Source organism: bacterium (genome assembly GCA_019695335.1).
GTDB lineage: Bacteria > CLD3 > CLD3 > SB21 > SB21 > JABWBZ01.
Genome location: JAIBAF010000016.1, coordinates 1 through 55310, shown reverse-complemented (window position 1 = coordinate 55310; position 55310 = coordinate 1). Strand labels below are relative to the sequence as shown.

75 protein-coding genes are annotated in these 55310 nt (G+C 43.4%); 24 read left to right on the top strand and 51 right to left on the bottom strand.

What is annotated here, in order from left to right:
* Window positions 1-135: 135 nt before the first annotated feature.
* From K1X84_06200 to plsY, 4 genes are all read right to left on the bottom strand, one after another.
* A complete protein-coding gene (locus tag K1X84_06200; GenBank protein ID MBX7151214.1) occupies window positions 136-1602 on the bottom strand; it encodes a sigma 54-interacting transcriptional regulator in 1467 nt (488 codons plus the stop codon).
* A gap of 134 nt (window positions 1603-1736) precedes the next feature.
* Window positions 1737-2345, bottom strand: a complete 609-nt coding sequence (locus K1X84_06195) for an OmpH family outer membrane protein (GenBank protein ID MBX7151213.1) — start codon at window positions 2343-2345, stop codon at window positions 1737-1739.
* Between the two features lie 9 nt (window positions 2346-2354).
* Window positions 2355-3179, bottom strand: a complete 825-nt coding sequence (locus tag K1X84_06190) for a hypothetical protein (protein ID MBX7151212.1) — start codon at window positions 3177-3179, stop codon at window positions 2355-2357.
* A gap of 31 nt (window positions 3180-3210) precedes the next feature.
* Complete coding sequence (plsY, locus tag K1X84_06185; protein ID MBX7151211.1) at window positions 3211-3849, bottom strand: glycerol-3-phosphate 1-O-acyltransferase PlsY; 639 nt, start codon at window positions 3847-3849, stop codon at window positions 3211-3213.
* Window positions 3850-4094: 245 nt separating this feature from the next.
* On the opposite strand from plsY, the gene K1X84_06180 reads away from it, so the two are divergent.
* The 7 genes from K1X84_06180 (at window position 4095) to K1X84_06150 (ending at window position 10417) form a co-directional block, all read left to right on the top strand.
* The gene (locus K1X84_06180) at window positions 4095-4640 is read left to right on the top strand and encodes a gamma carbonic anhydrase family protein (protein ID MBX7151210.1); all 546 of its coding nucleotides are present in this window, start codon (window positions 4095-4097) and stop codon (window positions 4638-4640) included.
* A gap of 35 nt (window positions 4641-4675) precedes the next feature.
* Complete coding sequence (locus K1X84_06175; GenBank protein MBX7151209.1) at window positions 4676-6196, top strand: sodium:proton antiporter; 1521 nt, start codon at window positions 4676-4678, stop codon at window positions 6194-6196.
* An 80-nt stretch (window positions 6197-6276) separates the two neighbouring features.
* Window positions 6277-7068: a hypothetical protein gene (locus K1X84_06170; protein MBX7151208.1), complete on the top strand. Its 792-nt coding sequence runs from the start codon at window positions 6277-6279 to the stop codon at window positions 7066-7068.
* 15 nt (window positions 7069-7083) lie between these two features.
* The gene (locus tag K1X84_06165; protein ID MBX7151207.1) at window positions 7084-7857 is read left to right on the top strand and encodes a hypothetical protein; all 774 of its coding nucleotides are present in this window, start codon (window positions 7084-7086) and stop codon (window positions 7855-7857) included.
* Between the two features lie 42 nt (window positions 7858-7899).
* Entirely contained in the window at window positions 7900-8616 is a 717-nt protein-coding gene (gene radC, locus K1X84_06160) for a DNA repair protein RadC (GenBank protein MBX7151206.1), read from the top strand.
* A 12-nt stretch (window positions 8617-8628) separates the two neighbouring features.
* Window positions 8629-9240 (top strand): Holliday junction branch migration protein RuvA, encoded by a 612-nt coding sequence (gene ruvA / locus K1X84_06155; GenBank protein ID MBX7151205.1) that lies wholly within the window; start codon window positions 8629-8631, stop codon window positions 9238-9240.
* A gap of 1 nt (window position 9241) precedes the next feature.
* Window positions 9242-10417 carry a CAP domain-containing protein gene (locus tag K1X84_06150; GenBank protein MBX7151204.1) on the top strand — a complete coding sequence of 392 codons (1176 nt, stop codon included), beginning with the start codon at window positions 9242-9244 and terminating at the stop codon, window positions 10415-10417.
* Here the strand turns inward: K1X84_06150 and K1X84_06145 are convergent.
* A complete protein-coding gene (locus K1X84_06145; GenBank protein ID MBX7151203.1) occupies window positions 10395-11162 on the bottom strand; it encodes a glycosyltransferase in 768 nt (255 codons plus the stop codon). The two genes, K1X84_06150 and K1X84_06145, sit on opposite strands and share 23 nt — an antisense overlap.
* 153 nt (window positions 11163-11315) lie before the next feature.
* Here K1X84_06145 and K1X84_06140 point away from each other — a divergent pair, with 153 nt between their 5' ends.
* From K1X84_06140 to uppP, 9 genes are all read left to right on the top strand, one after another.
* Window positions 11316-11777: a GNAT family N-acetyltransferase gene (locus K1X84_06140; protein MBX7151202.1), complete on the top strand. Its 462-nt coding sequence runs from the start codon at window positions 11316-11318 to the stop codon at window positions 11775-11777.
* A 223-nt stretch (window positions 11778-12000) separates the two neighbouring features.
* Entirely contained in the window at window positions 12001-12375 is a 375-nt protein-coding gene (locus tag K1X84_06135) for a response regulator (GenBank protein MBX7151201.1), read from the top strand.
* A gap of 12 nt (window positions 12376-12387) precedes the next feature.
* Entirely contained in the window at window positions 12388-13041 is a 654-nt protein-coding gene (locus tag K1X84_06130; GenBank protein ID MBX7151200.1) for a DUF4388 domain-containing protein, read from the top strand.
* Window positions 13042-13061: 20 nt separating this feature from the next.
* Window positions 13062-13499 carry a hypothetical protein gene (locus K1X84_06125; protein MBX7151199.1) on the top strand — a complete coding sequence of 146 codons (438 nt, stop codon included), beginning with the start codon at window positions 13062-13064 and terminating at the stop codon, window positions 13497-13499.
* Between the two features lie 26 nt (window positions 13500-13525).
* Window positions 13526-14326: a DUF4388 domain-containing protein gene (locus tag K1X84_06120; protein MBX7151198.1), complete on the top strand. Its 801-nt coding sequence runs from the start codon at window positions 13526-13528 to the stop codon at window positions 14324-14326.
* A 16-nt stretch (window positions 14327-14342) separates the two neighbouring features.
* Window positions 14343-15119: a cell wall metabolism sensor histidine kinase WalK gene (locus K1X84_06115; protein ID MBX7151197.1), complete on the top strand. Its 777-nt coding sequence runs from the start codon at window positions 14343-14345 to the stop codon at window positions 15117-15119.
* A 172-nt stretch (window positions 15120-15291) separates the two neighbouring features.
* Window positions 15292-15807, top strand: coding sequence for a roadblock/LC7 domain-containing protein (locus tag K1X84_06110; protein ID MBX7151196.1), 516 nt, complete (start codon window positions 15292-15294; stop codon window positions 15805-15807).
* A 42-nt stretch (window positions 15808-15849) separates the two neighbouring features.
* Window positions 15850-16437 (top strand): GTPase domain-containing protein, encoded by a 588-nt coding sequence (locus K1X84_06105; protein ID MBX7151195.1) that lies wholly within the window; start codon window positions 15850-15852, stop codon window positions 16435-16437.
* A gap of 71 nt (window positions 16438-16508) precedes the next feature.
* Window positions 16509-17348, top strand: a complete 840-nt coding sequence (uppP, locus tag K1X84_06100; GenBank protein ID MBX7151194.1) for an undecaprenyl-diphosphatase UppP — start codon at window positions 16509-16511, stop codon at window positions 17346-17348.
* A gap of 37 nt (window positions 17349-17385) precedes the next feature.
* Here the strand turns inward: uppP and K1X84_06095 are convergent, their stop codons facing one another.
* From K1X84_06095 to K1X84_06085, 3 genes are read right to left on the bottom strand one after another with little or no spacing between them, the layout of a single operon-like run.
* Window positions 17386-18327 (bottom strand): PorV/PorQ family protein, encoded by a 942-nt coding sequence (locus K1X84_06095; protein MBX7151193.1) that lies wholly within the window; start codon window positions 18325-18327, stop codon window positions 17386-17388.
* A 10-nt stretch (window positions 18328-18337) separates the two neighbouring features.
* The gene (locus K1X84_06090; protein MBX7151192.1) at window positions 18338-19888 is read right to left on the bottom strand and encodes a hypothetical protein; all 1551 of its coding nucleotides are present in this window, start codon (window positions 19886-19888) and stop codon (window positions 18338-18340) included.
* Window positions 19889-19891: 3 nt separating this feature from the next.
* Window positions 19892-20641: a hypothetical protein gene (locus tag K1X84_06085; protein MBX7151191.1), complete on the bottom strand. Its 750-nt coding sequence runs from the start codon at window positions 20639-20641 to the stop codon at window positions 19892-19894.
* Between the two features lie 188 nt (window positions 20642-20829).
* On the opposite strand from K1X84_06085, the gene K1X84_06080 reads away from it, so the two are divergent.
* The 5 genes from K1X84_06080 to K1X84_06060 all read left to right on the top strand — a co-directional run bounded on the left by K1X84_06080 (window position 20830) and on the right by K1X84_06060 (window position 25374).
* Window positions 20830-22569 (top strand): DUF1957 domain-containing protein, encoded by a 1740-nt coding sequence (locus K1X84_06080; protein MBX7151190.1) that lies wholly within the window; start codon window positions 20830-20832, stop codon window positions 22567-22569.
* An 89-nt stretch (window positions 22570-22658) separates the two neighbouring features.
* Window positions 22659-23207: a hypothetical protein gene (locus K1X84_06075; protein MBX7151189.1), complete on the top strand. Its 549-nt coding sequence runs from the start codon at window positions 22659-22661 to the stop codon at window positions 23205-23207.
* Between the two features lie 90 nt (window positions 23208-23297).
* Window positions 23298-24470, top strand: coding sequence for an acyl-CoA dehydrogenase family protein (locus K1X84_06070; GenBank protein MBX7151188.1), 1173 nt, complete (start codon window positions 23298-23300; stop codon window positions 24468-24470).
* Window positions 24471-24506: 36 nt separating this feature from the next.
* Window positions 24507-24914 (top strand): DUF4190 domain-containing protein, encoded by a 408-nt coding sequence (locus K1X84_06065; GenBank protein MBX7151187.1) that lies wholly within the window; start codon window positions 24507-24509, stop codon window positions 24912-24914.
* Window positions 24915-24936: 22 nt separating this feature from the next.
* The gene (locus tag K1X84_06060; GenBank protein MBX7151186.1) at window positions 24937-25374 is read left to right on the top strand and encodes a hypothetical protein; all 438 of its coding nucleotides are present in this window, start codon (window positions 24937-24939) and stop codon (window positions 25372-25374) included.
* Between the two features lie 7 nt (window positions 25375-25381).
* Here K1X84_06060 and panB read toward each other — a convergent pair whose 3' ends face one another.
* From panB to K1X84_06005, 11 genes are all read right to left on the bottom strand, one after another.
* Complete coding sequence (gene panB, locus K1X84_06055; protein MBX7151185.1) at window positions 25382-26197, bottom strand: 3-methyl-2-oxobutanoate hydroxymethyltransferase; 816 nt, start codon at window positions 26195-26197, stop codon at window positions 25382-25384.
* Between the two features lie 47 nt (window positions 26198-26244).
* Window positions 26245-27381, bottom strand: coding sequence for a tRNA 2-thiouridine(34) synthase MnmA (gene mnmA / locus K1X84_06050; GenBank protein ID MBX7151184.1), 1137 nt, complete (start codon window positions 27379-27381; stop codon window positions 26245-26247).
* Window positions 27382-27414: 33 nt separating this feature from the next.
* Window positions 27415-28059, bottom strand: a complete 645-nt coding sequence (locus K1X84_06045; protein ID MBX7151183.1) for an outer membrane beta-barrel protein — start codon at window positions 28057-28059, stop codon at window positions 27415-27417.
* A 10-nt stretch (window positions 28060-28069) separates the two neighbouring features.
* A complete protein-coding gene (locus tag K1X84_06040; protein ID MBX7151182.1) occupies window positions 28070-28531 on the bottom strand; it encodes an ATP-binding protein in 462 nt (153 codons plus the stop codon).
* A 10-nt stretch (window positions 28532-28541) separates the two neighbouring features.
* On the bottom strand, window positions 28542-29171 hold the full coding sequence (gene upp, locus K1X84_06035; GenBank protein ID MBX7151181.1) for a uracil phosphoribosyltransferase: 630 nt from the start codon (window positions 29169-29171) through the stop codon (window positions 28542-28544).
* Between the two features lie 17 nt (window positions 29172-29188).
* Entirely contained in the window at window positions 29189-30166 is a 978-nt protein-coding gene (gene cofG / locus K1X84_06030) for a 7,8-didemethyl-8-hydroxy-5-deazariboflavin synthase subunit CofG (GenBank protein ID MBX7151180.1), read from the bottom strand.
* A 10-nt stretch (window positions 30167-30176) separates the two neighbouring features.
* On the bottom strand, window positions 30177-31403 hold the full coding sequence (locus K1X84_06025) for a hybrid sensor histidine kinase/response regulator (GenBank protein ID MBX7151179.1): 1227 nt from the start codon (window positions 31401-31403) through the stop codon (window positions 30177-30179).
* 30 nt (window positions 31404-31433) lie between these two features.
* Complete coding sequence (locus K1X84_06020; protein MBX7151178.1) at window positions 31434-32093, bottom strand: hypothetical protein; 660 nt, start codon at window positions 32091-32093, stop codon at window positions 31434-31436.
* Entirely contained in the window at window positions 32086-33021 is a 936-nt protein-coding gene (locus K1X84_06015; protein ID MBX7151177.1) for a histone deacetylase, read from the bottom strand. Before K1X84_06015 ends, K1X84_06020 begins: the two co-directional genes overlap by 8 nt.
* Before the next feature lie 2 nt (window positions 33022-33023).
* Window positions 33024-33377 carry an STAS domain-containing protein gene (locus tag K1X84_06010; GenBank protein ID MBX7151176.1) on the bottom strand — a complete coding sequence of 118 codons (354 nt, stop codon included), beginning with the start codon at window positions 33375-33377 and terminating at the stop codon, window positions 33024-33026.
* A 145-nt stretch (window positions 33378-33522) separates the two neighbouring features.
* Complete coding sequence (locus K1X84_06005) at window positions 33523-34197, bottom strand: hypothetical protein (protein ID MBX7151175.1); 675 nt, start codon at window positions 34195-34197, stop codon at window positions 33523-33525.
* Window positions 34198-34368: 171 nt separating this feature from the next.
* On the opposite strand from K1X84_06005, the gene gatC reads away from it, so the two are divergent.
* The 3 genes from gatC (at window position 34369) to nadB (ending at window position 38044) form a co-directional block, all read left to right on the top strand.
* A complete protein-coding gene (gene gatC / locus K1X84_06000) occupies window positions 34369-34656 on the top strand; it encodes an Asp-tRNA(Asn)/Glu-tRNA(Gln) amidotransferase subunit GatC (protein MBX7151174.1) in 288 nt (95 codons plus the stop codon).
* An 88-nt stretch (window positions 34657-34744) separates the two neighbouring features.
* Window positions 34745-36439: a CTP synthase gene (locus tag K1X84_05995; GenBank protein MBX7151173.1), complete on the top strand. Its 1695-nt coding sequence runs from the start codon at window positions 34745-34747 to the stop codon at window positions 36437-36439.
* 12 nt (window positions 36440-36451) lie between these two features.
* Window positions 36452-38044: an L-aspartate oxidase gene (gene nadB, locus K1X84_05990; protein MBX7151172.1), complete on the top strand. Its 1593-nt coding sequence runs from the start codon at window positions 36452-36454 to the stop codon at window positions 38042-38044.
* Here the strand turns inward: nadB and K1X84_05985 are convergent, their stop codons facing one another.
* The 32 genes from K1X84_05985 to K1X84_05830 all read right to left on the bottom strand — a co-directional run.
* Window positions 38045-39154, bottom strand: a complete 1110-nt coding sequence (locus tag K1X84_05985) for a family 10 glycosylhydrolase (GenBank protein MBX7151171.1) — start codon at window positions 39152-39154, stop codon at window positions 38045-38047.
* Window positions 39155-39281: 127 nt separating this feature from the next.
* A complete protein-coding gene (locus K1X84_05980; protein MBX7151170.1) occupies window positions 39282-39659 on the bottom strand; it encodes a hypothetical protein in 378 nt (125 codons plus the stop codon).
* Between the two features lie 28 nt (window positions 39660-39687).
* Complete coding sequence (gene rplQ / locus K1X84_05975; protein MBX7151169.1) at window positions 39688-40251, bottom strand: 50S ribosomal protein L17; 564 nt, start codon at window positions 40249-40251, stop codon at window positions 39688-39690.
* Between the two features lie 30 nt (window positions 40252-40281).
* Complete coding sequence (locus K1X84_05970) at window positions 40282-41274, bottom strand: DNA-directed RNA polymerase subunit alpha (GenBank protein MBX7151168.1); 993 nt, start codon at window positions 41272-41274, stop codon at window positions 40282-40284.
* Window positions 41275-41341: 67 nt separating this feature from the next.
* Window positions 41342-41968 carry a 30S ribosomal protein S4 gene (rpsD, locus tag K1X84_05965; protein MBX7151167.1) on the bottom strand — a complete coding sequence of 209 codons (627 nt, stop codon included), beginning with the start codon at window positions 41966-41968 and terminating at the stop codon, window positions 41342-41344.
* A gap of 24 nt (window positions 41969-41992) precedes the next feature.
* Window positions 41993-42400 (bottom strand): 30S ribosomal protein S11, encoded by a 408-nt coding sequence (gene rpsK / locus K1X84_05960; GenBank protein ID MBX7151166.1) that lies wholly within the window; start codon window positions 42398-42400, stop codon window positions 41993-41995.
* A 31-nt stretch (window positions 42401-42431) separates the two neighbouring features.
* Window positions 42432-42815: a 30S ribosomal protein S13 gene (gene rpsM / locus K1X84_05955; protein ID MBX7151165.1), complete on the bottom strand. Its 384-nt coding sequence runs from the start codon at window positions 42813-42815 to the stop codon at window positions 42432-42434.
* A gap of 33 nt (window positions 42816-42848) precedes the next feature.
* Entirely contained in the window at window positions 42849-42962 is a 114-nt protein-coding gene (gene rpmJ / locus K1X84_05950) for a 50S ribosomal protein L36 (GenBank protein MBX7151164.1), read from the bottom strand.
* Between the two features lie 20 nt (window positions 42963-42982).
* Complete coding sequence (gene infA / locus K1X84_05945; protein ID MBX7151163.1) at window positions 42983-43201, bottom strand: translation initiation factor IF-1; 219 nt, start codon at window positions 43199-43201, stop codon at window positions 42983-42985.
* An 89-nt stretch (window positions 43202-43290) separates the two neighbouring features.
* Complete coding sequence (map, locus tag K1X84_05940; protein ID MBX7151162.1) at window positions 43291-44049, bottom strand: type I methionyl aminopeptidase; 759 nt, start codon at window positions 44047-44049, stop codon at window positions 43291-43293.
* Window positions 44050-44060: 11 nt separating this feature from the next.
* A complete protein-coding gene (gene secY, locus K1X84_05935; protein ID MBX7151161.1) occupies window positions 44061-45392 on the bottom strand; it encodes a preprotein translocase subunit SecY in 1332 nt (443 codons plus the stop codon).
* Between the two features lie 36 nt (window positions 45393-45428).
* Window positions 45429-45914 carry a 50S ribosomal protein L15 gene (rplO, locus tag K1X84_05930; protein MBX7151160.1) on the bottom strand — a complete coding sequence of 162 codons (486 nt, stop codon included), beginning with the start codon at window positions 45912-45914 and terminating at the stop codon, window positions 45429-45431.
* A gap of 21 nt (window positions 45915-45935) precedes the next feature.
* Entirely contained in the window at window positions 45936-46178 is a 243-nt protein-coding gene (gene rpmD / locus K1X84_05925; GenBank protein ID MBX7151159.1) for a 50S ribosomal protein L30, read from the bottom strand.
* 27 nt (window positions 46179-46205) lie between these two features.
* Window positions 46206-46727 (bottom strand): 30S ribosomal protein S5, encoded by a 522-nt coding sequence (gene rpsE, locus K1X84_05920; protein ID MBX7151158.1) that lies wholly within the window; start codon window positions 46725-46727, stop codon window positions 46206-46208.
* Between the two features lie 50 nt (window positions 46728-46777).
* Complete coding sequence (gene rplR / locus K1X84_05915) at window positions 46778-47152, bottom strand: 50S ribosomal protein L18 (protein ID MBX7151157.1); 375 nt, start codon at window positions 47150-47152, stop codon at window positions 46778-46780.
* Window positions 47153-47194: 42 nt separating this feature from the next.
* Window positions 47195-47737 (bottom strand): 50S ribosomal protein L6, encoded by a 543-nt coding sequence (gene rplF, locus K1X84_05910; protein ID MBX7151156.1) that lies wholly within the window; start codon window positions 47735-47737, stop codon window positions 47195-47197.
* 59 nt (window positions 47738-47796) lie between these two features.
* Complete coding sequence (gene rpsH / locus K1X84_05905) at window positions 47797-48189, bottom strand: 30S ribosomal protein S8 (protein ID MBX7151155.1); 393 nt, start codon at window positions 48187-48189, stop codon at window positions 47797-47799.
* A gap of 54 nt (window positions 48190-48243) precedes the next feature.
* Window positions 48244-48429 (bottom strand): type Z 30S ribosomal protein S14, encoded by a 186-nt coding sequence (locus K1X84_05900; protein MBX7151154.1) that lies wholly within the window; start codon window positions 48427-48429, stop codon window positions 48244-48246.
* Between the two features lie 32 nt (window positions 48430-48461).
* Window positions 48462-49106 carry a 50S ribosomal protein L5 gene (gene rplE, locus K1X84_05895; protein ID MBX7151153.1) on the bottom strand — a complete coding sequence of 215 codons (645 nt, stop codon included), beginning with the start codon at window positions 49104-49106 and terminating at the stop codon, window positions 48462-48464.
* Window positions 49107-49148: 42 nt separating this feature from the next.
* On the bottom strand, window positions 49149-49454 hold the full coding sequence (gene rplX / locus K1X84_05890; GenBank protein MBX7151152.1) for a 50S ribosomal protein L24: 306 nt from the start codon (window positions 49452-49454) through the stop codon (window positions 49149-49151).
* Between the two features lie 40 nt (window positions 49455-49494).
* Window positions 49495-49863 carry a 50S ribosomal protein L14 gene (gene rplN / locus K1X84_05885; GenBank protein ID MBX7151151.1) on the bottom strand — a complete coding sequence of 123 codons (369 nt, stop codon included), beginning with the start codon at window positions 49861-49863 and terminating at the stop codon, window positions 49495-49497.
* A 33-nt stretch (window positions 49864-49896) separates the two neighbouring features.
* Complete coding sequence (gene rpsQ, locus K1X84_05880) at window positions 49897-50178, bottom strand: 30S ribosomal protein S17 (protein ID MBX7151150.1); 282 nt, start codon at window positions 50176-50178, stop codon at window positions 49897-49899.
* A 41-nt stretch (window positions 50179-50219) separates the two neighbouring features.
* Complete coding sequence (gene rpmC / locus K1X84_05875) at window positions 50220-50612, bottom strand: 50S ribosomal protein L29 (GenBank protein MBX7151149.1); 393 nt, start codon at window positions 50610-50612, stop codon at window positions 50220-50222.
* A 22-nt stretch (window positions 50613-50634) separates the two neighbouring features.
* The gene (rplP, locus tag K1X84_05870; protein ID MBX7151148.1) at window positions 50635-51054 is read right to left on the bottom strand and encodes a 50S ribosomal protein L16; all 420 of its coding nucleotides are present in this window, start codon (window positions 51052-51054) and stop codon (window positions 50635-50637) included.
* A 43-nt stretch (window positions 51055-51097) separates the two neighbouring features.
* The gene (gene rpsC, locus K1X84_05865) at window positions 51098-51751 is read right to left on the bottom strand and encodes a 30S ribosomal protein S3 (protein MBX7151147.1); all 654 of its coding nucleotides are present in this window, start codon (window positions 51749-51751) and stop codon (window positions 51098-51100) included.
* 42 nt (window positions 51752-51793) lie between these two features.
* On the bottom strand, window positions 51794-52132 hold the full coding sequence (gene rplV / locus K1X84_05860) for a 50S ribosomal protein L22 (GenBank protein MBX7151146.1): 339 nt from the start codon (window positions 52130-52132) through the stop codon (window positions 51794-51796).
* 42 nt (window positions 52133-52174) lie between these two features.
* On the bottom strand, window positions 52175-52483 hold the full coding sequence (rpsS, locus tag K1X84_05855) for a 30S ribosomal protein S19 (GenBank protein MBX7151145.1): 309 nt from the start codon (window positions 52481-52483) through the stop codon (window positions 52175-52177).
* A 27-nt stretch (window positions 52484-52510) separates the two neighbouring features.
* Window positions 52511-53338, bottom strand: coding sequence for a 50S ribosomal protein L2 (gene rplB, locus K1X84_05850; protein MBX7151144.1), 828 nt, complete (start codon window positions 53336-53338; stop codon window positions 52511-52513).
* 51 nt (window positions 53339-53389) lie between these two features.
* Entirely contained in the window at window positions 53390-53722 is a 333-nt protein-coding gene (rplW, locus tag K1X84_05845) for a 50S ribosomal protein L23 (protein MBX7151143.1), read from the bottom strand.
* A gap of 25 nt (window positions 53723-53747) precedes the next feature.
* The gene (gene rplD / locus K1X84_05840) at window positions 53748-54437 is read right to left on the bottom strand and encodes a 50S ribosomal protein L4 (GenBank protein ID MBX7151142.1); all 690 of its coding nucleotides are present in this window, start codon (window positions 54435-54437) and stop codon (window positions 53748-53750) included.
* Window positions 54438-54462: 25 nt separating this feature from the next.
* Window positions 54463-55098: a 50S ribosomal protein L3 gene (gene rplC, locus K1X84_05835; protein MBX7151141.1), complete on the bottom strand. Its 636-nt coding sequence runs from the start codon at window positions 55096-55098 to the stop codon at window positions 54463-54465.
* A 97-nt stretch (window positions 55099-55195) separates the two neighbouring features.
* A partial coding sequence (locus K1X84_05830; protein MBX7151140.1) for an uS10/mL48 family ribosomal protein occupies window positions 55196-55310 on the bottom strand: 115 nt, incomplete at its 5' end.

Sequence of the window (55310 nt, the reverse complement as noted above, 5' to 3'; positions counted from 1 at the left end):
ACCTCCATGTAATTTTGATACAATTAAGGAATGATAGTTCTACGACAGAATAAAGAGTGGAGTTGCTGTAAAATTGTATGAAAACGAAATACGCTTGCTTAGAAATATACACGTGATTTCACGTGATCGTGGACGTTATTCTTCCTTATCCCAATTTATTTTTCCAAGCATACTTCCAACCATGTCTTTGTATGACACGCGTGCATCAAGTTGATCTTTGCTGAGCGACGAATTCTGATGTAAACCTTCCAGCACAAATTCCATCGCCGATGCCAGCGCCGGTTTATCCGTTTCGTCAATTTTCATGTACTTCAAAGCGACTTCTTTTAAGGTCGGCACGCGTGTCAAATGATCAAAATATTCCTGGAAAGGCATGTCATTGGAGACGTCGAGCCGATTTCCGGTAAACCACGCCAGAATTTGCTGATACACGTTCATGTCTTTTTTGGAAAGCGGATCAGGAAAGTAATTTTTAAAAACCGCTTTGACCGCCCGACCAATCAATACGTGAGCCACTTGCGCCACGCCTTGCTGTTCACCTTCGTACACAAGTTCAACTTTCCCCGTGATCGATGGAACGAGATGATACAAGTCGCAAATACGCGGAAATGGATTTTTTTCATTGAGAACGACTGCACGTTTTTCGGCGGCGCTGATAAGATTTTCAAGACAAGAAATCGTCAGCCGCGCACTGACGCCTGATTTTTGATCGATAAATTCGCTTGCACGGGCCTGGAAAGCAATATTTTCGATAATTTCTTTAAAATACGAAGGAACCGGTATCGACGGATTATCACGTTCCTGCCAGGCTTCCTGTTCGGTAATTCTCATTCCATCTTCAATTCGCAAAGGATAATGCGTCAGGATCTGAGAATCGATCCGGTCTTTGAGCGGCGTGATGATGCTGCCGCGATTGGTATAATCTTCAGGATTGGCCGAGAACACAACTAAAATATCGAGAGGAATACGGATATTGAATCCACGAATTTGAAAATCTTTTTCTTCCAGGATATTGAAAAGACTCACTTGAATTCGCGGCTGCAGATCGGGCAATTCGTTGATCGCAAAAATACCGCGATTACTGCGGGGAATGACGCCAAAATGCATGACGCGTTCATCCGCATAATGTAATTTATGCGTTGCCGCTTTGATCGGATCGATGTCACCGATCAGGTCGGCAACGGTCACGTCCGGCGTTGCCAGCTTTTCACCATAACGCTCTTCTCTTGCAAGCCACGCAATCGGCGTCTGATCGCCGTGTTGCTCAACCATGTCTTTGGCAACACGTGAAATCGGATTGAACGGGTGATCATTCAGCGGCGCATCTTTGATGACAGGAATTTCTTCATCGAGCAAATTGATCAGGCTGCGCAAAATACGCGTTTTGGCCTGCCCCCGCAAGCCGAGTAAAATTAAGTCGTGTTTTGAAAGTAATGCATGAATGAGTTCGGGAACAACCGTTGTTTCATAACCGATAATGCCCGGAAAGATATTTTCTTTTTCGCGTAATTTACGAATAAGATTACGCCGGATTTCGTCTTTGACTGACAATGCCTTGTAACCGGACTGTTTGAGTTCCCCGATCGTCGATGGTTTGGCCATGCCATACCTTTCGTAATGAAATTATGAGAATTAAAATGAAGTTGAAAAATGTAACCACTGCATGATCGAATTGCAAATAAAAAACCGTCTCATCGAGTGCGTTATGAGACGGTTTTAAAAATGGGATTTCAGAATTATTTTTTCGTCGAATCTCCGCCCGCAGGATTGAGCGGCACGGGAACGGCCGGAGGTACCCGTGAATTGAGTTCGCTGCTGAGAATTTCGGTTAAATCCTGAGCCGGATCACCGTAAATCACCATGCCTTCCACAGGCGTTCCGAAAATAAGCGTGTACCCGTTGTCTTTGCCGTATTTATTAATGAAATTGCTGATATCCTGAAAAACCGGCTCGAGCAGTTGCGCTTGTTTTTGTGAAACGGCCTGCTGCAGCCCTTGCTGCATTTGTAAAAACTCGCTTTGTTTGGTTTGAAAACGCTCCATCTGCGGAGCCAGCGCTTGCATGGTCAGCACCTGCGATTTCTTTTTCAAATCGGCATCCATACCCTGCAATTCTTTGTAACGTTCTTCCAATTCTTTTTGGACATGCGATGTTTCTTCCTGAAGTTTTTGTTGGATAGCAATCGCCGGTTTATAATTGGCCAACAAAACGTCAGATTTAACATACCCGATTTTGGCGCTGCGCTTTTCCAGCGTATTGACCTGGATTAATAAATACACCGAGGCTGCCAACAGCACGAGCCCGACCGCGCCAAAGATGTAGATAAGTTTTTTGTTGTCTTGCATGAGAGTCTCCTAAGTATGATGAATTGTTTGAAATTCCGATTGCTGATGATGATCGCACAAAACCTGATGTAAATGAATTAATGCATGATATGATTCGACGTCCGAAGGCATACTCTCCAAGACCGCCGATTTGACCGCCGTCAGTGCATTGTGTGCAAAAACGATAAATTTGAAACGAAAATTAACAAACAGGTTGATCAACTGAATATTCATGACATGGCGATCAAACAAAAAATCGTTCTGTTTTTTTTCATAATCCGAAAAAACGATGCCGTGCCCGTAATATGAATATGTTTTGGAATCGAGCACCATTGGCGCATAATGCTCCACGTCCGCCGATTCACGGATTTCATACGTTGGGTTGACGATCGTGCATCGTAGGTTGTGGGCAGCCTCGATCCGGATCACCAGCAGTCCGTGCTCGTCAGTCAATTCCTTCCGGTCAGCCTGTTTACGTCCCAGCTTGATCAGAGACGCGTTGATCGGCGTTACTCCTTCTGAAAAAGACATAATATAACCGTTTTCGACAATTGTGCCATTCGGTGAAGCGTGTTCATTGCGTACGTGACGGATTCGGGCATCACGGGAGATGGCAATGTCTTTAAAAACGTCCAGTAAATCACGGTCATCAAGAATGACGGTCCAGAAATTTTTCAAAAGATAATACGCCAACACTGCGATTGTGGCAAAACAAACGACCAAACCGATGGCGTCTGTTTCACCCATCAAAGCTCTTTGGGCCATTCGGTAAAAAAAATACCCGCCGCCGGACAAACTCGCCAGCGCGAATATCCACCACAGCCATTTTAATTTCCTTGAAAAAACCGTGTTCATGACCCGCCGGTTTATAAAAATACCGCATTCATTATTTCTTCGAACCGAATTTGTTTTCCTCACCTTTCAAAAGCCGCCGGATATTGGCACGATGAGTGAACATAATCAGTACGGCAACAAACAGACTGAACACGAGCAAGTAGGGAGAAACCGGTTCGTGCAGCACCCAGGCTTCTATAAATACGATCACAGGAAAAAAAATCGCACCGATAATCGAACCTAATGATACGTATCGAGTCAACAAAAAAATAATCAAAAAAACGACAAAACACAGTCCGACTTCCGAAGGCGCCACACCCGTCACGGCACCTGCAACCGTCAACACTCCTTTGCCGCCTTTAAAATCGAAAAAAATCGTCCAGATATGTCCGGCAACAGCCGCGATACCTGCCAGAATTCTGACTGCAATCGGATCAATCACCAGCAAATCCGAACTTGGCATCAACCACGTACTGATCACCATCGCGGCACAAAATCCTTTTGCAAAATCGAATACCGCTACAACCGTTCCCCACTTTGCGCCCAGAAACCTGATGGCGTTGGTCATGCCGGCATTACCGCTGCCGTATGTCCGGATATCGACGCCTTTGATCAGGCGGGACAAAATAATGCTCGGTGAAATCGAGCCTAAAAGATAGGACACAACTATCGTCGCCAATAAATGTAACATACTCCGAGTTCTCCTCCGAAACGGCTGTGAGTATACAAAAAGAGTAAGGTAATTTCAACTTTTATCTTGATGTATAATTCAGTCGACAGTTCAATTGAATGATCCGATGTTGCAACTTCTCCTAATTCAATTGACTTTTTGAAAAAATTTTTCCAACTTCACCTCGCGTTTTCATTGATAACCCATCACGTTTTCCCAACCGTTTTTTTAGATGCAATTCAACGGGATCCATTAGCGAGGCTATTGTGGAGTATGTACCCCAATCTTTTCGTTTAAGCAATTGCACGCACCGGCAAATCCAGGATTCGGCGTTTATCGCACGGACTGCGTCTGTAATTGGCAATATTGTCATTGGTACCGATGTCGGCATTTGGTTCGGTGCCGTTTTACGCGGGGATATGGAAACCATCACTATTGGCGACAACAGTAATATTCAAGACAATGCGGTTGTTCATGTCGATTTCGGTTTCCCAACGGTAATCGGCAAAAATGTCTCGGTCGGCCACAGCGCGATCATTCACGGCGCAACCGTCCATGATAATTGTATTATTGGTATGCACGCAACGCTGCTCAATGGCGCTGTGATTGGAGCAAATTGTATCGTCGGCGCGGGAGCCATCGTCATGCAGGATCAGATCATACCTCCCAACTCAGTCGTTATGGGCATTCCGGCAAAAGTCAAAAAAACGTCAGACGAAAAAGTTCTGGAAGCGATACGCCGCAATTGGGAAATTTATGTTGATTTTGCGCGGGAATACCGTTTATCCGAATATCATCAGAACGTCAGATAAAAAAACTATTCTCCATTAATTCAAAGAGGTGTACAATGATTTCACGGTGTAAGACATTGAGCATGGCCGGTATTGTAATATGGTTGCTTTTGGCAAGTATATCCGTCGTATCCGCACAGGAACACGGCAGCGATACGGCCACGGCGAAAACCGAAATGACGGCCAACGTAGCACAGGAAGGTGAAGCACATCACGATCTACCGGCGACGTTTATGGTACTGCCTTTTGTGGTATTATTGATCATGATTGCCACCGGTCCTCTATTTTACAAACATTTTTGGGAACATCACTTCCACCATGTATCCATTGCTCTCGGATTGGTAACGGTTTTGTATTACATTTTTGGATTGCACGATACGCATAGTCTTACACATACATTGTCAGAATACATTTCGTTTATTTCGTTGCTGACAGCATTATTCGTAGCATCCGGAGGCATCCTCATCACCATCGACAAAAAAGCCACCCCGATGCTCAATTCTGTTCTACTTTTTATTGGCACTGTTGTGGCCAACCTCATCGGAACAACCGGTGCATCGATGCTGTTGATTCGTCCTTTTTTACGAATTAATAAAGGCCGAGTGAAAGCTTATCATGTTGTGTTTTTTATTTTTCTTGTCAGCAATGTCGGCGGTGCTCTTACACCTATCGGCGATCCTCCGCTGTTTCTCGGTTTCCTCAAAGGCGTTCCGTTTTTCTGGGTAATCGAACACGTCATTCATATATGGCTGTTCGTAGCTTTATTGATCATTGTCGTATTTTATGTCATCGACAGCCGCAATAAATCGGAAGGTTCATCGACGGAAGTCTACACAGGAAAATTCTCCATCCGCGGAGGAAAGAATTTTCTTTATCTGGCATTGATTATTCTCGCAGTTTTTATGGATCCTAATGTGATTCCGGGATTTCCCGATCTGAATGCATTGTTGCATGTGCCGTTTGGTGTCCGCGAAATAATGATGTTTGCCATAGCGTTTATGGCGTACAAAACGGCTGACCGCGAAGCATTGAAAGGCAATGAATTCAATTTCGCTCCGATCAAAGAAGTTGCGTGGTTGTTTATTGGCATATTCGCCACGATGATTCCGGCTTTACAATTGGTTCAATTTGAAGCCAGCAAACCTGAAGTCGCGAAAGTTCTAACACCAGGCATGTTTTTCTGGTCGACCGGAGCTTTATCATCATTCCTTGACAACGCGCCAACTTATTTGAGTTTCTTGAGCGCAGCCGTGGGAAAATTTGCCATCCCCGGTGGCATGGATGCATTAAAAAACTTCTACGATCTCGAGCATGCAATGGGACATTCCGATATTACCTGGATGTTCGGTTTATTTCACATTACGGCGTTTGAAGAATATCTCCTTGCTATCTCGCTTGGCGCGGTATTTTTCGGTGCAAATACTTATATCGGTAATGGACCCAACTTTATGGTCAAATCGATTGCTGAACAGTCCGGCGTCGAGTGTCCGAGTTTCTTCGGATACATCGTTAAATATTCCGTCCCGGTATTAATTCCGATTTTTGCAATCGTTTGGTTGATGTTCTTCTTTAATTAAATAAGAATCGATTCACTGGCTATGTATCAAAATCATAGCCAGTGAATCATTTATCCATTAAAATTAAGTTTGAAATTGGGATGGCTACCGCAAAAGTTCAACTCGGCGAATGGATTACAGAGGGCTGGAATTTACTAAAAGCACAATGGCAGACATGGACAGCTATGACCATTATCTTTTTCATTCCCGTGGCTGTTGTAATCGGCATAGAACAGGCCATCACCTTCAGAATGCAAAAATCTTTTGGTGCTTCTGCGTCTTTAATCGATTTTATTCGTAGCTTCAGCCAGTCCATGACGTTAAGCATTTTGACATCATTTATTATCGCCATAGTCAATGCGTTATTTCTCGGAGGAATTTACCGTGCGGCGTTCAAGCAAATACGTGGCGAAAGCATCGCCATTTCGGATATTTTCTCCGGAATGGATTTATATGTCAAAGTTGTCGTTGCCGCTTTAGTTATCAATGTCCTTCAGCTTTTAGGAACATTCTTATGTTATTTTCCGGGTCTGATAGCGCAAGGGCTGCTGATGCTCACAATTCCTTTGATCGTTCAAAAAAATATGGAACCTTTGGACGCCATTAAAGAAAGCTTTCATACGACAAAATCCGAGTGGCTGATGTTTACCGTCTTGATCGTAGTCACCAGCTTGCTCGCCGCCGCAGGAGTGATCGTGTGCTTTGTAGGAATATTTTTTACCTATCCGTTGCTATTTCTAATTACGGCTGTGGCGTATCGCGATATATATGAGCCTGAAACGCGGCCGATGTCGCGTGTGGACGAACTCTATTCAAAACATTGCCGTGTATGCCATGCGTCAATCCCGGTTAATGCAGCGTTTTGTGACAAATGCGGAGCAGGACAAGTTTAATTCAATGAGGTGAGTATGCCCAAAGGTGGTATTGTAAAATTCGGCGACTGGATTTCGGAAGGCTGGAATCTTTTTACCAAACAATGGCAGACATGGGGATTGATGGGGTTGATGTTTTTTCTTCCCATCCTATTTTTTATTGCGATCTTTTTTTTCATCGCAATGGCTTCGGAATTTATTGCACGTGGCAATCCTTCGTTTATTTTCGGCATCGTGGCCGGTGTATTGATCGGAAGTTTGCTGCTGCTTTTGGCCATCAGTTATCTCATGGGCGGAATGTACAAAGCTGCGTTCAAACAACTTCGCGGCGAACCCATTGAATTTGCAGATGTATGGTCTGGCGGGGATGTTTTCTGGAAAATGACCGTTGCGAATATCTTGATAGCGTTATTGTCAATCGTCGGAATTCTTTTGTGTTATTTCCCCGTGTTTGTGGTAGCCGGGCTAACGTATCTCACCCATCCAATTATTGTCCGTGAAAATTTGAATCCGGTCGACGCCATCAAAAAAAGTAAAAACCTCGCCAAAGACGATTGGTTAATGTTTACTATATTCGCTTTTGTCGTAAGTTTGCTTGCACAGGTTGGAGCTTATATTTGTTATATAGGAATTATTTTTTCAATTCCACTAACATATACCATCGGCGTTGTCGCTTACCGTGATTGTTTTGAACCAAAACTCAAACCGGCAACTCCCGAAGAAACCGATTCCAAAGCATGTAAAAATTGCGGCAAGTCAATCCCTGTTCATTCCAATTTCTGCGATTTTTGCGGAGCAGGACAAGTATAATTAATTTTTTTGAGATTTTTCTACTCTATCCATAGAATCGTCATGCCTCAGTTTAAAAAAATCGCCGAAGCGGCTACTCACCATACTAAAATTACCGATTGGTCTGTCGATGAACGACCACGGGAAAAACTCGAAAAACATGGCGCGGCAACGCTTAGCGATTCAGAACTGCTTGCCATTCTAATAGGAAGTGGTACGCAAAAAATTACGGCAGTCGATCTTGCTAAGACATTATTGCGGCAATTCAGTACTCTTGCTAATCTCGCCAAATGCAATTACCATGAATTAAGTCAGTTCAAAGGTATCGGCAAAGTGAAGGCCATAAAATTGATAACGTCTTTCGAAATGGCGCGGCGCCTTCAATCTTTTGTTGATGAAAAAAAAATGAAAATTGCATCGCCGGATGATGTTGTGCGGCAATACGGACCTTTGCTGCGCGATTTGAACAAAGAAGTTTTTAAAGTGATTTTGCTCGATGGCGCCAACCAGATTATTCGTGATGTAACTATTTCCGAAGGAACACTGACCGCGAGTTTAGTTCATCCCAGAGAAGTTTTCAAAGCTGCGCTGGACGAACACGCCGCCGCTGTAATTTTGCTGCACAACCATCCAAGCGGTCATACCGACCCGAGCGCCGAGGACATCAGCATCACACGTCAACTTGAGCAAGCCGGAAAAATCATGGGTATCCCGGTTCGCGATCATATTATCATTGCGGGGCGCAGTTTCGCAAGTCTGGCTAAATTAGGATATTTGTAAGAACGGAGATCCATGATCGCTTATTTAAAAGGTATCATCGCTGAAAAAAATCCGACCCGAACTGTATTAGACGTCAATGGCGTCGGGTATGAAGTTTTGATTCCGGTCAGCAGCTATGAAAAGCTCGGTACCATCGGAGAATCGGTACAACTGCTGACGTATCTGCATGTCCGTGAAGACATCATGCAATTATTCGGCTTTTCAACTCCGGATGAGCGTGAAGTTTTTCTTCTGCTCATTTCGGTCTCAGGAATCGGGCCAAAATCAGCCCTCGGAATACTTTCCAGCGTGGCGCTCCCCGACTTCAAGAAAGCTATTGCTCAGGAAGATTATAATCTCTTGACAGCCGTGCCGGGCATTGGGAAAAAAACCGCCCAGCGTTTAGTCGTTGAACTCAAAGAAAAAGTTGCCAAAATCAGTACGTCCGATGAAGGAACTCGTGCGCCGATCGTACGTAGCGCGACCGATACAACCGATGAAGCTATGATGGCCTTGATGTCGTTAGGCTATGCCAAAGCAGTTGCAGAAAAATCCATTACCCGTGCCTTGCGTGAAAATCCTGGAAAAGAATTTTCATTGCAAGAACTTATCAAGGCTGCGTTACGTTTTGCAACAGCAGGTTAGTATGCGCCGGTATAGTGCGATCATCTTTTCGATTTTTCCTTTTTTTCTTTTGACCGCCCAGGAATATTCTTTCACCGAAAACAGTTTCGAAAACATTCCCGGTCGCACAACGGTTGAAGCCAGGATCGCCGAACTTGTTAATGCTCACCGGCAAAAAATCGGCTTGCCGCCGCTTCAATACGATCAACACCTCCAATCCGCCGCCCGTCAACATTCCAATGAAATGTTTGATTTGAATTATTTTGCCCACACTTCACCCACCCTAGGCATTAAAGACCCTCAAGATCGCGTGTATCAAACCGGGCTTACGGATTTTGCCGTCGGCGAAAACGTCGCGGTCAATAGTATCGGCAGCTCAGATGACCAAATCGCCGAACGTTTTATGGAGCAATGGCTCAATAGCCCTGGCCATCGTGCCAATATTGAACGTATCGATTTTACCCACATCGGTGTCGGCGTACTTCTGCACAAAGACAGTTCCGTTACCGATACGGTGATCAACAAACTTCGTACAAAATTCAAAACGTACCACGTTTCGAATTATGCAACGCAGGTGTTCAGTAATCGAAATTTTACTTTTTCTAAACTAAACGTTCAATTGCTGAAGAAAAAATTTCTTACCATCAACACTGTATTTCAATCCGATCGAGGTATGCTTCTGACTATCAACGGTAATTCTCAAACTTTCGATTCGGATAAAGGCCGTGTTACGATAGTTGCTGAATGGCCAGTCGACGGTCCATTGGACATTTCGATTGCATACGCAGAAAATTATCATACCAATGAATACGTGATATTTTTCCAATATAAATTAGCTGACGAAAATCTCCTGGGCTTGCGTAACCGATTAACGGCAACGAAATTTTCGACGCTGCAATGTGACATCAAATTGAAAGAGCAAGAAAAATTTTGGCTGGTGGGGAAAGGCGAAATTGAATTTCCGATTGATAATGCATCCATGATCGTCTATGTTAATGAAACTCAATCGTTTCCCATACCTATACGCCAGGGGGCTTTTGATTTTGCATTTCCATTGCTGACGAATAAAGCTTTTAAAATTGAATGGGCTTATGGATCCGGACAACAAAAAGCGGTTAAGAATCGCTTGTGGATCGATCTGGATGAAATAAAAAACAATGATGAACGCAAGGTTTTCAGGAAGATGTCTCAGAATTAATCGGAACCGATTTACGTACGTCTTTATAGCCACGGGTAAAAGGCCGGTGAAAGAAAATATCCCAGAAAAAATTCATAATGTAACGCATGAGAACGCGGACAAATCCCTCTTCGTAATAACGTCGGGCCGATGTATAGACATAGGCACGGTGAAAAAAACGAACGCGACCTTCGCGGCTCATCCGGCGACCAATTTGCGTGTCCTCGCTCCAGAATTCCAGTCCGGTATCAAATCCCCCTATGCGATCGAGCACAGGTTTTCGCAACGCAAAATTGCCTCCGTAAAAAACGCTGCCTTTGTCTAACAACCGGTTCACGACCAATTGCGTGATCGGAACCAGAAGCCAGTGATAGAGCCAAAGAGTCAACCGGCCGTACCATGTCCAATCGTGATATTTATAAGGGCCGGACATGGCCACTAATTTAGGATCGTCGGTAAATTTTTTTTCGATGTAACGCAACAAATGTTTGGGAATCTTTGTATCGGCATCGATATAAACTAAAACGTCGCCCGATGCATTTGCGTGTCCGCAATGACGAGCCTTGGTGAGGCCTTTCTGTGTTTCGGTCACTACGCTCACGCCCGGGTAAGACGAAGCAATTGCTGCAGTACGATCGGTACTGGCATTATTCACGACCAGAATTTCTAGAAAATTCTCAGGTTTATCGGCTTGCAAAACGGCCTCTAAACACCGTCCAATAATAATTTCTTCGTTGAACGCAGGGATGATAACGCTGATTTTCATGGAATGAATGTATAATGTGAATGTAAAAAACGCAATAGACGAAATATTTTAAGAATTAAAACCGGGTTACGTAATTGTTAACGTTGATAAAATATTTAATTTTATTAGATCATTATTAACACAATGTTATTTTTAAAAAAAAGACGTCCCTATATGAATTCAGTTACTATCAGACAAGCCGAGAATAAAGACATTCCTGCCATCGTACAATTCAACTGTGCGATGGCACGTGAAACCGAAAACAAAGCCTTGGATATCGAACTTGTAAAGCCCGGCGTAACATTTTTAATCGATCATCCTCAATATGGATTTTATTGCATTGCGGAAGTTAATCACCGTGCGGTGGGACAACTTATGATTACCTACGAATGGAGCGATTGGCGCAACGGCATTTTTTGGTGGATTCAAAGTGTGTATGTGGATCCTGATTTCCGCAATGCCGGCATTTTCAAAAAATTATATACTCACATTTCCGAAAAAAGTCGCACTGAAACAAACGTATGCGGTTTGCGGTTGTACGTTGAAACGAAAAATGATCGTGCTTTTCAGATCTATCGTCATCTTGGAATGTCCGAAGCTCATTATAAACTCATGGAAATCGACTACGTACTCTAGTCAAAAACATAGCCTCTCCGATGGTTTTTTTCTTGTAAATCCTTTAAAGTTATTGACAAACTATAAAGATTTGTCTATATTTTTTACGTTTTTAAAAACCCTATCTGAAGTAGGGATTTAACACGATACGCACTCCACTGATTCTCATCTATTTTCGTTACATGGTTACATGCATGATCCGCTATACCGGTTTCCATTGGAACGATAGACACAGAGGCCCTGTATGTCTGGAAAATTAAAACGGATACTTATTGTCGATGACGAGGAAACGCTGACGTTCAGCTTGTATCAGTCTTTCATCATTTCTAAAGAAAATTATGAAGTTGTAACGGCGTCTTCCGGCAATGAAGCGTGGGAAAAATTCACTTCCAATCCTTTTGATATTGTAGTCACTGACATTACGATGCCGGGAATTACCGGAATTGAATTGCTCAAACGAATCAAGCAGGAACATCCGCAAACGCATGTGATAATGATGACGGCTTACGGCTCGGATGAAAAAAAGGAAGAAGCGTTAAACAATGGTGCATACCGTTATATCGAAAAACCGTTTGAAATCAAATTGATGAAAGAAATCATCGCTTCGGCGCTTAACTAAAGTGAACCGCTTATGGCATTAGTAGGTAATTTAAAAGACCTCAAATTGACGAACATCGTACAACTCAACTGTATGGAAAAAAACCAGGCGCTTTTTACAGTTGAACACCAAAAGAAGGTCGGTAAAATTTATTTTGCCGAAGGCAATATCGTACATGCCGAATATGGTGGAAATGAGGGCGATGAAGCGGTTTACAAAATCCTGCAGATCAAAGAAGGTCCTTTCAAAGTTGAAAATAATATACCTCCACCGAAACGTACCATCAACACGCCGTGGAGCAACTTGCTCATGGAAGGACTGCGTCTGATTGATGAAGCCAAAGAGGCTAAAGGCGATGCTTTATCCAAATTCAGCAAAGAATTGAAAAACATTAATGGCGTCAATGGTGTACTCATAGGCAGTCTTTTTGGTGAAATTCTGATGGAGGAAGGTGTGTCTAATGGGAAACGAACTTCGGCAGCCATGGCGTTTGTATTGAGAAAAGTCGAAAAAATCGGACGCGCCTCCAAATCCGGTACGTTTAAAATTGGATTTATTGCCGGCAAAAACGATAAAAAAATTGTTTCCAAATGGAATGAAGACGTGGTCAAATTAATTGTCGACCCTAAAATGTCTTCCGATACCGTCGAACAGGCACTGGAACGCATCAAGCAACAGAACCCTTAAGGTAAGAATGACCGTTTAGCATGAAAGAAAAACTTGAAGAAATAACCGGTGTATCCGGGGTCCGCACAGCGTTCATTTATTTCAATGACGGTGAAGTCGTTTTTAATTCAATCCCCCAGGGATTCGATAAAGAAACGTATGAAGAAATCGCCAAAGATATAGTCCAGATGACGGCCATATTTGACCGATTGGCCACTCCTATTACCGAATACGATTTGAAATTCGACAACGGTCGAGTCATTGCTTACACACAACACAATTATACCTTGATCATTTTATGCGACCCGGGCGTAAGTCTTGCTATGCTGCGTCTGACTGTCAACGTGGCCATTGCAGACATGGAAGCTGACAAAAAATTCCAAAAACGTGTGGGTAAAATCGAAACGACCCGCCGCAGCTTCCTTGTTAGAAGCAATATGGATCCCGAGTCATGGTCATTGGTGGAAACCGTGAGTTAGATTAATCCACTCAAGGGGAAAAACCTATGTCGAGCGTACTAACGGGCAATTTAGCCTATCTCGAAGTCATTAATATTTTGAAACTATTGTCGTCAGGCAATCGGGACGGCAAGTTGATTCTCCAAAAAGAAGATCAGCGCGAAATAGGAGAAATTTATCTCAACAGCGGAAAAATTGTTCATGCTGTATGCGATACGTACCTTGGCGAGCCGGCATTCAACGAATTGATCCTTTGGCGCGCCGGTAAATTTGCTTTCGAACCGGATGCGACGACCAATCAACGAACCATCGACAAAGATACTCAGCAGTTACTTAACGAAGGTGTGCAATTTTATCAGGCATGGGAACGTATTCGTCACACCATTCCGTCATTCACTATCAAATTCAAAAAAACCGGTCAGCCGCCTCCGGCGAACGTCAAACTCAAAGGACGCGACTGGGAAATACTGAATCTTTTTGAAAGCGGTGAAATTTCGGTCAGCGAAGCCTCACAAAAATTAAACATGCGCGAACTGGATGTTGCCGGTACCATCCACACACTGATCGAAGCGGGCGTCGTACAAGCCGGAAGCCTTGCGCAGCCTGTTAAAAAAGAAACCCTCAATGAAAATTTCTTCAAAAACCTCGAAAACGAATTGATCCAGTTAATGGGGCCCGTGGCGTCGATCATTATCGACGACGTTGTCGAGTCTTTCGGTGAGAGCCGGAAAAGCTTTCCAAAGGATAAGGTTGCCGGCCTTGTCGAATCGATCAGTAACGAAATTTACGACCCGGCCAAACAGGTAACTTTTCAGCAATACATGCTGAAACAGATCAAATCGTTATAAATCTCGGAGTGCAATCATGGCGAAAGGCCTCAGTCTCAAATGGAAAGTCCCGATGGTTATCGTGAGCGGTGCTCTTGTCATCGGTGTCGGCATTACTCTTTTGGTGGTCAATCTTGTTTCTGAATCTCTGCAAACCGAACTAACCGAACGCGGTAAAGCTATCGCGACAACTCTTTCCAAACAAGTCGAACGGCCACTGGTCGGGGACGATGAAGTTGATATTCAAAATCTGGTGGATATTTCGTCCAAATTTACAGCCGTGTCGTATGTGTACATTTCCGACAAGGAAAATAAAGTTGCTGCCCAGAAATTTAAAGTCGGTTCGTACAACCAAAGAGAAGTTCTTCAAGAAAATGTCATCCGGGAAAAAACTACGGATTATAAAATCGATTTGACACGGGTGCAAAATCCGAATGAAAAAGGCGAATTAGTCGACATTGAAAACTATGAAATCTCGACACCGATCGGCGAAACCGTGTTGGGTCACGCCCACGTCGGTATGTCTAAAAAATACATGGATGATATCATTCGAAGCACTGCCGTATTAGTCGGCGGCGTTTTGGCTATTGCCGTAGTCTTAGGGATGCTCACGGCTTTGTATTTGTCCAATAAATTGACCAAGCAACTTCTTTATCTTACCGAATCGGCTGATAAAATCAGTATGGGTGATTTGGAAAGTATCGTGCACGTGAAGGCCAAAGACGAAATCGGTGACTTGGCCAACGCGATCGAACGTTTACGTGAGAGTTTAAAAGCTGCGATCGAACGTCTGAAGAAGAAAAAAATCGCCTGAAGCTGACATTTAAAAAAAACATTGACTGTTGATCAAAAATTATATACACTTACGATAATTACAGACCTTATTCAATCCTGTTTTGCATCCAAGTTAAGTGTGGTAAGTTTCGATAAAACAAACGGAAATTTTTATTGTTAATCCTTAAATTTATTTAAAAAGGGTGACCGTTATGTTGCAGACGAAAAAATTAAAAGACGGTAGTAAGCAGATCATTCTTAATGGCAAACAATTTGAGGGCGTTACGAAAGTTTTGTCTGAACTAGCGGCCAAAACCAAAGCGTCCGCAATTCTTTTTGCCGATATGAGCGGCCAGCTTATCAGCCAGCGTGGTAATACGGATAAGATGAATACAACCGTACTTTCGGCTCTCGCAGCCAGCGACTTTGCAGCAACGGCAGAAATGGCTAAATTGGTCGGTGAAGACGCCAAATTCAAACTGCTCTTTCATGAAGGCGAAAAACGAAATGTTTATTTGTCCAATGTCGGCGATAATTTTTTCTTGGTTGTTGTGTTCGATACCAGCGTCACTCTCGGCTTGATCCGTATTTACACGAAAAAAGCTATTCAGAATCTGCTGGATATTTTTGAAGATCAATCGAATCAATCAACGGACAGCGCTAAAGACCTTATCGATTCCGAATTTGGTTCCCTTTTGGGCGATGCGCTGGATGAATCCTTCAAATAATCCTATTCAATTTTTTAAGTAAACTTTAGAAAAGAGAGGCTACTGATGTTTATCAATTGGGCACTGCAAGAGATAAACTTGAAGATTGTATACTACGGTCCGGGTATGAGCGGCAAAACTACTAACCTCGAATATATCCACTCCAAAATGGATCCTTCGCTTGCAGGTGAATTGGTATCGCTGAAAACCAAAGAAGACCGTACGATTTTCTTCGATTTCTTGCAACTGGAAGTAGGTCGCATCAAAGGTAAAAAACCAAAATTTAATCTGTATACCGTTCCCGGCCAGGTGTATTATGCTTCTTCACGTAAAGTGATTCTTAATGGAGTCGATGGCATCGTATTTGTCGCGGATTCACAAAAACACCGTATGGACGGCAACATTGAAACATTGCTCGATCTCGAAAATAATCTTCGTGAAGACGGCCACAGCCTCGACACTTTTCCGTGGGTCATTCAGTACAACAAACGCGATCTTCCGGATATCGAAAGCATCGATAATCTTCAAAAACGTCTTAATTATTTCAACGTCCCTTATTACGAAGCTGTCGGTATCAAAGGCGTCGGTGTTTTTGACACGCTAAAAGCAATCATTAATAAAGTTGTCGCTAACGTTCAGAAACAGCTTTAATTTTTTTATAACTTTTCTTAGTTACACGCCCCATGTTCAATCAATATGGGGCTTTTTTTTTAGGATAAAAATTGGAAATATTTCAGTCTTTTGTTATCGGAATTGTTCAAGGTCTTACTGAATTTTTACCGATAAGCAGTACGGCGCATGTGCGAATTATTCCGGCATTACTGGGGTGGAACGATCCCGGAGCGGCCGTTACAGCTGTGACGCAATTGGGAACTTTGGTTGCAGTACTGATTTATTTCCGCCGTGACATATGGAATCTTACGGTTGCCGGTATTTCATCCGTTATTCAATTCAATCAGCGCAAGCAATGGAATGCCGAACAATCTCATCAAATCAAATTGTTTTGGTTTATCGGGCTGGGAACATTGCCGGTGGGAATTTTCGGAATTTTATTTAAAGACGCTATTGAAAACGATTTTCGCAGTCTGATCATCATCGGCTGGAGTTTGATTATTTTAGCTGTTTTCTTGACTTTAGCTGAATGGTTGGCGCAACATCGCCGTAAACTTGAAGAAATATCATTTACCGATACACAAATTATTGGGCTTGCACAAGCCGTCGCTTTAATACCGGGTTCATCGCGCTCAGGAGTAACGATCACGGCGGGGCTTTTTCTTGGGCTCACCCGTGAAAGCGCCGCACGTTTTTCATTTTTGCTGTCGATTCCTGCCGTATTGGCCAGTGGATTATTTGAATTGCGCGATTTAATGAAATACGGGTTTGAAGGCGCCGGTTTAGCCAATTTGGCCATTGCGACTATTGTAGCAGCTGTTGTAGGATACGCCTCTATTGCATTTCTGATCAAGTGGCTCCAAACCCGCTCGACAATGATTTTCATAATCTATCGAATCCTTTTGGGCGTAATCATACTCTGCCTGACTTACAACGGTATAATTCAATAAACGCTTGCTGGAATTTTATAAACTACGATACGAGGTTTTAGAAAACGTACGATAACGCAAAATCCTGCGTGCCGAATCCCTGTCCGGAACGCGCATCATGAATGAATGCGTAATCAAATCTGAATTGTTGGTCTTTCATTTTGAAGGGAATACTGAGTCCCGTCGTAAAATCCTTCGCGTCCAATCCAATCCGAATTGACACTTTCTCAAGAATGCCGGCTTCTATTCCGAAATGCATTTTTGCAGATTGCTCGGAATTCATTTCATAATCGCTTACCAGCATCATTTCTCTGATTGTGCCCGTCAATGGCAGCCGATAAACAGCGCCGATTTTTGTAATACGGGGTAAATCGTCGGTCGTGGTGCGATCACCATCGCCGTTCGGATCGCGCGTATATTTCAACGATTGCCCGATCTCCTTGACAGCCATACCGAACGTCAATTGATCCGTAGCGCGATACATCGCTCCCAAGTCCACACCAATTGATGAAGCTGAAACGTCATACACTTTGGAGTAGATCAGCTTGGGTGTAATACCGAAAGCGAATTTATTGCCAAAACGAAGCGCAAAACCTAAGAAAGCCGTATACTGAGTATCTTCGATATGTTCACCAAAAGTTTCACCATTACTCAAACGTGTGTCAGAATCTTTAAAACCGCTTTGAAGAACACCAAATGAAAAACCTGCGCTTGGCGGCAAGGGCCTTGAAAAACCGATATATGAAAATGTCCGGTCAAAGCTCATGAGGCTGTATGAAAAACTAACTTCTTTGTTTTTTAAAAAAGCCAAACCTGCCGGATTGTAATAAGCTGCAAAAGCATTGTCAGCAACAGCGACGTACGCGTCTCCCAATCCTTTTGCACGCGGTCCCAAGCCAATTCGCAAAAATGACCCTGCTTGCCCGGCCGAATCAGATGCAAAGGTCGGCCCTGCCAAAAGAAATTGAATGACAAAAAATGTAGTAAATTGCAGTTTCATCAATGTGCTTTTAATCCCTTACCGTTACTTTTCCCCAGAACTTCTTTTTCCCGGCTTCGATGGTATACACATAAGTCCCATTAGCAACCCTTTGTCCTTTGTTATTTAATCCATTCCAGGAAAAAGAATTATTCAAAGGTTCGTTCTTAGCTACTGTAGATACTAAGTCCATAGCAAAATCATAAATTTTGATTGTGACTTTGTCGGATGCATTCAAACCGGTACGATCAAATTCGAATCGAGTAACATTTGGAATAACCGACGGTGAAAAAGGGTTCGGATAAACATAGCTTTTAGGTTCACCATTTTTTCCCGCATCGGCATAAGCGCGTATAAAGCGCCACGTCAGCCCATCATCATCGGAAATCGCCAAACCGTCTTGATTACCAAAATAGAGCACATGATTGATCGTATCAACTCCGACGGTTTGAAATACCGGTGAATAGTTCCGGTCACCGGTATTTTTATCGATCAGCGTTATAAATTTATCCCAAGTCAATCCCAAGTCGCGCGAGCGGTACATACCATCGTCTGTTGCAGCAAAAACTGTTTTTCCATTAAAGGCGATATTGTTAACAAACGGACCTTTCAAGACGACGCGCCAAGTTTTGCCGCTGTCAGCCGTGACGGAAAGACCCGACGACTCAGCTTGATCAACTGCTCGATTCGTTGCAGCCCAAATATTTCGAAAAGTGGTGCTGTTTTCTTCATAAATCTGTTCGGCTAGCGCGACTACAAAATTTCCTGAAATTTCGCTGTTTTGTGCTGTAAATTTCTTCCAACTCAAACCGCCGTCAGTTGAATAGTTAATTCCACCGGCTGTTCCGGCCCAGATTCCGTCCGTAGCTGCCAAAACCGAGAACGCCGTATGATTATAAATTTGTTGGCCGTTCGAATTAAACGGGCCAACATTAAAGTCATAAAACTGATCGGCACGTACTTCATCCAATGTATCAGGCGGAATTGCAACCGGCTCAAACGCAGTAAAAGTTGTCGCTGTTGTTCTTCGGGCCATCCTGATACCACCTGCAAAGCTGGCGATCCATACTGATGAGTCCGTTACAGCAAGATCGAAAATAACATTATCGATGTTAGTTCGGATTGATGTTGTACTAATCGTATCGCCATTGGATCGGACGATGAATCCAAACTTACTTTGGAAAGTATCGATTGGTTGCGGAATGGTTTTCCATGTTGCACCAAAATCTGTGGAAAAACTTATGCCGCCTCCGGCGCCGACATTCGGTTTAGGAGAAACCGATGTATCAAAAATAGTTGAAACAAAGATCATAGATCTGAAAAAATCAATGGCCGATACACCACCTTTATAAACTCCGTCCTGACTCGAAAAAATTTGCCACGATGCTCCTCCGTCGGTTGAAATATTCAAACGCCCTCCGGCTTCCATAAAAACCGAATCATTGACGATTTTGATAACGCCGATAGAATTGCCCGCAGGACGAACCGAGCCGACGCTGTTTTCAGACAACAGCTTGAACGTCGTTTGAGCAAATAAAGCCGGTACACAAAATAAGACAAATAAACCGATAAATTTCATCATGCTTTAATTCGTTATAACAATTTCTTTTTCGAGCGAATTGCTTTCCAAACCCGACTTATCGAGTGCTTTTACCCTGAATAAATATTTGCCGAGTGCCGGAGGCGGGTTAACTGAAACGGTTTCCGTATAAATTCCGTCGCCTGCCTGTGCATCGCCATTTAAACCGTCGTCATTAAGCGGTCGCGGTTGACCACTAAGCGTTACATTGACGCGTGTGACGGATGCTATGTCGGATAAACCCTCCTGATCGGCAACCGATACACTGATTTTAAATTCAGTTTCAGTTGAAATATAAACTGTATCGGGAATTATCAAATTGCTTATAACGGGAGGATGTCCGTTGTCCGGATTTTGAAGTATTTTGATGTGAACTGTTTCACCCGAATTTTTACCGCGTTCGGACGGAGTTATCGAGCAGTTAAATTCTGATGTCTGCTGTTGCTGTAATGCGGTGGAATTCAGAATTGCCGTAAAAACACCATCGTATCCTGTATGATCGCCGTTTAAACCGTCATCGGTAAAATTTTTCGAAAAAGCCGACGATACGGTATTCCCCGAAGAAGTGGTTATCGATGCCGAAACGGACAACGTATCGGATTCACGATCATAGATATACACGAAAATGGTATCGGAAGCACTCACAAACGCAGGCGCTTGTATCGATAGAATTACGGGAGGCTCATTCAACGGGTCATTGGACAATTCACCGCAAGCAGTCAGTAATCCAACAAACAACCAGACAAAATTACGCATTAAAAAAAATGTTGATAGGCAAATAATGGTGTTTAATTAAACGCGATTAATATAGATAAACAGCGTTCTTTTGTCAATGAAGGAGTGACAAATTTCTTGATTCCCCTTGTAAACTTGTCTATATTCGATCGCCGATTTTGGCAATCGGCTCTCGCCTTTGCACCCAATTTTTCTATCTTGAGGATATCATGTCGCTCGGAAATTTCGTACTCGTGTTGCACTCACACTTGCCTTTTGTCATCCATCACGGCAAATGGCCGCATGGTATGGAATGGCTTTTCGAAGCCGCCTCAGAAACTTATATTCCCCTTCTCAATGTTTTCAATGAACTTCTTGCTGAAGGAAAAAAGCCGAAGCTTACCATTAGCGTTACGCCGGTTTTGGCCGAACAGTTAACTCATCCTGTCTTTATCGGTGAATTCGAAAAATTTCTGGATGAAGAAATCATGCGCGCCGAACAGGATGCGACGTCATTTCCGGATTCACCAAACGAGCACAATTTGGTTTCTTTAGCTGAATTTTGGAAAAATTTCTACACCAACATCAAAAATGATTTTATTGTAAAGTATCGCCGCGATTTGATCGGAGCATTCCGATCATTGCAGGAACGCGGCTGTTTCGATATCATCACGTGTGGCGCGACGCATGGCTATTTTCCCCTGTTAGGAAAAGACTCGAACATACACGCTCAGATTAAGATGGCGGCCACAACCCACGAAAAACACTTCCATGTCAAACCTCGCGGAATATGGTTGCCGGAATGCGCCTATCGCCCGCGCTATTTCTGGAAAGCGCCTATAGCATCCTCATTGGGACAAGAACCGGCTTTACGCAAAGGTGTCGAAGAAATTCTTGACGAAAATCATATTCAATTTTTTATCGTCGATTCATCGCTCGTTCAAGGCGGCAAAGCCGTCGGTATTTACATGGGACGTTTTGAAAACTTGCGGAAATTGATGCAGCAACTAGAGAAGGAAAACCAATTCAAATCAGCGCCTGACGGTTCACATACCGTATACGAAGTTTACGGCGTAAAGTCATCGTACGAATCAAAGGCACAGCCCGTGTCAATTTTTGCACGCGACGTCGAAACTTCCATGCAGGTCTGGAGCAGTGAACAAGGTTATCCCGGCGGCGAATGGTATCTCGATTTCCACAAAAAACACCATCAAAGCGGACATCGCTATTGGCGGGTGACCAGCATTAATGCCGATCTCGGCCAGAAAGTTCACTATGAACCCGAACGCATTGACAATGCACTTAATCTGGATGCCGATCATTTCGTGCAATCCATAAAAACGGCTTTGAAAAATTTCAAAACAGCTCATGGGTATGAAGGCACGCTGACGGCTCCTTTTGATTCAGAATTGTTCGGACATTGGTGGTTTGAAGGCCCTGCTTTTCTTAAAAAAATTTTTGAACGTCTGTTAAATGAACCAGAAATTAACGTTACGAACTGCTCTGAAGTGATTGACACCCATCCGCCTGAAAAGATCATCGCTATTCCTGAAGGTTCGTGGGGCGCCGGAGGAAATCATTTTGTGTGGTTTAATCGGGACGTTGACTGGATGTGGGAATTTATATACAATGATGAAGTAAAATTGCAGGCTTGGATTGAACGTTACAGCCAGTCTACCGACTCTGAAATCCAAATGATTTTACATCAAATGGTTCGCGAGCTTTTCTTACTGGAATCTTCCGATTGGCAATTTCTTATCAGCACGCAATCGGCAAACGACTATTCTATCAAGCGATTTTCAGAACACCATCATCATTTTATTCAGTTGTCTTCGCTGTGTGAAAAAAAGGCTTCAGGACATGTTTTGTCCGACCATGAAATTACTTACCTTCATGAAATTCGTGAAAAAGATTTCATTTTTGATGAAAACAGAATCGATTTCAAATGGTTTTTGCCGGAAACAAGCTGACGTTTTGAGTGATTGCTTTTTAGGCGAATTTGCATTAGTTTACGTGACGAATTGAATATTCAATATCATTTTTTTTGGAGGACAATATTATGAAAAAAGCGGTTACAATTTTGTCAATCCTTACCTTGTTTTCTGTAACAAGCGCATCAGCGCAAATTCCGTTTGCGAATTTAGGATTTGGCGCCCGCGCAGGATCAAATACGGAAAATGGTGATTTCTTTTTTGGCGGCCAGGCATATATTGGAATTTCAAAATTCACTTTGGTTCCGAACTATGAATACACTGCCGGCGATGATGCGAAATTTCATACAATCAATATCGACGGCCAATATGAAATTTATGGCCTCGCAGTCGCCAAAATGTTCATAGGCGGCGGCTATGTAATCCAAGGCGTAAAAGCCGATAACCGCACTTTCGGTGCTGCTACTGCAAAAAATCCTTCTAATAAAGGTTTTAACGTGCAGATTGGCGGCAAAGCAGGATTAGGACCCATTGAAATTTTTGGTGTAGCAAAAATGATTCGACTTGACGTCCAAAATTTTAATGAGACTGAAGGTACAGGTACCAGTATTAAGTTTGCGTCAAAAGCTAAAACAACATACTCTTTAGTGGTTGGCGCTAATTTTAGTTTATTGTAATTTTATCCGATGCGTTTTATTTTTTTAATCTTCAGCTTGCTGCGCGTAAGCTGAAGATTGTTTATTTTATACTGTGATGAAGGAGTTACTATGGCTGTAAAGACCAAAGGAGCGGATTACTTTGATATGGATTCGCTCTTGTCCGATGAAGAGAAATTGACCCGTGATACCGTACGCGAATTTGTTGATGATCAAATCATTCCTATAATCGAAGAGCATAATCGCAACGGCACATTTCCGATGAATCTTGTCGGTCATATGGCAGAGTTAGGTGTATTTGGAGCTAATTTACCTGAAGAATATGGATGCGCCGGTATGAACAATGTCGCGTACGGATTGATCATGCAGGAATTGGAACGTGGAGATAGCGGCGTACGCAGTTTTGCTTCCGTTCAAGGCGCTTTGGTCATGTATCCGATTTATGCTTACGGATCTGAAGAACAAAGACGTACCTGGCTGCCGAAATTAGCCAAAGGTGAAAAAATCGGTTGTTTCGGCTTGACCGAGCCCGATCACGGATCCGATCCTGGCGGTATGAAAACACGTGCTGTCAAAGACGGAAAACACTATATCCTCAATGGCGCCAAAATGTGGATTACCAACGGGACGATCTCTGATATCGCCGTAGTTTGGGCTAAATTGGACGGCGTCATTCGGGGCTTTCTTGTCGAAAAAGGAACGCCGGGATTTTCCGCTCCGGAAATGAAAGGCAAATTTTCACTGCGCGCTTCGGTAACCAGCGAATTAGTGCTACAGGATGTTCGTATTCCTGAGTCCAATATTCTACCCAATGGCGAAGGTCTCAAAGCTCCCCTTGGGTGTTTAACACAAGCCCGGTATGGCATTGCCTGGGGAGCCCTTGGAGCAGCTATGGCCTGTTATGAAGCGTCATTGAAATATGCTAAAGAACGCATTCAATTCGACAAACCGATTGCGGGTTTTCAATTGATCCAGGAAAAGCTCGCCTATATGATTACAGAAATTACCAAAGGCCAGTTGCTTGTATTACAATTAGGACGTCTTAAAGACAAAAACATAATGAAATTTAATCAAGTATCGATGGCCAAACGTAACAACGTCTATATCGCACTTGAAATTGCCCGTATGGCCAGAGATATCCACGGCGCGAATGGTATTATCGATGAATACCCGGTAATTCGCCATATGATGAATCTTGAGTCGGTTAAAACCTATGAAGGAACGCACGACATTCACACACTCATCATCGGTGAAAGTGTAACAGGAATTCCGGCGTACAAGTAAATTTTAAATCTTTTAATCTCGTCGGGAAAAATAATTATGAACCCCTGTTCGAATTGCGGAACACAGAATAGCGATGCAGCCACTTTTTGTATCAATTGCGGTTCTTCGCTCGAGAAAAAAACATCTTCAGAAGTTGCCACCTCTATTCCTCCGCCTCAAGCTAATGTAACGCCCCAAAGTGCCAGCGGCCGCGCCATTGCCGCCCTCATCCTTGGATTGTTATCTATAGTTTTTTCGTGCGGTCCGGTCACCGGCATTGCGGGAATAGTATTAGCCAATCAGGAACTTAATGCTATTCGCAATGGTAGTGCGCCTGAGGCAGGAAAAACACTTGCGCAAATCGGAATGTGGACAGGTTGGATCGGAACCATAGCGTGTGGATTATTCTGGATTGCCTACATCGCTATTATCGTTCTGGCCATCGGTTTCGGCGGTTTCCGCTAACATCAGCGAAAGAACTCCGTTTATGAAAATGTGTCCGGAATGCACGACCAATAATCCGGATGAGGCCGTACAATGTTCGCGATGCGAATACCGTTTTCCTCCCCCAAAACGGCAGTATGATTATCCCAAAGATACTATCACCCGTATCGAAGACCATTCAGCATCCCTGCGCGCAAAAGTAGCTGCAGTTACGGCTATTATTGCGATGATTTTGATGGTATCGATGACGCTGACCGTATGCTCGCCTTTGCCCGGTTTAATCAGTATGTTTATGGGTTATAGCGAAATGAAAGCCATCAAAGACAAAAAAAAGTATTCGTCATCTGGAGAGAAATACGCTTCATTTGCAATTTGGTGCGGGTGGATTTCGGTATCGGTCGGCGGGCTGATGATTATTCTGGGTGTAACCGTATCAACGTGGTTTTTTCAGTGGTTCCGAGATGTCCGGAATTTGCAGTAACGTAGTTCTAGTACGATTCTTTATCGGTTGGAAATTGCCGCCCTTTGACGTCATCACGATAGGCTTTGAAAGCTTCTCGCATAGCAGAACCCAATTCGGCATATTTTCGAACAAATCGGGGATGGAACTTATCATAGAGGCCTAACATATCGTAGCTTACCAATACTTGTCCGTCGCAATAAGGACCGGCTCCGATTCCGATGGTAGGTATTGACAGAGATTCACTGATTTTCTTTCCAAGTTCGGCTGGAATTTTTTCGAGCACCATCGCAAATACGCCGGCATCTTCCAATGTTTTTGCATCGTACAAAATCTTATCTGCTTCTGAGCCTGAGACACCGCGTGTACGATAAGTCCCAAATTGATGAATCGACTGAGGAGTCAGACCAAGATGCCCCATTACAGGAATACCGACTTCCACAAGCCGCTTAATGGTTGGCAAAAATTCCAACCCGCCTTCGAGTTTAACGCCTTCAGCATGCGCTTCCTGCATAAATCTCCCGGCATTTCTCAACGCTTCGTCCGTATTGATCTGGTAACTCATGAACGGCATATCGGCAATAACTAGACCGCGCTTGACAGCTTTTGCAACAACACGAACATGATAAAGCATCTCCTCCATGGTCACCGGAAGCGTTGTCTCATTACCGGCAAATACCATGCTGGCTGAATCCCCGACAATGATCAGATCGATCTCGGCATCATCAAGCAATTCCGCCATTGTAAAATCATAAGCCGTAAGGCTTGCGATTTTTTCACCGGCTTGCTTCATTTTTCGAAGCTGTTCGGTAGTAATTTTGTTGATAGACTTGTGTGTAGACATGAATGCAATTGAAGTAGGAAAGCTATTTAAAAAACATCGATTCGAGCTTACGCAATGACTAATTCGTGAGAAACATTTTTAATCACCTGGTCAATGACCCCACCTCCCAAAACCTCGTCATCATTATAAAACACTACCGACTGGCCGGGAGTGATGGCTCGTTGAGCTTCGTCAAAAATGATTTGGATATCGCCATTATCGCGTGCTGTCATTATCCCGTCGTGACCGATATCATTATACCTGATTTTAGCCGTAACAGGAATATCGTCTTCAATGGAATCATGCCGTATGAGGTTTACTTCCCGCGCGGTCAATCCCTGTGCCAATAAATCGTCCTTCCGACCGACATGAATCACATTGTCCTTGGCATTAATACTGGTAACGTACACCGGTTCATTCATCGCGACGCCGACGCCGCGGCGCTGGCCGATGGTATAGAATGCATAACCATCATGCTCACCGACGGTTTTGCCGTCGAGCGTTTTGATTTGCCCGTGAGCGAGATTTTCAGAAAGGTTTTTGACTTTTTCTTTTAAAAAGCGATTGTAGTTGTTGTCGGTAATAAAACAAATCTCCTGGCTTTCGCGTTTTTTGGCCGTACGCAAACCGATTTTTTCTCCATACGTACGTACTTCATCTTTTGTCATTTCACCGACAGGAAACAGCGTCATGGCCAGGGCTTTTTGACGAATACCCCATAAGGCGTATGATTGGTCTTTTTTCAGATTGTAACTTTTACGAAGCGTAAATTTCTGAAGACGCTCATCATACACCGAACGCGCATAGTGCCCCGTTGCGACATAATCGGCGTCGAGGTGTTTGGCTTTCGTCAGAAACGTTCCCCATTTGATGTGCTTGTTACACATAACGCAAGGATTGGGCGTACGTCCTTCAAGATATTCATTGACGAAATTATCGATAACTGCGCGTCCGAATTCCTCACTGAGATTCCAAACATAATGCGGCGCGTCTAATTGCGCACATACCATCCGTGCATCATGAATAGTATCGATTGAACAACAGCCGCTCTCGCGATTAATTTCACCGCCACCTACTTCGGCATAGTCCCAGAGCTTCATCGTCACTCCGATGACTTCGTATCCCTGTTCTTTCAATAGCGCCGCCGTAACCGAACTATCGACACCGCCGCTCATCGCGACGACAACACGTTTCTTATTTTTTATAATGACATCCATCGAAAAACGTTACCGTACAAATTAAAAATTCATATGAAAACCAATTTGCAAATTATCAAAATTTTTACGTTCGCCAAGATGATTTGCAAATCGCATAACTTGGTATTTGATGTCCATTCCGTACGAACTAAGCCCCGGTTTGCCAAAATCGGCGCCAAAACCTGCGACAGCATTCCATGTAAATTGCGAGCTCTTATGATCGGCTGGCAATTCGCTTCTTGACAAATCACCGTCGATATACCATCCGTATACGCCGCCCGCACCAGCTAAAATAAATGGGCGAAACGTATTGGTCAGGCTTTCGCCCAACACGCGACGCTTTACCTGGAAAGTAAGAGGCAAAATCAAAATCGTCTCGGCATTGATAGTATTTCCAAGATAATCTACCAGTTCGTTTTTACCTTTAACCCAGAACATATTCAATTCCGTGCTGAGGTAGGTATAGGGCGCCATTTTAATATTACGATTCCCGCCTAATACAAAACCCGAAGTGGAGATTTGAACATTGAATCCCCATGAATTGTTGATTTTTTCATCCCCGGTGGCATACATGTCATCATCTGCAATTTGGCCGGAGACAGCTTGTTTTTTCTCATCCTGTGCACTGGCCATGAACGGCTTTAAGCTCAGGCACAGAAATACCATTAAAAATAATAATGTCTTCATTTTATACCTTTCACGAATTTACGGATCGTTTAATTTTTTTGACGATTTTGACTTCCGTGCCGTTTAATCCAGTTTTGAAATCGACTTCGTCCATAATAGACTTCAAAATAAAAATGCCTCTCCCGCTTTCTTTTAATAAATTCTGCGGATCCAAAGGGTTATCGATCGACAACGGATCGAATCCTTTGCCATCGTCTTTAATATACACGCGCAATACGTCATGATCGAAATAAAAACTAATCGTCACTTTTTTCGAGTGATCGAATTTATTGCCGTGAATGATGGCATTATTTGACACTTCCGTAATGGCGATTGCAAGGTTATCGCGGTCGTCTTCATTGAGCTGAAATTCATCCGCCACTCGTTCTGTCAACGATTCGACGTCGGCTAGCTTTTCCAAAAGACTCGGAATAATCAATTGATAATCCGGAGCTCTGAGTTCACCGGCAGGAATATATTTGGGATCGGCCATCCGTTTCCTTTTACTTCGTTCCGTACAACCGATCACCGGCGTCGCCCAAACCCGGGACAATATAGCCGCGTTCATTCAATTGGCGGTCGACACTGGCCGTATAAATTGGCACGTCCGGATGATCCTGGTACATTTTTTTTACTCCTTCCGGAGCAGCAACCAACGACAAACATTTAACCTGGCTGGCCTTATGCTTTTTCAGGATCGTAACGGCCGCCGAAGAACTTCCGCCAGTAGCCAGCATCGGATCCAAAAGGATCACAACGGACTGGTCGAGCGTAGAGGGAAATTTAGCATAATATTCCACAGGCTCAAGGGTTTTCTCATCTCGGTAAAGCCCGATATGACCCACGTTCGCATTGGGTATAAGGTCCAATGCCCCATCCAACATGCCCAACCCCGCACGCAGCACGGGTACCAATACAACGTGACTCGCTAAAATTGTAGAACGTGTTTTTTCCAGTGGCGTCTCAATCTCTGTTTCCATAGTCGGCAAATCTTCCGTTATTTCGAACAACATGAGCGCGGTGATTTCGCTCAATAATTTACGAAATTCACGATGATTGGTATGCTTATCGCGCAAATAGGTCAACTTTTGCTGTACCAATGGATGATGAATCACTCGCACATTCGGAACCATACAACCTCTTTACTTGTCTAATCGTAATAATAAGTAAATTCTTTTTTGGACATCCAACCCCGCAAAACATTACTCACATTGTCCTGTACCAAACCACGATTGAACTGATGCACAAATATTGGGAAACGCGGCTTCAGTGTGATGCCCTTCCTGCCTAACGTACGTTCAATTTCAACCAATTTTGGAAATGGTTTTGACCAATCAATGCCATCATAACCTTCGTAAATATTGCCAATATCCGAAACTCCCACGGCTACTGAATCATACCATGAAGCCGGCGCATTGGCCGGTATCGAGACCACCATATCCGGCATAGTACTTTTTACTGACGCAATCAAATCCTGAAATTCCCTAACTTTTAACGGTGCATCGGTTTTATCATTCTCGCGGTACACCATCTGCAGCATGACGGATTGAATATGTCCGTACTTGCCGTGAACTTCAGCGATGGCTTCGATCGTCGCTTTGCGTTGATCCTGAGTTTCGCCGGCGCCAATTAACAGGCCGGTAGTTACCGGAACGCCCAGCAATCCGGCATCCGATAACGTCTCCATTTTATCATCGATACTTTTTCCTGTTTGAAATTGCTGAGCAAAATCCGTGCTGATGTTTTCAAGTAATAATTTAACCGACGTAATATAAGGCGCTAACGCTTCGATCTCTGAATAGGACATCGGTCCGATATCGATCGACGGAAGCAACTGATTCTCTAATACTAATTGACAAATGTCCCTGACATAGTGGACAAATGACGCATACCCGCGTTCTGACCATTGCTGTCTTACAGAATCAATTCTATTAAGGTATTGACCTGCGCTGAGAGTAACTTCACATATTCCGGTATCAAAATACTCTCTCACCAAGTCTTCAATTTCATCGAATGTCAGTAGTTTTCCGTCATCCTGTTTGAAAGTGCAATAGTTACAGGAGGCGCCGCAGGTTCGCGTCAGCGGAATTAACAAGGTGTGAGAATACGTAAGTGTGGATGGCGTCATTCAGGAGCTTTCAACTTTCAACAGGAGGTTGCACATAGTGGATTGGGAGGACTACGTGAATTTGCGTGCCTTGATCTTTACCGGCACTTTCTGCCCACGTTTTGCCGTTATGCTGTTCGATAGTACCACGGATAATGGTAAGACCAAGACCGCTGCCGCCGCCCAGAAATTTATGTTTGCTCGTACGATGTTGATCTGCATCGCCTAATTGATAAAATTTCTCAAAAATCTTCTCTAGCTCTTCCTTCGGAATACCAATTCCATTATCCTTACAAATAATATGCAGTTGATCGTGCTCGAGAAATCCACGCAGTTCGATAGTTTGCCCATCTTTGGAGTATTTCATTGCGTTGCTGATCAGATTCATGAATACCTGCGCCAATCGATTGCGGTCGCCTTCAATTCTTACGTCCGGAATGGTATTGGCAATAGTTTGTTTGCGTTCCTGTAAAAATAATTTAAAATCAGCAACCATCTCCTCCGCGAGCTCGCGCATACTGAATTCGCTGATGTCCAGTTTCAATTGTAGTGCATCGATGCGTAGCACCGCAAGCACGTCCTCAATCAGATCAATCAATCGTGTCGTGCCTTTATAGGCATTTTCAACAATTTCTTTTTGATCATTCTGCATATCGCCGATAGCACCGGATAACAAAAGCTCCAGATTTCCAGAAATGATCGACGCCGGTGTGCGCAGTTCATGGCTCGAAATAACCATGAAACGTGTTTTGAGTTTATCGAGACGTTTTAATTCATCGTAACTGCGTTCAAGTTCGGCATTCTTAATTTTGAGTTCATCAAGTAAACGAAAATTGTACTTGGTAGTTTCATAGTGTTCCACGGCCCGCCGTACGGTCATGACGATTTCTTCACGGCTCCACGGTTTCGTCACATAGCGGTAAACGTGTCCCATGTTGATGGCGTCAACCAATGCATTGATATCGGTATAGCCTGTCAGGAGAATTCGAATAGTGTGAGGATATTTTTCGCGCGCTCGCTGAAAAAGTTCGACACCAGTCATTTCCGGCATCCGTTGATCGCTCACAATGACAGCAAATTCCTTCGTCTCAAGAAGCCTTAATGCTTCAGCCGCGCTATTAGCCGTGAAAACGTTATATTCGCGACGAAATGTACGCTTCAATAAATCAAGGTTATCGATTTCATCATCCACAACCAAAATGTCTTGCATCGGTTTTGGGATATCCATCGGTGCAGTATTCACTGATAAATCGGTCACAGTGTTTTTCCTAAGAGTGTATTGGAACGCTTACCACCGCAAACGCATGGTAAGAATATATCCTTTGGAAACTGGCACGTAAGTGAGTTCCATTTTATCATCAAATTTGAATAAATGTGCATCGACATACGCATCCACCAAACTTAATAAGTGACTGATGGCAAAAAACCATCCGTATAAATTACGCGCATTCAGCGCATCATCCAAATCGCCGGTAAGCGAATTGAAACTTGAGTTTAATCGTGCTCGTTGATCTACAGTCAGGAACGGATCGTTTTTTAATTGCCGGTCAATGTCTTTTCGTTTTTTTTCGATCCGTGTAACTTTTTTATCTTTTTGATGATAAATGAGCAACATGCTGACGTCCGTCACGGCAAATAATCCCGCTTTCAAGGGTTGCTCATTGTATAATTGCCCCCATCCCGGTATTACCAGCGAGCGTCCGACCGCACCCCACGGCGATTTGAACAACGAATCTCCGACAAATCCCAACGTTTTGGTCTTCTCATCCGTTTTCAAAATCAATGAATCTCGGCGTGATTTGGGCAAAAACCCAGTCGAATCTTCAGGCCAGCCAAAATGAATACCTGAACGGGTCGAGTCTTTCTCCTGACCCTGGGCAAACCCCAGAGAACTTAACAATATGAGAAAAATCGCGCGCGAAATCAATGCTCGGAAAAGGTTATACATCGGCTAAGACCCGAATGTGCGCTTCGACCGACTCGGCCAGAGCTTGTAAATGGTAACCGCCTTCGAGTACGGAAATAATTCTCGAGGAACATACCGATCGTGCTAATTCCTTGATCATCGTACTCATTTCGGCAAATCCTTGCGTAGTTACTTTCATTTGCGCCAACGGATCTTTCTCGTGCGCGTCAAAACCTGCCGAAATCAAAATTAATTCGGGTTGAAATTTTTCAACGGCATCACGGATTTCTATATTAAAAAGTCTGAGATATTCCGAGTCAGTACTGCCGGCCGACATTGGAAAATTTAGCGTCAGTCCTTTTCCCTCTCCTCCACCTATCTCATTCTTCCTTCCTGTTCCAGGATACAATGGCCACTGATGCAAACTTATATACATGACTGTCGGGTCCGTCCAAAATATCTCTTGTGTACCGTTGCCATGATGGACATCCCAATCCACAATCAAAACTTTGCCAATGTTGTATTGTTTTTGTGCATACCGTGCCGCAAGAGCAACGTTGTTAAATAAACAAAACCCCATGGCACGATTACTCTCAGCATGATGCCCCGGGGGTCTTACGGCACAAAAAACATTTTTAACTTGCCTTTGCATGACGGCATCAACCGCTGCTATTGCCCCTCCGCAGGCTGTCAAGCTCGCAGAATATGAAAATGAATTGACATAGGTGTCGGCGTCGAGAAAGGCGTGACCGGAAGAGGCTTTTTGAATCCGCCGGATATGTTCGGGTGTGTGTATCAACTGAATCAACGAAATCTCCGCTTCGAGCGGCGTTATCATCTTCAATTCCTGTACCAAGCTGCTTTCTTCCAGCCGTTGCAGAATGTGACGCAGCCGGTCTGGATTTTCAGGATGATATCCCTGCGCCTCATGAGACTGGTACGCAGCATGATACACGAATCCGGTTGCCATTGTTATGCCGGCTTTTCATCGTGAAAACTTTTTACTGCTTTATCAACATTTTCAAATGTTTTAAATATTTTCATCAACTGAGTAATCATCAATAAGCTCTCAACTTTTTCGGCTACCGATGACAATCGCAGATCGCCTCCACCGTTTTTCATTGTAGTCAGGCTGGACATCAACGCCCCGAGTCCTGAACTGTTCATCCATTTGACCTGTCCTAAATCCAATACAACTCTTTTGACACCTACAGCGGCTAATTCTTTTACCCGATCATGGATCTCAGTTGTTTCACTGCCTCCCATCAGTTTGCCTTTAATCACCAGCACGTACACATCTCCGTGAACTTCCTCTTTGTAGCTCATATTGCCTCGCTTCGTTAGGAGTTAAATAGTTTGTTTACGATTGTTTTTAAAGTTGGTTGTATCAAGATTTGAATTCAATAGACAGGTCCGAAACGACATATATTAAATGTGCACATATCCAAATTTGCATTCAAGTTTTATTTTGTCAGTCAATCGTTGCATTGCGGAGTTTGAATTTCAGTTTGATCAAAACGGCAATGGCCAAAACAATGACCGCGACAACCGCTAGCGACCATAAAGCGTTATCATTGCGTTCTACAGAACTGCTGATGTTCATATGAAATACAGGACGGGAAAGCAATTGTTCTATATCATAGTTCCACGACGCGGTATCAAGGTGAAATTGATTGGCATTAGTCTCAATAATTTTGCCTGGCATTATAACTACAAATTGATATTCAACATCGGCTAACAATACCTTCGCCGTTGCCATGTCACTTTTCAGATCGGAATTCTGAATATCCTGCGTTACAAAATTTGCCGAAAAGTCTTCGGTATAATTATACGAATTATTTTTACGATTAAGTTGAACCTTACCGAATGGATCATCCGAAACACCTTCAGGTGGAATGATTTTTGATGCGGTCAAATAAAAATTGTTCCTATCGACACGCTCGACCAAATGATATCCATAACTTTGAAAAAAATCACGCTTGTTCTGCGCTGATTCTTTTTCATCAACGCTGTAATTCAGTTCAATGGTCCGGTTTACTGAACAGTCTTCATAAACCGTCGTATGCACGACGGCTTTATAGCCCGATAATGTTGACTGCGCTTCCAATGAAGACACAGCAAGGCATAACAATAAATAAAAACGCAATGGCCGGCTTCTTTCTTAATGTAAATGACATTACTTTTGGGTCACTAATATAATTTTTTCATCTCACTTAATCAATCGAATACGTCAACTGCTTTTCTATAAGTGAAATAATTTGACATTATTTCACATTTCGTTTATATTGCGCTTGTTCAAAAATTACTGAAAAAAAACATGCCCGTTACCATTAACGACGTTAAAAAAATTGCTTCACTAGCTTATCTGGAGTTTACTTCAGAAGAAACCGAAAGGTATTGTGGACAATTGAACCAGATATTACAATACGTCGAAAAATTGAATCAACTCGATACATCGAACGTAGAGATTACTTATCATCCGATTACTTATCCAGACGTTTTCAGAGAGGATGAAGTGCAGCCGTGTCTGCCGGTCGATCAAGCGCTCCGAAACGCGCCTGACAAAAACTGGCAGTACATAGTGGTACCTAAAGTTGTCAGCTAACCACCAGGAGACACGGAAACCGTGTCTCCTTTTTTTGTGCCTTTTTGTAAATGATCTAATCTAGAAATTCTATACAATCACGGTAATTATGAAATCAAAAAAACCTTCCAAGCGTCAGACCAAATATGTATTTGTCACCGGTGGTGTGATTTCTTCCCTGGGTAAGGGCATTGCAGCGGCCAGCCTTGGCATGCTCCTGAAAGCTCGCGGGCTCTCCGTTACGATTCAAAAATTTGATCCGTATATCAATGTAGACCCGGGCACCATGAGCCCATACCAACATGGTGAAGTGTTCGTAACGGATGACGGCGCGGAAACCGACCTTGATCTCGGACACTATGAGCGTTTTATTGACGTCAACATGAGTTCGAAAAACAGCCATACGACCGGTAAAATTTATAAAACGGTCATCGATCGTGAGCGCCGTGGTGATTATTTGGGTGCAACCGTGCAGGTCATTCCACACATTACGGATGAGATCAAATCCCGCATTAAGAGCCTCGCGGCTGAAGGTTATGATGTTATCATTACGGAAATTGGCGGAACGGTCGGCGACATAGAGAGTTTGCCGTTCTTAGAGTCAATTCGCCAATTTTGTCTCGAAGTTGGCCCGAAAAACACCGTCAATATTCACGTAACTCTGGTTCCGTTTATCAAAGCGTCGGACGAATTAAAAACCAAGCCAACTCAACACAGTGTAATGAAATTGCGTGAAATCGGTATTCAACCCGACATTTTACTCTGCCGTGCCGAGAAAACGCTTTCAAAAGATCTCCGGGCCAAAATCGCCTTATTTTGTAATGTTCATCCCGATGCCGTGATTGAGGCATCGGACGTTCAGTCGATTTACGAAGTACCGTTGATCATGCATCAAAATGGTCTTGATCAGTTGGTGCTGAAACAATTAAACATTCGCACTCACGATCTGGATCTTGCATCGTGGAATAACTTGGTTGATCGTGTTTATCATCCCAAACGACACGTACGGATTGCTGTATGCGGGAAATACACCGGATTGCCGGACGCTTACAAAAGCATTATTGAATCGTTCATTCATGGCGGTGTTGAAAATAATGGCAAGGTCGAAATTGAGTGGATCGATTCCGTTAAACTTGAAGACGGCCAACCGATCGCTCCTTATTTTGCCAATGTGGACGGAATATTGGTACCCGGCGGTTTCGGATCACGCGGTATTGAAGGCATGATCAAGGCTATACAGTTTGCCAGAGAAAATAAAATTCCTTTCTTCGGAATATGCCTTGGTATGCAGTGTGCAAGCATCGAGTTTGCCCGAAATGTCGCAGGACTCACAGGAGCCAATAGCAGCGAGTTCTTTAAGCGTTCAAAATATCCCGTTATTGATTTGATGGAGTCTCAGCGCGACGTTAAAGAAATGGGCGCTACAATGCGCCTCGGCGCATATCCGTGCGTTTTGAAGAAAGATTCGAAAGCTTTTCATGCGTATGCTAATGATGTCATTAGCGAACGGCATCGCCATCGTTTCGAATTTAACAATGCCTTTATCGATACATTTCAATCCAACGGAATGGTATTTTCCGGTATGTCGCCGGATCATAAGCTTGTTGAAATTATCGAGCTTACGGGTCATCCTTGGTTTGTTGGCGTGCAATTTCATCCTGAATTGAAATCACGTGCGATCAAAGCACATCCTCTCTTTCGGGAATTTGTCAAAGCGGCTCTGCTTCATCAGACAAAACGCATGGAAAACTCGAGCACGCAGGTTTTTGAAAAAAACCTACAACGTGAATTGGTTACGGCGTAACCGGTTTTGGCTATGCCCCACACATTATCCTCGGACTTTCTCATTGTTGGATCAGGCATTGGCGGATTATCGGCCGCTTTAAAATGTGCCTTTCTCGGGACAGTCCATGTCATCACCAAAAAAAGTGACACGGAAAGCAATACGAATTATGCTCAGGGAGGAATTGCGTCCGTTATCGCACAAGATGACAGTTTTGATTTACATGTTGAAGACACGCTCAAAGCCGGTGCCGGGCTTTGTCATCGTACAGCCGTTGAATTGATTGTAAGAAAAGGCCCGGATGCAATTCAGGAACTGGTACAGCTGGGCGTTGAATTTACACGTATTCATGACCATCTCGATCTGGGCCGCGAAGGCGGGCATTCCAAACATCGAATCGTCCACGCACACGACTTGACTGGGCGTGAAATTGAGCGGGCGTTGGTTCATGCCGTAAAAAATCATCCGAATATCCGCGTTTTTGAAAATCATATCGCGCTCGAAATTCTAACCGAACATCATTTAAAAAAAGTATCTTCAGCGATAACCGCATTCGGGGTGTATGCATTGGATATCGAAGCCAATCGCGTCAAAACTTTTTTATCGAAAATTACAATTCTATCAACCGGCGGATGTGGTCAAGTTTACAAACATACCACTAATCCAAAAATTGCTACCGGTGACGGAATTGCTATGGCGTATCGTGCAGGCGCTCGTGTCGGTAATCTTGAGTTCATGCAATTCCACCCTACATCATTGTATCATCCTGATGGTCAATCATTTCTTATTAGCGAGGCCGTTCGTGGTTTTGGCGCCCATTTGATCAATGCATCCGGTGAACGTTTTATGGAGCGGTACAGCCCGATGAAAGAACTCGCGCCCAGAGATATCGTAGCCAGAGCGATCGATGCCGAGATGAAAAAACGCGGTGAAAATTGCGTCTTTCTGAATTTGACACATATCGAAGCCGATAAGATTATCGAACATTTTCCCAACATTCACCGGCGTTGTTTGGAATATAAAATTGATATCACGCGCGAACCTATTCCTGTCGTTCCTGCGGCGCATTATATGTGCGGTGGCGTTGTAACAACTTTGAAAGGCGAAACCGATATTCGGCGGCTTTATGCCTGTGGAGAAGTGTCTTTAACCGGCGTACACGGCGCCAATCGTCTCGCAAGCAACTCTTTGCTCGAAGCGGTTGTTTTTGCCAATCAAGTCTTTCAAAGCACTCAAGAATTGATGACGAAAGACTCCATAGAGCTAGTCGACTTCCCGGAATGGGATGATAGCGGAACTTTTAGCACGGAAGAATGGGTTTTGATCGAACATAATTTAGAAGAAATCCAGCAAATCATGTGGAATTACGTAGGAATAGTTCGATCGGATTTGCGATTGGAGAGAGCAGAAAGACGCGTTCAGCTCATATCGGATGAAATTGAAAATTTTTACAAAAAAACCAAAGTTACGGAAGGGCTTATTGAATTGCGCAATATTGCCAAAGTAGCAAAACTGATTATCCGATGTGCTAAATTAAGAAAGGAAAGTCGTGGCCTTCATTACAATACCGATTATCCTAATTCCAATGATGCTTGCCTGAACGATACGATTATCCACAACGTTTAATTACGGCCACAGTTTTGAATCGATAACTGCATTGAAATATTTCCGATCGGTACGCATAATCTCGTATGAAAACACAGACAGTCCGGCCGGTTTCCATTTTTTCAATGCTTTGATCTTCTCACGCATAAGTGCGGAATTTTGATTATAGATCGCGACTCCTATCCAAATTTTTTTTGAGAAAATCGAATCTCCGGCGGCTGTTTTTGCTTCTCGTATCCGATTTTCAAATAATAATTGATCCACTGCATAGTTCATCATAACAGCCTGATCAAGAATTCCCTTTTGCAGCCATACAATCCAGTCTTGCATTACTTTATCGTGAGCCTCCGCCAAATCAGCAAATACTGCCGCAGTCACCATCACTTCCGATTTTAATGATTTAGTCTTGTTATAGATTTTTTCAACAAAATGAGTTAATTCGTTCCTGCGAAATTCAGACCATTTTTTTTGGATCCATGCAGAACGGTCAATATCTTCTTTTGTTTGAGCATTTCTAGTAAGACTATCCAGTGTCAGTGGATCCTGGCCATATTCCAGAACAAATTTTGAACGCATTGACTGTGAATAATCATACTGATTCCCAGGATAACGAATATAATCCAGGTGGATACCGTCGAGTTGATAGTGATCCAACAATTCCGTTATAATATTCAAAAAAGAGTTTTGAAATTCATCATCGCCTGGTGAAAGAAATATCCCTTCATACTTTTTAGCTATCAGACGATTAGTACCTTCATCCACCATTGATAAATTCTCCGCTGAAACAGCGCTCCATTCCGGATGTTCAAAAATGACGTGATCCTTACTCAAAGGATCACGTTCGGCGGACCATACATAAAAAACATTCAACCAGGCGTGGATTTTAAATTTTTGTCCGTGTGCTTTTTCTAGTAAGTAAGCAAGCGGGTCGAAATCGGTCGCCAATCCTTCAGCTTTAGGCAAAATCCGGCTGTTGTAAAAAGCATCACCGCGACCGCGAACTTGAATAAACAAGTCAGTGAAATTCCCTTTGTGTGCATCGTTCAAAAGTTGATCAATCGTACTTTTTGATTTCAGAATATCCCGTACGACCCACAAAGCTTTGGCCTTCCCTTCATTATTTGCTCTCAAACAATCTAAAGAAAGAAAAAAACAACAACTTGTTAAAAAGATAATTCTCATAAGCTATGATGGTTATAACAAATAAAAAAGGCAATCAAAAATTTGATTGCCTTTTAACTAAGCTTTTTAATCCGTTTTATTTTGAAAACGTAGTTTCTTCATAGAATTCGCAACGACGTTTTTTTCCGATACGCACAGTGGCTAACCGATCCGGAGCGATTCTTTTAGCAGTGCATTTATGGGTGGCCAAAATCAAATGAGCGCAGATAGTTTTCTTACCATGATTGTAGCATTGCACTTTCGACATTAATTCATTTTCAGATACTTGTGCGTCTGATGCGGAAGTAACGGTTTCACTTTTTTTAGCCGGTTTTTCTTTGGCAATTTTACTATGCGCTGATTTGGAAGCTTTGGCGACATGTTTTTCTTTTGCCGGCTTGCTGGCCGCACTTTTCTTCGAAACAGTCTTTTTCGCTTTTTTCTCTTCTTTGTCTTCTTTTTTCTTCGTCGACATATCCGGGAACCTTTACATTAGAAATGAACTATTTCGATTTCTGGAGTTCTTCTTTTTTTGCTTTAATACGTTCGGCCAAGCTCAGTTTGCGTTTTTCTTTCGCTTCTTTTTCCTCAGCCGCTTTAGTTTGACGATCAATATGTACATTTTCATAACCAACAATTTCTAAAATCGCCAAATGTGCAGCATCGCCTTTACGCTGGCCCAATTTTAATACACGCGTATAACCGCCGCCGGTATATTTCGGATTCTTAGTCTGGCGTTGTGTATCAAGTTCTTTCAATTTGGGACCAATTTCTTCGATCAATTCAGTAATGACCGTACGTTGAGTCAATTTCTTATCATCGACATTTTTATTGGTCAAAAGCAGTTTTTTCTTTCCTAAACGGCTGATCAAAATGCGGCGTGCAGCAAGATCACCTTGTTTGGCATACATCAGAAGCCGTTCTACGGCTCCACGAGCCGCTTTGGCTTTGGGCAACGTCGTTACAATCCGTTTATGGCGGAAAAGTTCATTGCAAAGATTTTTTAATAAAGCTTTGCGATGAGAAGCCGTCTTGCCAAGCTTTGCAACTTTTTTACCATGTCTCATGATTCTAATCCTATATCAAAAATTTATAAATTATTCTTCGCCGTTGTAATACTTCGAAACGTCCATCCCGAAATGCATTCCGCGCTCTTCCAGAATCTTATTCAGTTCCGTAAGTGACTTACGTCCGAAATTACGGTACTTAAGCATTTCAGATTCGTTTTTGCTGACGAGATCACCGATAGTTTTGATTCCAGCTGCACGCAAGCAATTATGCGAACGCACGGATAATTCGAGCTCATCAACACTCATCTTCAGCATTTGGCGAATTCTGGAAATTTCTTTGTCTTCAAGTTCGCTTTCCTGTGATTCTTCTTCGATTTCAAAATTGATGAACAATTGAATATGATCACGGAGTAAGCGGGCACTGATCGTCAATGCGTCGTCCGGAGTAATGCTGCCGTCAGTTGTAATTTCAATGATCAGTTTTTCAAAATCAGTATGTTGACCGACGCGGGTACTTTCGATCGTGTAGCGAACATTCTTGATCGGATTGAAAATCGAATCAATCGGAATGGTCCCAATCGGCATATCCGGAAATTTGTTTTCTTCGGACGGAACCCATCCTTTGCCACGGCCAATGCGAAGCTCAATTTGAAAATTCGCTTCTTTTGACAACGTGGCAATATGCAATTCAGGATTGAGCACTTCAAAGTCTACGCCATTGGATGCTTTTTGAACGTCGGCGGCAGTAAAAGCTCCGGGACCTTTTAAGTGCACAACAATTTTGTCCGGTTTTTTGTTGTGTAATTTAAAACGAACGCTCTTCAAATTAAGAACGATTTCCGACACATCTTCCGCTACGCCGGGTATAGTTGAAAATTCATGCAATACACCATCGACTTTGATGGATGTAATTGCAGCACCCGGCAACGATGACAATAATACGCGGCGAAGCGAATTACCTATCGTGACGCCAAAACCTCTTTCCAGCGGTTGCACGATAAATTTGCCATACGTAGTCGTATATGTGGATTCGTCTAATTCGATGCGCTCCGGCATCTGGAGTCCAGCCCAGTTTTGCACTCTTGAATCTCCTTCTTTAGAGATTGACAACTTGGGTTATCTATAATTGACAACCAATAACAATCATTTATTTGGAATATAATTCTACGATCAATTGTTCTTTGACGTCCAGCGGAATTTGTTCACGCTCAGGCATCGACACAAAACGACCTTTCAAACCGGCCTTATCAACATCGATCCAATTAAGCTGCTGGGCATCTTTTTGACGTTTGAGCGAATTATGGATCAATGCCAATTTTTTGCTCTTTTCGCGAATAGAAATCTCATTGCCCGGCTTTACTTGGAACGATGGAATGGTCACCAAGCGACCGTTAACTTCCACGTGGCGATGAAGTACTAACTGGCGAGCTTGTGATCTTGAACTCGCAAAACCCAGCCGGTATACCATATTATCCAAACGGCTTTCAAGTAATTGCAACAACACAACGCCAGTCACGCCTTTTTTACGTTCAGCACGGGCAAAATAGCCTCGGAATTGCCCTTCCAATACACCGTAAATACGACGAACTTTCTGTTTTTCACGAAGCTGGATGCTGTAGCCGGAAGGTTTAGAGCGTTTGTCGCCATGTTCGCCCGGAGGATAGTTCCGTTTTTCAACGGGACATTTATCGGTCAAACATTTTGAACCTTTTAAAAAAAGCTTTTCACCTTCGCGCCGGCACAATTTGCAAACGGCTTCCGTATATCTGGCCATTGAAATCTCCTATTTCAAAAAAAATTATACTCTGCGTTTTTTGGGTGGACGGCATCCGTTGTGCGGAATCGGCGTCAAATCACGGATGGCGGTTATTTCGAGGCCGGCAGCTTGTAAAGCTCTGATAGCCGACTCCCGTCCGGCACCAGGACCTTTGACGCGCACTTCGACGCGCTTCAATCCCATATCGATCGCTTGTTTGGCAGCCGTTTCTGCGGCAACTTGCGCTGCAAATGGAGTGCTTTTCTTCGACCCTCTAAATCCCATTTTACCCGACGTACACCAAGTAATCACGTCGCCATTGCTGTTACTGAGTGTAACGATCGTATTGTTGAAAGTCGCTTTGATAACTGCAACGCCCGTTGATTCGATTAGTTTTTTCTTTTTTCGAACTGTAGGTGTCGTCGCTGCCGTAGGTGTCGGTTTTGCCACCGTTTGTCTCCTTTAATTCCTATTTAAACTTTTACTTCTTCGCTTCAACTTTCTTGAGGCCGCCGATTGTTCTTCTCTTACCTTTACGAGTACGCGAATTCGTTCTGGTTCTCTGCCCTCTAACCGGTAAGCCTTTGCGATGACGCAACCCGCGATAACAACCGATATCCATCAAGCGCTTGATATTCAACGTGTATTCGCTACGCAACGCACCTTCGACTTTGAATTCGGCGTTGATCACGTTACGAATTTTATTTTCTTCGTCTTCGTTGAGTTCTTTAATCTTTTTGGTCGGTTCAACGCCGGCCTTTTCCAGAATTTTAATTGCCGCCGTCCGCCCGATTCCATAAATATAGGTCAAGGCGATAAACGCTCTCTTTTCTTTCGGCAATTCTACACCAGCTATACGAGCCAAGGTATTGCTCCTTACAAATTATTATAGTTAAAATTATCCCTGACGTTGTTTATGTTTTTTATTTTCGCAAATCACGCGCACAACGCCTTTTCGACGGATAATTTTGCATTTATCACAAATTTTTTTAACTGACGATCTGACTTTCATGAGACGGACGCTCCTAATAGTTACTTAAACCGATACGTAATTCGACCACGGGTAAGATCATACGGTGATAATTCAACCGTCACCTTATCTCCCGGTAATATCCTGATAAAATGCATTCTCATTTTACCGGAAATATGTGCATGAACTTCATGCCCGTTTTCTAACTTAACACGAAAAGTGGCGTTGGGTAATGTTTCCAGAATCACTCCGTCAACCTTGATCAGTTCCTCTTTGGCCACTCAGTTTTCCCTTAAGTTATTTGAAAACAGTTTAGGCGAAAAGTGAAGCAAATATATCAAAAAAAAACACAAAAGCAAGCTATAATTTATTAAAACAAGTCCGTTTGTGTTAAAACCATCGGACCCTCTTCGGTGACAACAATCGTATGTTCAAAGTGTGCAGAAGGCTTCCCGTCTGCCGTGCAAACCGTCCATTTATCCGGTTTTGTGTAAACTTCATACGTACCCATATTCACCATGGGCTCTACGCAAAAGACCATCCCGCTTTTCAAACGAGCGCCGGTACCTGGTTTACCATAATTAGGGACCTGCGGATCCTCGTGAAGTTCACGTCCAATCCCATGCCCAACCAGTTCTCTAACAATCGAGTACCCATGACCTTCGACATACGACTGAACCGCCGATGAAATATCATGCACACGCTGGCCGATTATTGCTTTTTTGATACCTTCATATAAAGAACTTTTGGTTACATCCAACAGGCTCTGTTTTTCTGCATTGATATGCCCAACTGGAAACGTAACCGCTGAATCACCGTAAAATCCATTTTTCAAAACGCCAACATCGACACCAATAATTTGACCCTCTTGCAATACAAATTTTTCGCTCGGAATACCATGAACTACAACATCATCGACTGATAAACAAGCGCTGCCTGGAAATCCTCGATAACCTTTGAAAGCCGGTTTACCGCCTTTTGAACGAATAAAACTTTCGATAGCTTTATCAAGTTCCATCGTGCTGAGACCCGGACAGACCAGTTCTTTTGCCATCTTCAAACATTCAACAACAACCCGGCATGATTCCCGTATGTATTCAATTTCTTTTGAAGATTTCAGATGGATCATGATTCCTATTTCTAACCGCGACGGCCGCGAATCCTGCCGGTCTTCAAAAAACCATCATAGTGTCGCATAACCAAATGCGATTCAATTTGCTGGATCGTATCTAATCCAACGCCCACGACAATTAACAACGAGGTCCCGCCAAAGAACGAGGCAAAACTATATGACACATCGGTCGAGTGACGTACGAAAAATGGAAGAATTGCAATCAATCCAAGAAATATAGCGCTTGGAAGCGTTACTCTCGTCAAAATATTATCGATGAAATCCGATGTTTTCTTACCCGGACGCACTCCAGGAATAAAAGCGCCCTGTTTTTTCAAATTGTCAGCAACTTCAACCGGGTTCATTGCAATAGCTGTATAAAAATATGTGAAGAAAACAATGATAATCAAAAACATTAGATTGTAAAATATTGAATCAATTGAAAAATGCTGAGTAATAAATTCTGAAAAAGGACCGGGGAAAAACGTCGCAAGAGTATTCGGTACAAACATAATTGATTGCGCAAAAATAATCGGCATCACGCCTGCAATATTGATTCGCATTGGAATATAAGTTGACTGACCCCCGTACACTTTACGGCCGATGACGCGTCGTGCATATTGTACCGGAACCTTACGAATGCCCTGAGTAATGAAAATAATAGCCGCAACAATGGCGAGAAGAATTACAACCAGAACAAGTTCAATCATAATATTGCGATTACCATTAGCAATTTGTTGCGCTTCATCGAAAATGGCTGTCGGAAACCGCGCCAAAATACCAATGGTAATAACCAACGAAATACCATTACCGATACCGCGCTCAGTGATTTGTTCGCCAAGCCACATAATAAACATCGTACAGGTTGTCATGGTTACCATGGTCATCAAGAAAAAGAGCGGGCCTTGATCCGGCACAACTTTTACTTCCTGATTACCGACTACAACGCTCAAACTGCACAACCAGGTAGCCACGCCGATTGCCTGTATGGCCGCCAACGCCACCGTTCCGTAGCGTGTCATTTGATTGATTTTTTTACGTCCTTCTTCGCCTTCACGCTGAAGTTTCTGCAGATAAGGAATGGTTGTTCCAAGTAACTGCAGAATAATCGACGTGCTGATGTACGGCATGATACCTAAAGCGGCAATTGTTGCCTGGCTCAAACCGCCACCGGCAAATAGATCATAAAAACTCAATAAAGTGTTTTCAGCTTGACGAAAATATTGTCCCAATGCTGTCGCATTGATACCCGGAGCCGGAATGTGTGCAGCGATGCGCTCAATTAACAGAACGGCTAACGTGAAAAAAATCCGTTTACGTAACTCCGGTATCTTAAAAACATTCGCAAAGGTTTGAAGCATGGTGCGTTGTCTTTCTAAACAGAATGAATGAGTGGCTTATTTTTTCTTGCCTTTTTTCTTCTCAAGAACCGTTTTCTTCACACCCAAGACCGTGACTTTGCCGCCGGCTTTTTCGATCTTTTCTTTCGCCGATGCACTGATGGCGTGCACTTCTAATTGCAAAGCCTTCTTAATGTCACCGTTTCCTAAAATCTTAACAGGTTTGGTTTTTTTGGCAATCAATCCGGCTTCATGTAGAAAGAGTGCGTCAATTTTTTTTGTAGTTTCCAAGCCTTCAAGCGATGAAAGATTGACGATCTGAAATTCTTTTCTGAAAATATTGGTGAAACCGTATTTCGGTAACCGACGCTGGAGCGGCATCTGACCGCCCTCAAACCCGGCCTGCATATTGACACCGGAACGTGATTTCAAACCTTTATTACCTTTGGTCGACGTACCACCATGACCCGAACCCTCACCACGTCCGATACGTTTGACTTTTTTCCTCGATCCCGGCGCATATTTAAGATTACTTAAATTCATGATCAATCCTCTGAAAACTTTTTACTTTTTAGCTTTGATTACTTTATATCCGGCTTCGGCTTTGGGTTGTGCTTTCGGCTTTTCATTGACCGATTCGCACGACACGATATAACGAACGCTTTCCACCATTCCGCGAATTTGCGGAGTATCGTTGTGATAAACAGTTTGACCGATTTTTCTTAGGCCCAACGTGCGGACAGTTGCACGATGTTTTTCCATAGCACCGTTCAAGCTACGCACCTGTGTAATTTTCAATAAACTCATAATACCTTACCTGGTTGATATTTCTAACTATTTCGTAAGCACTTCCATTACAGAAAGGCCGCGGCGTGCACCGATTTCCCGCGCATTGGTCACTTCACTCAAAGCCTTCATTGTTGCTTTGACAACGTTATGAGGATTGGATGAGCCTTTGCATTTGGTCAAAATATCGGTAATTCCTACAGATTCAACGACCGCACGAACAGCGGCACCCGCAATAATACCAGTTCCCTTCGATGCAGGTTTCAGAAAAATTTTACCGGCACCAAACTTCGCCGACACTTCGTGGGGCAACGTTCCGTTCATCAGAGGAACATAAATCATTTTTTTCTTGGCGTCTTCTTTTCCTTTAGCAATAGCATCCGGAACTTCATTCGCTTTACCCAATCCGATACCAACGCGTCCTTTACCGTCGCCAACAACTACAATAGCATTAAAACTAAAACGACGACCACCTTTCACAACTTTCGCAACGCGATTGATATAGACGACGCGTTCTTCTTTAAGATCCGTTTCAGTCGGGTTTTCCTGATTCCCTTGTTGCTTACTCATCGATCTTTTGCTCATCAAAGCCTCACGTATATGACGTTACTTTATTAAACTTAAAATTGTAGTCCGCCTTCGCGCGCACCATCAGCCACTGCTTTTACACGGCCGTGAAATTGATAGCCACCGCGATCAAACACAACCTTTTCGATACCTTTGCTTTTCGCAGCTTTGGCCACTTCCATACCAACGGCTTTCGAAACACCGATTTTCCCTTTCGAACCGCTTACTGCATTTTTTACTGCATCGGCCGTACTGCTGATGTGCACAAGCGTTTTGCCCTGCGAATCGTCAATCAATTGCGCATAAATATGCTTAACGCTTCGGAATATCGCCAAACGGGGACGCTCCGTAGTACCGGCTAATTTGCGGCGAATACGCTTTCTGATCTTGGCGCGTTTCGCTGTTTTAAGAGTATGTTGATCTGACATAAATTTACAATCTCAATAATATATTGAATGATTAAAATGTACTTACTTCTTGGCGGCGGCTTTACCAGCTTTACGGCGGATTTTTTCATCTGCATATTTAACGCCTTTGCCTTTATAAGGTTCAGGCAATTTGAAAGAACGAATTTTCTGAGCCACCTGACCGATTAATTGTTTGTCAATTCCTTTAACGCTGACGGCCGTCGGACTGCTGACTACTATTTCAACACCCGTGGGCGGCTGAAAAAGTAAAGGGTGCGAAAAACCGAGATTGAATTGAACCATCTTTCCCTTGGCTTCGGCTTTATAGCCAACGCCAACGATTTCTAATTTTCGTTCAAAACCTTGCGTTACACCGGTAACCATGTTGGCTATAACGGCCCGTGCCGTGCCGTGCAGTGCCCGGTGAAATCCGACATTACTCTTTCGGGAAATATGGATTTCTTTATCTTTCATTTCGATCACTGTATCGGGGTGAAACGTCTGATGCAGTTCACCTTTCGGTCCTTTGATGCGAACCGTTGCTCCCGAAATTGTCACCGTCACATTGGCTGGGACGGGAATAGGTTTTTTTCCAATTCTTGACACGATATTACTCCTAAATACTTTTCCTCTCGATGTAATCGAGCCGATTTAAAATTTTAAAACTACCAGATATAGCACAACACTTCGCCACCGACGTTTTCCAGCTTGGCTTTTTTATTCGTCATCACGCCTTTCGGAGTCGAAAGAATGGCAACACCTAAGTTGGCTTTCACGCGTGGAATGCTTTTGACACCGGTATAACGGCGCAATCCGGGCGTACTCACTCGCGCAATATGAGAAATCGCATTACGTTTTTTCTCATCGTATTTGAGGTAAATGCGAAGAATTCCTTGTTTACCGTCGTCAAAATTATTGTAATCTTTGATAAAACCCTGTTCGAGCAGAATTTGTGTAATATCACGTTTCAGGTTCGACGCAGGGATATCCACACTTTTTTTCTTCGCCTGTATCGCGTTACGGATTTTCGTCAGGAAATCCGCGATCGGATCGGTCATGGACATGGAAACTTCTCCTTTATTAAAAACTTCTTAAAATCTTCTAAAAGCGCTTTACCACGAAGCTTTGGTAACGCCCGGAATTTCTCCGTTCAATGCCAGATCGCGGAAACAAATTCTGCAAATGGCAAATTTGCGCATATACGCACGCACACGTCCGCAGCGCTTGCACCGCGTCACTTTACGCGTCGAAAATTTCGGAGTCCTTTTGGTTTTTGCAACCCATGCTTTCGTTGCCAATGTAAAGTCCCTTTCTGATAAATCCTTTTAGTTTATTTCTTCCTAAACGGCATACCGAATTCTTTGAGCAATTCATACGCTTCTTCGTCCGTCTTGGCGGAAGTCACGATCGTGATATCCATTCCGCGCACTTTATCCATTTTGTCAACATCGATTTCCGGGAAGATAATCTGCTCTTTCACACCAAGTGTATAGTTGCCACGCCCGTCAAACGATTTGTCCGGTACACCTTTGAAATCGCGGATACGCGGAATGGCCACATTCAGCAACCGATCGAGAAATTCATACATGGCTGCATGTCTTAGAGTGACAAAACATGCAATGGGCACTCCCTGACGCAATTTGAAATTCGAGATGGCTTTTTTCGCTTTGCGCAATGCCGGTTTCTGACCGGTAATCAATGTCAAGTCATGCACGGCAGCGTCAAGTAATTTAGGATCCTGCGTGGCCTGACCCACGCCCATGTTGATGACAATTTTGTCCAACTTGGGAACTTGCATGAGATTTTTGTACGTAAACTTTTTCATTAGCGCAGGGATAACGCGATCTTTATAAGCGGCCTGTAAACGCGCTTTGTAATTTTTATCTACAGCTTCACGTTTGCCTGCAACGGCCAGACCATCGCCGCCTTTTTTTTCTTTTTTCTCTTTTGTCGCTGTTTTTTCTTGCTTCGCCATGATGCTATTAAGTTCCTCTTAACGTGAAAATTACTTTAATTTCTAATTGACGACTTCGCCGGTTACCCGGGCAACGCGCACTTTGCTACCGTCTTCAAGGTGTTTGTGGCCAACACGGGTTTTTTGTCCATTGTGAACCAACATGACTTTGCTGGCATGGATCGACGCTTCTTTTTCTTGAATACCACCTTGAGGATTGCGCTGATTCGGCTTGATATGTTTTTTACGTAAATTAATGCCTTCGACAATCACGCGGTTTTCATCGACAAAAACTTTAAGCACTTTGCCTTGTTTGCCTTTATGAATTCCGGAGATCACTTGCACAGTATCATTCTTTTTGATATGCATATTTTATTTCCTTGAACTTTCTCGTAATTGATGGTACTACTTATAGTACTTCCGGTGCGAGTGAAACAATTTTCATAAATTGTTTTTCTCGCAATTCGCGCGCCACGGGCCCGAAAATACGAGTCCCTGTAGGCTCTTTATCTTTATTGATCAATACAGCTGCATTTTCATCAAAACGAATGTATGATCCGTCTTTGCGACGAGTTTCTTTACGCAAACGCACCACCACGGCACGAGCCACATCGCCTTTTTTAACGCCACCACCCGGAATAGCGTCCTTGACCGAAACAATAATTTCATCGCCCAAATGAGCATATCGCTTAGACGTACCTCCCAAAACACGAATGCACATGACTTTTTTCGCGCCAGAGTTGTCGGCTACCGTTAATCGTGTATATTCTTGAATCATGGTTTATCTCACAAAGTTTAGTGTTAGAGTCGGTTAAACGGCTTTTTTGATAATTTCAATCAGGCGCCATCTTTTGAGTTTGCTCAAAGGACGTGTTTCCATGATCTTAACGATATCGCCGATTTTAGCTTCTTGCTTTTCATCATGCGCCATCAACTTGGTCGTTTTCTTGACGTACTTTTTGTAAATCGGGTGTTCAACTTTCCGCTCGATCGCTACCAGAATGCTCTTTTGCATTTTGTTGCTAACAACAGTGCCGGTACGAACTTTACGGCGATTGCGTGTTTCAGTATTTTTTTCGGTCTGATTCGACATGAATTCATTCTCCCATCATGCTGCGGTTATTCCGCAACGTATTATCGCACTAAAATATTTTTTAAAGTTTGATACTCTTTAACAAAATCTTTACGCCGAGGATGTGCATACAATACCGTCAGTGCCTGACGCAATTTTGCTTTATCCGCGTGGATTTTTTCACCCTTGATAACATCAGCGACTTCAGAAATCTGGTACTGGCTGCTCAAGGCATTCAAAATGTCTTTGGCTTTGATCATGGCAGTTTTGACTTCTTCTTCGCGGATCATCGTTTTAAGTAACGCAATTTCTTTGCGTTTTTCTTTAAGCGCTAATTTATTTTCTAATTGTCCGACGCCATGCTGAAACCGCAGGTCGAAAAGATTATTTTCCGCATCGACCAGCATGCCCTTCATTTCTTCAACCGGTAACCCGCGTACTTCATGTGCTTTCATGAACTGATTTCTCCTAAATAAATTATGCGCGAATTTCGCCGCGTTCGACAAACTTTGAACGAATCGGCAACTTAAATGCAGCCAAACGGAACGCTTCTTTGGCTAAATCCTCCGTTACACCGTCGATTTCAAACATGACACGTCCGGGCTTAATAACGGCTACCCAAAACTCAGGAGCGCCTTTACCAGAACCCATACGTACTTCGAGCGGTTTTTTTGTAACCGGCTTGTCAGGAAATATGCGGATCCAGATTTTACCGCCGCGCTTGATGTAACGCGTCATCGCAATACGTGCCGCTTCAATCTGACGTGCCGTTATCCAGCCGCATTCCATAGCTTTCAAACCATACGATCCGAAATTGACTTCGTTACCGCGAGTAGCCTTTCCACGCATTTTTCCGCGGTGATGCTTTCTGTGTTTGACTTTTTTCGGCATTAACATGATGAACGAACTCCTGAACGATCGATTTTAAAAATTTTCTAAATTATTTCGCTTCAAACGGATTCAATACTTCGCCTTTGCAAATCCATACTTTGACGCCAATTTGACCATAAGTCGTACGCGCCGTACCTTTTGCAAAATCAATATCCGCACGCAGTGTATGCAACGGCACGCGGCCTTCATTGTAGCGATCGGCACGTGCCATTTCAGCGCCGCCAAGGCGGCCTGAAACTGCAATACGAATTCCTTCAGCACCCATACGCATCGCCGCACGAACGGCATTTTTCATCGCACGTTTGTAAGGAATTTTGCCTTCCATTTGGCGTGCGATATCATTGGCCACTAACGTCGCATCAATTTCCGGCGATTTGATTTCCGAAATGTTGATACGGACGTCTTTACCGGTAATTTTTTTCAATTCTTCACGTAATTGATCGACGTCTTTCCCTTTGCGGCCGATGACGATCCCGGGGCGAGCAGTATGAACCGTGATGGTAATGACTTCCGCTTCTTTTTTCAAACGCTCAATGGCAATTTTGGTCACACGGGCATCTTTTGGAAGACGATTGCGCAAATACTCGCGCAGTTTAAGGTCCTCATGCAGTTTATCTGCAAAATGTTTTTCATCGAACCAACTGGAATTCCAGGTTCTAATGACGCCTAATCGTAAGCCTATCGGATGCGTTTTCTGTCCCAAAGTATCCTCCGTGAAAAATAATACTTAAAACTTTTTCATAAATTATGCTCGCTCTGCAACCACGACGGTCAAGTGACTCGTACGTTTACGAATCATTGAACGACGACCCATCGATCCCGCACGGCCCCGCTTCAGCATCGGGCCGCCATCGACAAAAATTTCTTTGACAAACAAACGGTCTGCATGAGTGCCGGGATTGATAAATTGAGCATTCGCTACTGCAGAACGAATCGCTTTTTCAATGTGTTCAGCCGCATTCTTGCGCGTAAAATGCAGAATATTTAAAGCCTCTTCTGTGCCTTTTCCGCGAACTAATTCCGCAACACGACGCATTTTGCGGGGAGAAATTCTTAAAAATCGTGATAAAGCTTTATGTTCCATAGTTCGTTTCCTGTCCGTAAGGGGACGATCTCCTGTTTAAAATTATTTCTTTGGTGCTGCAGGTGCAGTGGTTGTACCTGCCGCGGCGGCTTTACTTCCCGAATGACCGCGAAATAAACGTGTTGGTGCAAATTCACCCAATTTATGGCCCACCATGTTTTCAGACACATACACGGGGATGAATTGTTTTCCATTGTGAACAGCAAACGTGTGTCCTACAAAATCCGGCGAAATCGTGCATGCACGAGCCCAAGTTTTGACGACTTTTTTCTGATTGCTTTTGTTCATCGCTTCAATTTTTTCCTGAAGCTTTTCATCGATAAACGGGCCTTTTTTGATCGAACGACTCATGCTATTTCCTCTATCTTATCAGACTTTTTACTTACGACGTTTGATGATATACCGATTGGTACGATGATTTTTCTTACGCGTTTTGTAACCCTTGGTCGGTTGGCCCCATGGCGTTACCGGATGAGGATTACCTTGCGGGGAACGGCCTTCACCACCACCGTGCGGGTGATCAACAGGATTCATCACGACACCTCGGTTGTGCGGACGTTTGCCCATCCAACGAACGCGGCCAGCTTTTCCGATGGCAATATTTTCATGTTCAAGATTACCGACTTGACCGATCGTTGCATAACAATCTTCCAAAACTTTACGAATTTCGCCCGAAGGTAACCGTAATTGCACATAACCTTCTTCTCGGCCCGCGATATTGGCAAACGCACCGGCCGAACGCGCCATTTGGCCGCCTTTATTCAGTTTCAACTCAACATTATGTACATCCGATCCGATCGGAATTAATTTTAACGGCATGGCATTGCCAATTTTAATTTCTGCCGTTTCACCTGACATCACTTTTTCGCCAACTCGCAATCCTTTAGGGGCAAGAATATAACTTTTTTCGCCGTCTGCATATTGAATCAAAGCAATATTGGCGCTACGGTTTGGGTCATATTCGATTCCGATTACTTTCGCTTCGACGCCGGTTTTACGGCGTTTGAAATCGATGATGCGGTACATCCGCTTATGGCCGCCGCCGCGGAAACGCGACGTGGTATGTCCGATGTTGTTACGACCGCCCGTCTTCGCTAAAGGCTCCAACAACGTTTTTTCCGGCGTTGTTTTCGTGACTTCTGCGAAGTCTGATACCGTCAAAAATCGGCGTGTTGGCGTATAAGGTCTGAACGATTTAACCGGCATGATAACTATTCTCCATTTATGCTCGCTATTGCGATAAATTTCTTATTTGATTTACGCTGCGCCTTCGACAAATTCGATTTTGTTGTCTTTTGCAAGCGTGACGACTGCTTTTTTCCAGTCTCGGCTTTTACCTTCAGTTCTTCCGGCTTTGGTCCAGCGAATTTTAGCTTTTCCCATTACATTAATGGTACGAACGGAATCGACTTTGACGTTGAATTTCTTTTCAATGGCTTGTTTGATTTCCATTTTGTTGGCATCTTTAGAAACTTCAAATGCGTACTGATTTAAAATTTCTCCGTTACGCTTTTTCTTATCTTTCAGAATTGTCATTTTTTCGGTAATGACCGGACGGCGTAAAATCTGATTAACTCTGGTATTGTCCATGATAGTTAAAACCTTTTAAAGTTTCTTATTCGGCGCCGGCGCCAAAAGCCGTTGCCACATTCTTCAATGCCGTTTCGTGAAAAAGCACATAATCGGCATTCATAATTTCATAGGTTGAAGCGTCCTTGGTCACGCTAATTTTCAAGCCGGGAATATTGCGGCATGATTTTTTGAAGTTTTCATAAACGCGAACTTCTTTTTCGTCTTTTCGAGTCTTGTCAACCAACATCAATACTTTTTGAATTTTTTTGGTTTCACTCACTAAGCCCAAATTGGTCAAAACTTCAAATACTGATTTCGTTTTAGGCGTTTCAGCGCACAAAGTATGAAAATCTTCAACAACTACAATTTTGCTGTCATTCGCTTTATAGGTCAAGGCTGACTTGCGCGCAAGACGCTTGACTTTAACATTCGTATCCTTTTTGTAAAGATGAGGATGCGGACCGAAAGTGATAGCGCCGCCCGGCCATAAAGGAGTCTTGACCGATCCTGCACGGGCTCCGCCTGTACCTTTTTGTTTCCAAGGTTTTTTGGTAGTACCGGAAACATCGGAACGCTCAAGCGTATTGTGTGTTCCGTGGCGTTTATTGGCACGTTCGGCTTTAACAGCCAAATACACGGCGTGATCATTGGGTGTGATTCCAAAAATATCCGCCGGCAGTTCTACTTTACGCCCTGAATCTTCACCGTTAATTTTTTTGACATCTAGTTTCATTGATCGAATCCTCGATTAAACTTTCTTACTTGCCGTTTTTGCGAATTTCAATGTAGGAATTGGTCGCTCCAGGTACGCTGCCTTTGATAAATAAAACATTCGTTTCTTTATCCAGACGTACCACCTTCAGATTTTTTACGGTAACACGATCGCTTCCCATTCTGCCGGCCATACGCATGCCTTTGAAAACGCGCGAAGGATCGGACGAACCGCCGACAGAACCCGGCGAACGAACGCGATCGGAAGCACCGTGCGATGTTTGATTGATACCGCCGAATCCGTGACGTTTTACAACGCCTTGAAATCCTTTTCCTTTGGAAGTACCGACCACTGTAATTTTGTCACCGACATTGAAGATATCCAGGCTGACCGTTGCACCGAGTTGAAATTGCGCTACATCAAGATCTTTAAATTCTCTCAGAATGCGCGGAAAGGTCTCAGTCAAACCGGCTTTTTTTGCATGACCTTGGAGAGGATTCGGCGTGTTTTTACCGCGGCGATTACCAACGGCTAATTGAACAGCTTCATAGCCGTCTTTTTCCTTGGTCTTGATTTGTGTCACGACGTTGGGCAATGCCTCGACAAGGGTTACGGGAATAATATTCCCGCTCTCGTCAAAAATATTGCTCATGCCGATTTTTCTGCCAATCATACCACTCATTGTAACTATTCTCCTGTAAGGAATTTCTCCGACGCAGTTTTTGCGTCGTACGAAATTCCATCAAAATTTAAACATTGCCCGGTCGCCCGGGTTGCTATTATGCGTTGGCGGTCACTTTCAATTCAATATCTACACCGGCTGGTAACTCCAGCTTAGACAACGCTTCTACCGTTTTATTCGTCGCGTTCAAAATACAAATTAAGCGTTTGTGA

Excerpts from the sequence above, each read along its gene's own strand:
- K1X84_06200 (MBX7151214.1), bottom strand. The coding sequence starts at position 1,602 with ATGGCCAAACCATCGACGATCGGGGAACTCAAACAGTCCGGTTACAAG.
- K1X84_06195 (MBX7151213.1), bottom strand. The coding sequence starts at position 2,345 with ATGCAAGACAACAAAAAACTTATCTACATCTTTGGCGCGGTCGGGCTC.
- K1X84_06190 (MBX7151212.1), bottom strand. The coding sequence starts at position 3,179 with ATGAACACGGTTTTTTCAAGGAAATTAAAATGGCTGTGGTGGATATTC.
- plsY (MBX7151211.1), bottom strand. The coding sequence starts at position 3,849 with ATGTTACATTTATTGGCGACGATAGTTGTGTCCTATCTTTTAGGCTCG.
- K1X84_06175 (MBX7151209.1), top strand. The coding sequence starts at position 4,676 with ATGATTTCACGGTGTAAGACATTGAGCATGGCCGGTATTGTAATATGG.
- K1X84_06170 (MBX7151208.1), top strand. The coding sequence starts at position 6,277 with ATGGCTACCGCAAAAGTTCAACTCGGCGAATGGATTACAGAGGGCTGG.
- K1X84_06165 (MBX7151207.1), top strand. The coding sequence starts at position 7,084 with ATGCCCAAAGGTGGTATTGTAAAATTCGGCGACTGGATTTCGGAAGGC.
- radC (MBX7151206.1), top strand. The coding sequence starts at position 7,900 with ATGCCTCAGTTTAAAAAAATCGCCGAAGCGGCTACTCACCATACTAAA.
- ruvA (MBX7151205.1), top strand. The coding sequence starts at position 8,629 with ATGATCGCTTATTTAAAAGGTATCATCGCTGAAAAAAATCCGACCCGA.
- K1X84_06150 (MBX7151204.1), top strand. The coding sequence starts at position 9,242 with ATGCGCCGGTATAGTGCGATCATCTTTTCGATTTTTCCTTTTTTTCTT.
- K1X84_06145 (MBX7151203.1), bottom strand. The coding sequence starts at position 11,162 with ATGAAAATCAGCGTTATCATCCCTGCGTTCAACGAAGAAATTATTATT.
- K1X84_06140 (MBX7151202.1), top strand. The coding sequence starts at position 11,316 with ATGAATTCAGTTACTATCAGACAAGCCGAGAATAAAGACATTCCTGCC.
- K1X84_06135 (MBX7151201.1), top strand. The coding sequence starts at position 12,001 with ATGTCTGGAAAATTAAAACGGATACTTATTGTCGATGACGAGGAAACG.
- K1X84_06130 (MBX7151200.1), top strand. The coding sequence starts at position 12,388 with ATGGCATTAGTAGGTAATTTAAAAGACCTCAAATTGACGAACATCGTA.
- K1X84_06125 (MBX7151199.1), top strand. The coding sequence starts at position 13,062 with ATGAAAGAAAAACTTGAAGAAATAACCGGTGTATCCGGGGTCCGCACA.
- K1X84_06120 (MBX7151198.1), top strand. The coding sequence starts at position 13,526 with ATGTCGAGCGTACTAACGGGCAATTTAGCCTATCTCGAAGTCATTAAT.
- K1X84_06115 (MBX7151197.1), top strand. The coding sequence starts at position 14,343 with ATGGCGAAAGGCCTCAGTCTCAAATGGAAAGTCCCGATGGTTATCGTG.
- K1X84_06110 (MBX7151196.1), top strand. The coding sequence starts at position 15,292 with ATGTTGCAGACGAAAAAATTAAAAGACGGTAGTAAGCAGATCATTCTT.
- K1X84_06095 (MBX7151193.1), bottom strand. The coding sequence starts at position 18,327 with ATGAAACTGCAATTTACTACATTTTTTGTCATTCAATTTCTTTTGGCA.
- K1X84_06090 (MBX7151192.1), bottom strand. The coding sequence starts at position 19,888 with ATGATGAAATTTATCGGTTTATTTGTCTTATTTTGTGTACCGGCTTTA.
- K1X84_06085 (MBX7151191.1), bottom strand. The coding sequence starts at position 20,641 with ATGCGTAATTTTGTCTGGTTGTTTGTTGGATTACTGACTGCTTGCGGT.
- K1X84_06080 (MBX7151190.1), top strand. The coding sequence starts at position 20,830 with ATGTCGCTCGGAAATTTCGTACTCGTGTTGCACTCACACTTGCCTTTT.
- K1X84_06075 (MBX7151189.1), top strand. The coding sequence starts at position 22,659 with ATGAAAAAAGCGGTTACAATTTTGTCAATCCTTACCTTGTTTTCTGTA.
- K1X84_06070 (MBX7151188.1), top strand. The coding sequence starts at position 23,298 with ATGGCTGTAAAGACCAAAGGAGCGGATTACTTTGATATGGATTCGCTC.
- K1X84_06065 (MBX7151187.1), top strand. The coding sequence starts at position 24,507 with ATGAACCCCTGTTCGAATTGCGGAACACAGAATAGCGATGCAGCCACT.
- K1X84_06060 (MBX7151186.1), top strand. The coding sequence starts at position 24,937 with ATGAAAATGTGTCCGGAATGCACGACCAATAATCCGGATGAGGCCGTA.
- panB (MBX7151185.1), bottom strand. The coding sequence starts at position 26,197 with ATGTCTACACACAAGTCTATCAACAAAATTACTACCGAACAGCTTCGA.
- K1X84_06045 (MBX7151183.1), bottom strand. The coding sequence starts at position 28,059 with ATGAAGACATTATTATTTTTAATGGTATTTCTGTGCCTGAGCTTAAAG.
- K1X84_06040 (MBX7151182.1), bottom strand. The coding sequence starts at position 28,531 with ATGGCCGATCCCAAATATATTCCTGCCGGTGAACTCAGAGCTCCGGAT.
- upp (MBX7151181.1), bottom strand. The coding sequence starts at position 29,171 with ATGGTTCCGAATGTGCGAGTGATTCATCATCCATTGGTACAGCAAAAG.
- cofG (MBX7151180.1), bottom strand. The coding sequence starts at position 30,166 with ATGACGCCATCCACACTTACGTATTCTCACACCTTGTTAATTCCGCTG.
- K1X84_06020 (MBX7151178.1), bottom strand. The coding sequence starts at position 32,093 with ATGTATAACCTTTTCCGAGCATTGATTTCGCGCGCGATTTTTCTCATA.
- K1X84_06015 (MBX7151177.1), bottom strand. The coding sequence starts at position 33,021 with ATGGCAACCGGATTCGTGTATCATGCTGCGTACCAGTCTCATGAGGCG.
- K1X84_06010 (MBX7151176.1), bottom strand. The coding sequence starts at position 33,377 with ATGAGCTACAAAGAGGAAGTTCACGGAGATGTGTACGTGCTGGTGATT.
- gatC (MBX7151174.1), top strand. The coding sequence starts at position 34,369 with ATGCCCGTTACCATTAACGACGTTAAAAAAATTGCTTCACTAGCTTAT.
- K1X84_05995 (MBX7151173.1), top strand. The coding sequence starts at position 34,745 with ATGAAATCAAAAAAACCTTCCAAGCGTCAGACCAAATATGTATTTGTC.
- nadB (MBX7151172.1), top strand. The coding sequence starts at position 36,452 with ATGCCCCACACATTATCCTCGGACTTTCTCATTGTTGGATCAGGCATT.
- K1X84_05980 (MBX7151170.1), bottom strand. The coding sequence starts at position 39,659 with ATGTCGACGAAGAAAAAAGAAGACAAAGAAGAGAAAAAAGCGAAAAAG.
- rplQ (MBX7151169.1), bottom strand. The coding sequence starts at position 40,251 with ATGAGACATGGTAAAAAAGTTGCAAAGCTTGGCAAGACGGCTTCTCAT.
- rpsD (MBX7151167.1), bottom strand. The coding sequence starts at position 41,968 with ATGGCCAGATATACGGAAGCCGTTTGCAAATTGTGCCGGCGCGAAGGT.
- rpmJ (MBX7151164.1), bottom strand. The coding sequence starts at position 42,962 with ATGAAAGTCAGATCGTCAGTTAAAAAAATTTGTGATAAATGCAAAATT.
- map (MBX7151162.1), bottom strand. The coding sequence starts at position 44,049 with ATGATCCATCTGAAATCTTCAAAAGAAATTGAATACATACGGGAATCA.
- secY (MBX7151161.1), bottom strand. The coding sequence starts at position 45,392 with ATGCTTCAAACCTTTGCGAATGTTTTTAAGATACCGGAGTTACGTAAA.
- rplO (MBX7151160.1), bottom strand. The coding sequence starts at position 45,914 with ATGAATTTAAGTAATCTTAAATATGCGCCGGGATCGAGGAAAAAAGTC.
- rpmD (MBX7151159.1), bottom strand. The coding sequence starts at position 46,178 with ATGAGTTTATTGAAAATTACACAGGTGCGTAGCTTGAACGGTGCTATG.
- rpsE (MBX7151158.1), bottom strand. The coding sequence starts at position 46,727 with ATGAGTAAGCAACAAGGGAATCAGGAAAACCCGACTGAAACGGATCTT.
- rplR (MBX7151157.1), bottom strand. The coding sequence starts at position 47,152 with ATGTCAGATCAACATACTCTTAAAACAGCGAAACGCGCCAAGATCAGA.
- rpsH (MBX7151155.1), bottom strand. The coding sequence starts at position 48,189 with ATGACCGATCCGATCGCGGATTTCCTGACGAAAATCCGTAACGCGATA.
- rplE (MBX7151153.1), bottom strand. The coding sequence starts at position 49,106 with ATGGCGAAGCAAGAAAAAACAGCGACAAAAGAGAAAAAAGAAAAAAAA.
- rplX (MBX7151152.1), bottom strand. The coding sequence starts at position 49,454 with ATGCATATCAAAAAGAATGATACTGTGCAAGTGATCTCCGGAATTCAT.
- rplN (MBX7151151.1), bottom strand. The coding sequence starts at position 49,863 with ATGATTCAAGAATATACACGATTAACGGTAGCCGACAACTCTGGCGCG.
- rpsQ (MBX7151150.1), bottom strand. The coding sequence starts at position 50,178 with ATGTCGAATCAGACCGAAAAAAATACTGAAACACGCAATCGCCGTAAA.
- rpmC (MBX7151149.1), bottom strand. The coding sequence starts at position 50,612 with ATGAAAGCACATGAAGTACGCGGGTTACCGGTTGAAGAAATGAAGGGC.
- rplP (MBX7151148.1), bottom strand. The coding sequence starts at position 51,054 with ATGTTAATGCCGAAAAAAGTCAAACACAGAAAGCATCACCGCGGAAAA.
- rplV (MBX7151146.1), bottom strand. The coding sequence starts at position 52,132 with ATGGAACATAAAGCTTTATCACGATTTTTAAGAATTTCTCCCCGCAAA.
- rpsS (MBX7151145.1), bottom strand. The coding sequence starts at position 52,483 with ATGAGTCGTTCGATCAAAAAAGGCCCGTTTATCGATGAAAAGCTTCAG.
- rplB (MBX7151144.1), bottom strand. The coding sequence starts at position 53,338 with ATGCCGGTTAAATCGTTCAGACCTTATACGCCAACACGCCGATTTTTG.
- rplW (MBX7151143.1), bottom strand. The coding sequence starts at position 53,722 with ATGGACAATACCAGAGTTAATCAGATTTTACGCCGTCCGGTCATTACC.
- rplD (MBX7151142.1), bottom strand. The coding sequence starts at position 54,437 with ATGAAACTAGATGTCAAAAAAATTAACGGTGAAGATTCAGGGCGTAAA.
- rplC (MBX7151141.1), bottom strand. The coding sequence starts at position 55,098 with ATGAGTGGTATGATTGGCAGAAAAATCGGCATGAGCAATATTTTTGAC.